Source organism: Saccharopolyspora soli (genome assembly GCF_022678645.1).
In the GTDB taxonomy this organism is placed as follows: Bacteria; Actinomycetota; Actinomycetes; order Mycobacteriales; family Pseudonocardiaceae; genus Saccharopolyspora; species Saccharopolyspora soli.
The window spans coordinates 1-57,671 of record NZ_JALBWV010000042.1 but is presented as its reverse complement, the minus strand read 5'-3'; the positions used below and the strand labels follow the sequence as shown (position 1 = coordinate 57,671).

Genomic DNA, 57,671 nt, shown 5'->3' with positions numbered 1-57,671 from the left:
CCGTGCATGACGGCACGGTTCGCGAAGACCGGATCGACCCGCAGGAGTTCGGCATCGCGTACAGCAGCCCGGAAGATCTGCAGGGCGGCGATGCGGCGGTCAACGCGAAGGTCGTCCACGACCTCCTGGCGGGCGCCAAGGGCCCCGTGCGAGACGCTGTGCTGATCAACGCGGCCGGTGCGACCGCTGCCTACGACGGGCCCGGAACCGATCTCAGCGGCCAGCTCAGCGCCGGTCTGCAGCGGGCCGCGAACGCGATCGACTCCGGTGCCGCGGCCGACCTCCTCGACCGCTGGGCGACGCGCTCGACAGCCCTGCGCACCCAACTGGGCGCCTGAACCAGCGCGCCCTGCTACGCGTCTTCGAGGCCGATGGAGAAGGCTGCCTCGGTGTCCCTGCGGGAGTAGGAGCGGAACGCGATGTGCGTGTCCGTGCCGAGAACGCCTTCGACCTTGTTGATCCGGCCCGGCACGATGTCGGCCAGGTCTTCGTGGCGGGACACCCGCAGCAGCGCGATCAGGTCTACGTCGCCAGCGCAGGAGTAGACCTCGTCGACGCCGTCGAGGTCGGCGATCTCCTGGGCCGCCTCGGCGAGGCGGTCGGCGGCGGTCTGGATCAGCACGATCGCGGTGATCACGACAAGAACCTCCTGCTGCGGCACGGCACTGGAAAAGATCCTATGCGGTTGTCTTTAAAGCGGCGCAGCCGCTTGGCCCACCTACGCAGCTCGCACCGCCGCGGGTTCTCAGAGGGTGTCTCGCGAGGACAGCCCCGACGTGGTGTATCGGACATACATGATGTCGGGGATCCCACAGCGAGACGGCCTCTGAGGTTCCGCGCCACCCGCACCGCCATGCAAAACGAGTGCACGACAAGGCATTAAACCGCAGCAGGCCCCCGAGCCCGGGTGGCTCGGGGGCCTGCCAGCGATGTCGATCGTCAGTGGTTCTGACCGGTGTGGTACTCGAACACCAGGCCAGCGACCATGATCAGCACGATGCCGACGGCGATCACGATCATCCACACGTGGAAGAACGCCAGCGCGACACCGGTGAAGGCGGCGGCCGCGGCCAGGCCCACCGGCCAGTAGCTGCCGGGGCTGAAGAAGCCCATCTCACCGGCTCCGTCGCTGATCTCGGCGTCCGGGTTGTCCTCCGGCCGTTCCTCGATGCGGCGGGCCACGAACGAGAAGTAGCTGCCGATGATCAGGGACAGCCCGCCGACCAGGATCAGCGCCACGGTGCCCACCGGCTCCCTGGACCAGACCCCGTACACGATCGCGGACAGGAAGAAGAAGATGGTGATGAAGTTGAAGATCTTGGATTCGACCTTCATGGAGTCCTCGCTCTCACGCCTTGCGCCCTGTCGAGGGCACCCCTACCTGGTCGCCCCGGTCGCACCGGAGGGAAGTCCGCTGGTGCGGTCGGTGTTGAACGGAACGCCGGTCACCGCGTGCGGCGTGCACAGCTCGCCGCAGTTCATGGCGCTCAGCGCCTCCGAGGCGGTGTAGGGCTGGCCGGTCTGCGGGTTGACCTGCGTCCGCAGTTGCATGTACCGGTCGAACTTGTCCGGCGACAGGGCCCGGACCTCGAAGTTCATCATCGAGTGGTACGTGCCGCACAGCTCGGCGCACCGGCCCACGAAGGAACCTTCGCGGTCGATGGTGTTCTGGAAGACGTTGTCCTGGTCGTTCTTCTGCGGGTACGGGAAGGTGTCCCGCTTGAAGTGGAACTCCGGCACGAAGAACGAGTGGATGACGTCGGTGGAACTGATGTGGTACTCGACCCGCTCCCCGGTGGGCAGGACCAGCAGCGGGATCTCGCTGCTGCTGCCCACGGTGCGGACCGGCTGCCCGTCCGGCGTCCGGTAACCGGGGTAGTTGAACTCCCAGTTCCACTGGAAGGAGATCACGTTCACGGTCTGGTCCGGCTTGGCGGGCTTGGCCAGCACGTAGTTCTGGGTGACCGCGGTGAAGTAGAACAGCACGACCACGAGCACGAACGGGATCGCGGTGTAGATCAGCTCAAGCGGCAGGTTGTACTGGAACTGCCGGGGCAACTCCTCGGTCTTCTTGCGGTGGAAGGCGACCGACCAGAAGATCAGCCCCCACACCAGCACACCCACCGCGAGTGCCGCGATCACCGACCAGGTCCACAGGTTGCGCATCGCGTCGGCCTGCGGGGTGACACCCTGCGGCCAGCCGAACCGCAGGACCTCGTCGGTCGTGCAGCCCGTTGCCGCGACACCAATCAGGCCGATCAAACCAGCGACCTTGACCAGCCGTGGCACTCGGGTCCCCTCCTTCAGGCCCACTGCGCGACGCCTCCTCGTGCAAAACTCACCGCTGCGGCCTGGTTGACCCGCCGTCCGCCCACGAGGACGAGACCGGGGATCTGCCGCCGGAATCCTGCGCAGAGCCTAGCCCAGGTGTAGCCGCGATACTGCTGCGGGGGCGTCGATCGCGATTGCGGCCCCGCGCGTGCCGCAGGCGGGCGAGCGGCATACTGGGGCGCAGCCTTGGGGGGCTGAAGACGACACCGCCGACTCGAAGAGGTGCACCAGACGCGTGTGCGGCCTGCTTGGACTTATCTGTCCCACCGAAGAGACCGCCGGTTATGCCGTTAACGCCGTGGCCAACGCGCTGCCGTGTCAACGACACCGAGGACCGGACGAGAGCGACACCTGGCACGGCGGTGAGGTCGTCTTCGGCTTCAACCGGCTGTCGATCATCGACCTGGAGCATTCGCACCAGCCGCTGGTGTGGGGTCCACCGGAAACACCGGGGCGCTACACCATCATCTTCAACGGTGAGATCTACAACTACCTGGAGCTGCGCGCCGAGCTGATCGAGCGGTTCGGGGCCCGGTTCAGCACCGACGGCGACACCGAGGTGATCGTCGCCGCCTACCACTACCTGGGCACTTCGATGGTCGGTCGGCTGCGCGGCATGTTCGCGTTCCTGATCTGGGACCGCGAGCGCCGCGTGGTGTTCGGCGCGCGGGACCCGTTCGGCATCAAGCCGCTGTTCTACGCCGCCGGACCGGGCGGGGTGGCCTTCGCCAGCGAGAAGAAGAGCCTGCTTAGCCTGGCCAACACGCTGCGGATCGCCGAGGAGCTGGACCACAAGGCGTTGCAGCACTACCTGGTGCTGCAGTACGTGCCGGAGCCGGAGTCGCTGCACCGGCAGGTCCGCCGCATCGAGTCGGGCACGTCGTTCACCGTCGCCCCCGGCGGCCAGCTGGTCACCGAGCGGTACTTCCAGCCGAACTTCCACTCGCGGCCGGTCAACACCGACTCCGACGCGCGACGGCTGCACAACGAGATCGTCGATGTGATGCGCGACTCGGTGGCCAAGCACATGCGCGCGGACGTCACCGTCGGATCGTTCCTCTCCGGTGGCATCGACTCCACGGCGATCGCGGCGCTGGCCAAGGAGCACAACCCGAACCTGATCACCTTCACCACCGGTTTCGAGCGGCAGGGCTACTCGGAGGTGGACGTGGCTGCCGAGTCGGCGGCGGCGATCGGCGTCAAGCACGTGGTCCGCACCGTCTCCGCCGAGGAGATGATGCAAACCCTGCCGCTGATCGTCTGGTACCTGGACGACCCGGTGGCCGACCCGGCGCTGGTGCCGCTGTGGTTCATTGCCAGGGAGGCCCGCCAGCACGTCAAGGTGGTGCTTTCCGGGGAAGGCGCCGACGAGTTGTTCGGCGGCTACACGATCTACCGCGAGCCGCTGTCGCTGGCGCCGTTCGAGAAGGTGCCGGGAACGCTGCGCAAGGCGATGGGCCGGGTGTCGACCGCGATCCCGGAGGGGGTGCGCGGCAAGGACCTGCTGCGGCGCGGCGCGCTGAGCTTGGAGGAGCGCTACTACGGCAACGCGCGCATCTTCCGGGACGATCAGCTGCGCAGCGTGATGCGCAGCTTCGATCCGGGGGTGTCGCACAAGGACGTCACGGCTGGTCCGTACCGCACCTCGACGAGCTGGGACCCGGTGACCCGGATGCAGCACGTGGACCTGTTCACCTGGCTGCGCGGCGACATCCTGGTCAAGGCCGACAAGATGACCATGGCCAACTCCCTGGAGCTGCGGGTGCCGTTCCTGGACCCGGAGGTGTTCCGGATCGCCAGCACCGTCCCGCTGGAGCAGAAGATCACTCGGGAGACCACCAAGTACGCGCTGCGCCAGGCGTTGACCCAGGTGGTGCCCGCGCACGTGCTCAACCGGCGCAAGCTCGGGTTCCCGGTGCCGATCAAGCACTGGCTGCGCGACGAGATGCACGACTGGGCGCGCAACATCGTTCAGCAGTCGCAGACGGATCACCTGCTCAACCGCACGGCGGTGCTGCAGTTGCTGGAGGAGCACCGCTCCGGGGTGTTGGACCACAGCCGCCGCCTGTGGGCGCTGCTGGTGTTCATGCTGTGGCACGCGATCTTCATCGAGGGCCGCCTGTCCCCCGAGGTCCCCGAGCCGCACTACCCGGTTCGACTCTGACCGAGTCCGCGAGACGGCCCGTTCGCCCGATGGCGAGCGGGCCGTTCTGCGTCGCTGTCACATCAGCGGTGGGCGTTTCGTCCTGTCTGCGACGGACAGGAGGACATGATGCGGATTCTCGTCACCGGGGCTACCGGGATGTTGGGGCAACAGGTCGTTCCGGTACTGCGCGAGGCCGGGCACGAAGTGGTGCGGATGAGTCGTCGCCCGGCTCCGGAGGGGGTCACGGCCTGGCGGCGGGCGGATCTGGCCACCGGCGAGGGCCTGGAACACGCGGTCGGTGACGTCGACGCGATCGCGCACCTGGCATCCAGCCCGTACCGGGGCAAGTACACGCAGCAGACCGATGTGGACGGCACCCGGCGGCTCGGCGAGGCGGCGCGGCGAGCCGGGGTCGAGCACCTGCTGTACGTGTCGATCGTGGGCATCGACGCCATTCCGTGGAAGTACTTCAAGCAGAAGCTGGCCGCCGAGGAACACGTGCGCGGCGGTGTGCCGTGGTCGATCGTCCGAGCCACGCAGTTCTACCCGGCGATCGACATGGTGCTGGGGATAGCCGCCCGGCTCCCCGTGATGCCGGTGCCGTCGAAGGTCCCCGGCCAGCCGGTCGACACCGCGGTGGTGGCCAGCCGGGTGGCCGAACACTTCGCCAACGGCCCGACCAAGGAGATCGCGAACGTCTGCGGCCCCGAGGTGCTGACCGTCCAGGAACTGGCCAACACCTGGCTGGCGGCGCGAGGCCGACGCCGAGCCACGTTCCCGTTGCACGTCCCGGGAGCCCTCGGAAAGGCATTCCGCGCGGGCGCATTGACCCTCCCGGACCAGCCAGCCCCAGGCCCAACCTGGCGGGAATGGCTGGAGATGTGATCATGCACTCGGTGCACGAAAGGCACACCGTGGACGAGCTCCTTGGTGCGCAACCGGGTTGGAGCGCGGTTTCGCACTCACGAGCCCAACCACGCAGTTGTCGCTCCGGGCAGCACCCCGTCCCAGTCCGAGGCGGCGTCGCTGCGGCAGAGCAAGCGGCCTGGCAGGTCGAGTTCGACCGGCGACGCACCGAAGTTCGTGGCGCACGCGAAGCCCGGCTCCCGGCGGAAGGCCAGCACCCCTTCGGGCGCGTCCAACCACTGCAACGCACCATCACCGAGCGCGGGGTTTTCCCGCCGCAGAGCCAAAGCGTCGCGGTAGGTGCGCAACACCGAGTCGTCGCGGGCACTTTGCGCGGCGACGGTCAGCTGCGCCCACTCCCCTGGCACCGGTAGCCAACTCGCCGCTGAGCTGAAGCCGAACGGCGGGTGCGCGCCGGACCACGGCATCGGCACCCGGCAGCCGTCGCGGCCCAGCTCGGTGCGGCCGGAGCGCTCCCAGATCGGGTCCTGCCGGGCGTCGTCGGGCAGGTTCAAGACTTCGGGCAGCCCGAGTTCCTCTCCCTGGTAGACGTAAACCGAGCCGGGCAGCGCGAAGCTGAACAACGCCGCCGCGCGGGCTCGCCGCGCACCCAGCTCGCCGTCGCCGTAGCGGGTCACCGGCCGCTGCACGTCGTGGTTGCCGAGCACCCACGTCGTGGTCGCGCCCACCTGGGCGGTGGTGGCCAGCGATTCGTCCACCACGGTCCGGAAATCCGCCGCCGACCACGGCGCCTCCAGCAGCGCGAAGTTGAACGCTTGGTGCAGTTCGTCAGCTCGGACGTAGCGCGCCAGCCGCTCGCTGGTCGACGCCCACGCCTCCGCCACCCCGATGCGCGCGCCCTGGTAGGAGTCGAACAGCTGGCGCCAGTCGCGGTAGATCTCGTGCACCTCGTCCTGGTCGAAGTACGGCAGTTCACCTCGCCCGAGCAGGGAGATCTGCTTGTGCCGCCCGGTGTCCGGCAGGTCCGGGTGCTTGATCATGCCGTGCGCGACGTCGATCCGGAACCCGTCGACACCGCGGTCCAGCCAGAACTTGAGCACCTTCCGGAAGTCCGCGCGCACCTGCTGGTTTCGCCAGTTGAGGTCGGGCTGTTGCGGGGCGAACAGGTGCAGGTACCACTGGCCGTCGTCGAGCCTGGTCCACGCCGGACCGCCGAAGACGGATTCCCAGTCGTTGGGCGGCAGTTCGCCGTCCGCGCCACGACCGTCCCGGATCACGTACCGGTCCCGCGCGACGTCACCGGAGGCGGCCGCCAGCGCTTCCGCGAACCACGGGTGCTGGTCGGAGGTGTGGTTGGGCACCACATCCACCAACACCCGCAGTCCGAGCGAATGGGCGTGCGCCAACAGGGCGTCGAAGTCGGCCAGGGTGCCGAACGTCGGGTCCACGTCGCAGTAGTCGGCCACGTCGTAGCCGCCGTCGGCCATCGGCGAGGGGTAGAACGGGGTCAGCCAGACCGCGTCGACGCCCAGCCGCACCAGGTGCGGCAACCGGGCGCGCACCCCGGCCAGGTCGCCCAGGCCGTCACCGTCGTCATCGGCGAAGCTTCGGACGTAGATCTGGTAAACGACTGCATCACGCCACCAGGTCGGCGACATCGCCGCTCCTTCCGCATCGCAGGGCAAAACGAGTTCGGAGACAGGTACTCATATCGATCGGGTGGACTCCCGGACCACCAGGCTGGGCCGGAACATGCGGCTGAAGCTGGTCGAACCGCGCCCCGGTTGGTCCGCGTCGAGCTGCCGGGCGAGTTCGTCGACCGCCGCGGCGGCCATGTCGTGGATGGGCTGCGCCAGCGTGGTGAGCGCGGGTTGGCAGTACGCGGCCAGCGGGATGTCGTCGAAGCCGACCACCGAGATGTCGTCGGGCGTGGCAAGCCCGCGGCGCTTGGCCTCCCGCATCGCGCCAAGCGCCATGACGTCCGAGGAGCACAGCACCGCGCTCGGGCGCGGGCCGTCCAGCAGTCGGCCCATCGCCTCGGCCCCTCCCCTGGCTCCGAACGGTGCGTGCGCCACTAGGTCCGATTCCGGTTCGACACCGGCTTCTTCGAGCGCGGCCGTCCAACCGGCCCGCTTCAGCCGGGAAGGCAGTGCGCGAGCCGGGCCGCTGACGAACCCGATCCGGCGATGGCCAAGCTCAAGCAGGTGCCGCGCGGCCGTGTACCCGGCGAGGTGCTCGTCCACGGTGATGTCCGGGACGTCCAGGCTCGGCGCGCCGCCGTTGACGAAAACCATCCGCACGCCTTCGGCGCTGAGCTTCTCGTAGTAGCTGCGGCTCCTGCGTTCGTCGTTGTCCGGATTGGCGATCTCCGGGGAGACGAAGATCATGCCTTCGACACCGCGGGCCACCAGCATCCGCACGTATTCCTTCTCGGTCATCGCGGCGTGCGTGTTGCACAGCAGCGATGCGTATCCGGCCAGCGAAGCGCGGGTTTCCAGCGCTTCGGCGAAGGCCGGGAAGACCGGGTTGGACAGTTCCGGCACCAGCAGGCCGACGACGCCGGTGCGACGCAGCGCGCCGACCCCGCGCGCGGTGTGCGGCATCTGGTTGAGCACTTCGAGCACGCGCTGCCGGGTCTCCTCCTTGATGCCCGCCTTCCGGTTGAGCACCCGGCTCACCGTGGACACGCTCACCCCTGCCGCCTGGGCGATATCGGCCAGACCCGCCACCGCTCACTCCTCCGCACTGGGACCATCCGCTGCCGCAATCCTGCACACGGCCGAAAGAATTTGCAATCGAGTTCGAATCAGGATGTCAATCCGGGGACTCATTTGTACCGGAACACCTTGACTTGCGTCACATTTCAGGTATGCAATCTAACGCCGTAGGTTCGCAAGTTTTTGCATACTGGAGGTCCGAACATGAGACCAATGGCCACGGTCACCGCCGCCCTGGGCCTGGTCGGGGCGCTCGCCGCCGCTGGCTGCGGCGGCGGTGCGGGCAATCCGAACGAGGTCGTCTTCTGGGACACCAGCGGTTCCTCGGAAAGCGCCGTGTTCAGCGAGATCGCCACCGAGTGCGGCCGCACCGGCGGCTACCAGGTGCGCGTGGAGACGGTCGCGTTCGACCAGGCCCTGAACAATTACAAGACCGCCGCGCAGGGCGGGCAAGGGCCGGACGTGTTGCGCGCCGACGTCGGCTGGGTCGCCCAACTGGCGCAGGCCGGGCTGATCCACGACTTGTCGAACACTCCACTGGCCACCGACACCGGAGATTTCCTCGCCGCACCACTGGAATCCACCAAGTACCAGGGCAAGACCTACGGCGTCCCGCAGGTCACCGACACGCTCGCGCTGTTCTACAACAAGCGGCAACTGGCGCAGGCGGCGGTGGACCCGCCGAAGAGCTGGGACGAGCTGAAGGCCATCGCGCCCAAGCTGGGCGGCGACCGGGCGCTGTTCATCAACAACGACGAGTACTACGCGCTGCCGTTCCTATACACCTTCGGCGGCGACCTGGTCGACACCGAGTCGCGGCTGATCACGGTGAACTCGCCGGAGGCGGTGCGCGGCGTGCAGGTCGCCAAGGACCTGCTCGACGCCGGGGCCGCCCGCACCGCGCTGGACCAGCCGAACTCCTACACCAGCATGAAAGCGGCGTTTACCGCGGGCGAGGTCGCGATGGTCATCGACGGCCCCTGGGCGGTCTCGGAGTTCGTCCAGTCCGAGCAGTTCGCCGACCCGGCCAACCTCGGCATCGCCCCGGTGCCCGGCTCCGCGACGCCGTCGCCGGTCGGCGGCCACGACTACGTGATCCGGCAGGGCAGTGATGCCACCGAGGCGTCGATGAAGTTCATCCAGTGCATGAGCAGTGCGGAACACCAGGCCGAGATCGCCGGGAAGCTGGGACTGCTGCCGACCCGCAGGTCCGCCTACGACGTTCCCGAGGTGGCGCAGCACCCGGTGGTGTCGGCGTTCCGGCCGCTGGCGGCCAATGCCCACAACCGGCCGTGGATCCCGGAGAACAGCGAATTGCTGGAACCGCTGCAAACCGCGTTCGCCGACATCCTGGCCGGACGCAAGGACGCGCAGGCCGCGCTGGACGAAACCGCGCGGACCTACCAGACCTCGGTCCTGACCGACTACGCGCAGCGGTGAAGCCGGTCTCCGAACTCGTTTTGCGTGGCGGGACAAGCTGCACCCACTGGTCGAGCGGCAGCGCCGCTTCGGCGACAACGAACACGACCGAATCCACCAACAGGTTCTGAGGCGGCTTCGATGCGCTTGCGGATCTTCTTGGCGCGGCACTGGTTCTGCTACGCGATGGTCCTGCCGGTCGTCGCGGTGCTCGCGCTGCTCGTGGTTTTCCCCCTGTTGCAGGGGCTGTTCTTCGGGTTCACCGACATCAACGACACGAACATCGCCAACCCGGTGCTGGACCGCGAGGCGTCCTACGGGTTCGTCGGGCTGACCAACTACCTGAACGTGCTCTCCGGTGACCCGGCGTTCGGGTCGTTCTGGTCGACGCTGGTGCGCACGCTGATCTGGACCTTCGCGTGCGTGTTCTGCCACTACACCATCGGCCTGGCGCTGGCGATGCTGCTCAACCGCCCGTTGCGGTGGCGCGGTCTGTACCGGGTGCTGCTGATCGTGCCGTGGGCGGTGCCGGTGTTCATCAGCGCGTTCGCCTGGCGGTACCTGTTCAACTCGGAGTACGGGCTGATCAACTGGGCGCTGGAGTCGGTCGGGCTGCCCGCGCAGGTCTGGCTGGGGCAGTCCGATCTGGCGCTGGTGTCGGTGATCATCGTCAACGTCTGGCTTGGCGTGCCGTTCATGATGGTCGCGCTGCTTGGCGGCCTGCAGGCCATCCCGGCGGAGGTGTACGAGGCCGCGGAGATGGACGGGGCGACGCCGTGGCAACGGTTCGTGCACGTGACGTTGCCGGGACTGCGGCCGGTGTCCGGCACGGTGGTGCTGCTCGGGGTGATCTGGACGTTCAACATGTTCCCGGTCATCTACCTGATCACCGGCAACAACCCGCACACCAGGATCCTGGTCAGCTACGCGTTCGAACGGTTCTTCTCCGGAGCGACCAGGGATTACGCGATCGCCTCGACGTACGGGGTGCTGATCCTGTCGATCCTGCTGGTGTTCGCCACGATCTACCGCCGCGCGATGCGCAGGCAGGGGGAGGTGTTCTGAATTGACCATCGACTCAGCCTCGCTGCAAGCGACATCCACGGCGGCCGAGCCGACCCGGCGGCGCAAACGGTCCGCTGCGGCCAGCGTCGGCCTGCATGCCGCGTTGATCGTCGCATCGCTGATCGCGGTGTTCCCGGTGTTCTGGGTGCTGGTGGTCTCGTTCAAACCGGACGCCAAGGCGATCGAGCCGATCCCGACGCTGTTCAACGAGTCCAGCTTGGACAACTACTGGAACGTGCTCTCCGGCGCGAAGGGCGCTTTCCTGAGCTGGTTCGGCAATTCGGTGCTCATCGCGGCGCTGACCACGGTGCTCGGCGTGCTGCTGGCGGCCACCACCGCCTATGCGGCCAGCCGGTACCGCTTCCCCGGACGGCACTGGCTGCTGCTGTCCTTCCTGGTGGTGCAGATGTTCCCGTTCGCGGTGCTGATCGTGCCGCTGTACAACATCCTGCTGAGCCTGGGTCTGCAAGGCAGTGCGTTCGGATTGGTGCTGGTGTACTGCAGCACGGCGATCCCGTTCTGCACTTACATGTTGAAGGGCTACTTCGACGGGATTCCCAGCGACATCGACGAAGCGGGCCGGGTGGACGGGCTTTCGCCGTTCGGGGTGTTCTGGCGGTTGGTGCTGCCGCTGGCGAAGCCGGGGCTGGCGGTGACGGCGTTCTACTCCTTCATCGTGGCCTGGAGCGAAGTGGCGTTCGCCTCGGCCTTCCTGTCCGCCGAGGACCGGTCGAAGACGCTGGCGGTGGGCCTGCAGGTGTTCGTGCAGCAGAACCGCGCGGAGTGGGGTCACCTGGCAGCCGCGTCGGTGCTGGTGGCGGTGCCCGCGATGATCGTGTTCTACCTCGTGCAGCGGTTCCTGGTGAGCGGTCTGGCAGCAGGCGGCGTGAAGGGCTGAGTTGCTGCGCGTGGTGACGGTTGGAGTCAGGACTCCAACACTAGGCTGGTCGGTATGGACGCGTTCAGCCTCAGCGGCGCACCGACGATCCTGGACGGCGGCCTGGCCACCGAACTGGAGGCGCATGGTCACGACCTGTCCGACGCGTTGTGGTCGGCGCGCCTGCTGGTGGACGCTCCGGAGGAGATCGTCGCAGCGCATGCCGCGTTCTTCCGGGCTGGTGCGTCGGTCGCGACGACGGTGAGCTACCAGGCGAGCTTCGAGGGGTTCGCGCAGCGCGGCGTCGAGCGCGCCGAGGCGGCGAGGCTGATGCGGCGCAGCGTGGAACTGGCCCGACTGGCGGGCGAGGTCGAGCCGGGTCGGCACCGCTGGGTGGCGGCGTCGATCGGCCCGTACGGCGCGATGCTCGCGGACGGCTCGGAGTACCGGGGCCGGTACGGGCTGACCAAGCGCGAACTGCGTGCGTTCCACCGGCCGCGGCTGGAGGCGTTGGCGGAAGCGCGCCCGGACGTCTACGCGCTGGAGACGGTTCCGGACGTGGATGAGGCGGAAGCGCTGGTCGATGAGGTCACAGCGCTGGATCTCCCGGCCTGGCTGTCGTTCACGATCAGCGGCGTGCGGACCCGGGCGGGACAGCCCTTGGCCGAGGCGTTCTCGCTGGCCGACACCGACGCGATCATGGCGGTGGGCGTCAACTGCTCGGCACCGGAGGACGTGCTGACCGCGATCGAGATCGCCCGCGAGGTGGTGGAAAAACCGATCGTGGTCTACCCGAACAGCGGCGAGGACTGGGACGCGCAGCGCCACGCCTGGACCGGCCGGTCCCGCCTGTCGGCCGAGCAGGCCAGGAGCTGGCGCGCGGCGGGCGCGCAGTTGATCGGCGGTTGCTGCCGCGTCGGCCCCGCGGACATCGCGGCCGTGGCGGACGCGCTGACTGCGCCGAGCGACTGAGCCGGGGTGCGCCGAATCGCCGAGGCGGGCAAACATTTACCGGACAATTCATCGGCAAGTTCTTTTCCGACAAGGCGGTTTGCGGTGAAATGTCGTATCCGTTCGTCGGCGAAGGGACACGGCATGCGCCGGATGGCGAAGCTCGCAGCAGCAGGAGCGGTACTGCTTTGCCTGGGCGCGGCCCAGGCGTTCGCGACCGACGAGCCGCTGGAGATCACCGGGACGACGGTGTTCACCAAGGGCGAGGGCGGCTACAACTGCTTCCGCATCCCGGCGTTGGTGCGCACCCAGGACCGATCCGCGCTGCTGGCGTTCGCGGAAGGCCGCCGCGGCGACTGCGACGACACCGGCGACATCGATGTGGTGCTCAAGCGCTCGACGGACGACGGACGAACGTGGCAAGCGCTGGAACTGGTCGCCGACGGCGCTGGTGACACGCGGGGCAACCCGGTACCGGTCGTGGACCGCGGCACGGGTCGAATCACCTTGCTGACAACGCACAATCCGGGTTCGGACTGCGCGGGCGGTGGTAGCTGCACCAGAACGCCCTTCCTGCAGCACAGCGTGGATCCGCTAGGTACGCAGTGGACCGAACCGGTGGCGCAGCCCCAGTTGATGAAGCCGGAGTGGAACACCTGGTACGCCACCGGACCGGGCCACGGCCTGCAGATGACGCGGGGCGAACACGTCAACCGGATGGTCGCGGGCATCAACTTCGAAGGCGATGGCGGTGTCAAGGGAGCGGGCATCGTCCACAGCGATGACGGCGGAACCACCTGGCAGATCGGTGCGACCGACGACCGGACGGGCCAGCCGATCAAGCCGCAGGAGCTGAGCCTGCTGGAAACGGTCGACGCGGAGCTCTACGCGGCGGCGCGCAACCAGGACAACTCCGGTACGACGATCGCCGAAGGCAACCAGGCCCACGCGGTCAGCGCCGACGGCGGGGCGACGTTCCGGGAACCCTTCGAGCTCGTGCCGGAGCTCAACGGCCCGGTGGTGCAGGGTTCGGTGGTGCGCCTGCGCGCCACGACGGCCGGAGATCCGTACAACCTGATCCTGTTCTCCGGGCCGTACAACACGGACCCGAACATGGACCACCGCCGCCACACGATGCGCATCCGCACGTCGTCGGACGAGGGCGCGACGTGGCAGGAGGTCGGCACGGTCATCGACGCGACCTGGGCGGCCTACTCCGACCTGATCAACCTCGGCGGCGGCTGGGCCGGTCTGCTGTACGAGGCGGGCGCCCCGGAGTCGGAGGACGCGAACCAGACGATCCGCTACGCGAGGTTCAGCGAGACCGATCTGGCCCGCTGAGCGCGAAAACCAGTTGGCAGAACCAGGGATTGGCCCCCAAGCTGGTACGCATCCAACCGATGCCCGGGGGAAACCGATGGCGGAGCCGGAGTTCGACACCGAGGGCCTGTTCGACGACGACTACCTGTACTTCTACAGCGAACTCACGGATGCGCGCAATGCCGAGGACACCGAGCTGATCTGGAACCTGCTGCGGTTGGAACCGGGCACCGAACTGCTCGACCTGGCATGCGGCCACGGGCGGCTGGCGAATCCACTCGCGGCACGCGGCTGCCGGGTGACGGGTCTGGACTACACCCAGGTGTTCCTTGACAAGGCCCGCGCGGACGCCGAAACCCTCGGCGTCCAGGTGGAGTACGTCCGGGGCGACATGCGCGAACTGCCGTGGACCGGGCGGTTCGACGCGGTGATCAACTGGTTCACCGCCTTCGGCTACTTCTCCGACGAGGGGAACCGCCGCGTGCTGGAGCAGGTCCACAACGCGCTACGGCCGGGCGGGAAGTTCGCGCTGGAGCTGAACAACGTCGTCAACCTGCTGCGCCGCTACCAGGACAGCGTGGTCCGCCAAGTGGGCGAGGACATGGCGATCGACCAGCACCGCCTGGACCCGATCACCTTCCGCTCCATCGTGGAGCGCACGATCATCCGCGATGGTCGGATCCGCCGCGTGCCGTACTCGGTGCGCTTCTTCGCCTTCCCGGAACTCCGCGACTGGCTGCACCAAGCGGGCTTCCGAGAAGTCGAAGGCTACGGCGCGGACGGTGCCCCGCTGACCGCGGAACACCGCCGCATGATCGTCATCGCCGAACGCTAACCCCGGTTCGAGTGAAGAGTGAAGGGCACCTTTGACCGAGTAAGCCGGTCGAAGGTGCCCTTCACCTGGACACGATCGTGTGCCGCCGCTACTTCAGTACATCCGTTGGGACGGCGTAGCCGCGGACTCGTTGCGGGTGGTCTCCGACGGGGACGCGGGCGAGTTCGCGCCGGCCAGCGAAGTCCACTATGGACACATCGTCACTGTCGCTGTTGGACAGCATGCAGTACTGGCGGTTGGGGGTGGTAGCGGCCCAGTAGGGCTTCTTGCCGGTCGGTACCAGGGCGTCGGTCGTCAGGCCGGGCAGCGAGATGATGGCCGCGTAGTCCGAGACCGTTCCGGCGTCGCAGAGCTTGGTGTTGTCGCCGTTGATGGCCAACCCGTGGTGCGCCGAGTCCAGCGGGTACTCGTCGCGCCGCAGCTTCTTCGCCTCCTCGGACAACGGCAAGTGCACGGTGCGCGTGATCCGCTTCTCCGCCAGGTCGTATTCGATGAACCCGTGGTGGAAGGAGAGTTGCGCGTACATCGTCCGCCCGTCGGGCAGCACCAGGAACGGCCGGATCCCCACGCCGAAGTCGATCACATCGGTCACCGCCATGCTGGCGGTGTCCACGATGGTCAGCCACCGGTTCCCCTTGAGCCCGTCCAGGGCTGGCTCGTCGGGCATGATCACCCGGCCGATGGTGGCGTTGTACAGCGTCCGGCCGTCCGCGGAATACCGGTTCTCGTGCGGGAAATCCCCGGTCGGGAAGCTGGCCACGACGCTCCCGGTGGCCGGATCGAGCACGTCGACCACGTTCGCCGTGGTCGCCGAAACGGCGAGCCGGGAACCGTCCGGCGACAGCGCCATGTGATCGGAGCGGTAGCCGCTGACCTCGGTGCGCCAAACCTGGCGACCGGTACCGATCTCGAAGGCCGACACGTCCCCGAGGCTCGGCCGCGAGACGTACACGGTGCGGCCATCGGGCGCCACCGCGATGTCGTCGACGAGTTGGTCGTGCCCCTCCCCCGCGGTGTTGCGGATGACCAGCATCGCGGCGTGCTCATCCGGGGTCATCTCGGCGAGCCGCTGCGCCAGGTCCGGCACGACGTCGATCCGCTGGTACTTGCCGAAGTGCTCGGCGTCGAGCAGATCGACGGTGCCGTCCCAGTTGTTGCCGACGAACATCACATCCCGGCGCACCTCGGCAACCGCCGAACCAGCCGGGACGACACCCAGCGCGACCAGCACCGCAGCACCGATCGCGCCGAGTCTGGAAAGCCTTCTGCCGCGCGGAGTCCGCATCCGAACCGCCCTTCTGCCGCAAGCGGGATCAATCAGGTCTACCCAGCAAAACGAACGTGAGGCAGATTCAGATATGGGTGTCCCGGAAAAGCAGCCGAACAGACCCACGAGTCCCGACGATCAGCCGAGCTTCGCGCCCGCGTGCAGCGCCACACCGGAGTTGGCCGCAACAGTCGCGGTGAACGTGCCGTCCGCGCCGACGTCCACGGTCTGACCGGTGCACGTGCCGTCCGAGATCTCGCCGGTCATCACGTTGCAGTAGGTCCCGGCGGGCAACGACGTCTGGAAGGTCCGGGACAGCTCGCCGCCTTCCCGGTTGATCACGACGAACCCGGCGGTACCACGGCCGAACGCGATCTGACCGTTGCCGTTGTCCCACCAGTTGTTGAGCTCGGCGCCCTGCACCGCACCGTGGAATCCGGCCATCCCGGCGATGATGGTGCGCCGCTGTTCGCACACCCACGCCGAGTTGTCGCAGCTGGCCGCCTGGGTCGTCCCGTCGGCGTCGGCGGGCGGACCGGCATCGGAGTTGTCGAAGGCGAAGCTGGAGATCAGCTGCGGAGTTCCGTACGGGTAGGCGAGCTCGAACGCGACAGCCAGGTCGTAGGTGACGCCGTCCTTGTAGGTCAGGATCGGCGAGCTGCGCTGCGTGTCGTGGTTGTCGATGAACACCACGGCCTGCTCGCTCGGCAACGACATCTGGCCGGGCAGATTCGCCAGCCCGGCAAGGGAACCGTTCTTGAACGCGTTGGCGACCGTGCCGTAGTAGCCGAACTCGGTGACGTCACCGTTGCCGGTGTACTCGCCCGCGGTCGTCGTCCCGTCTGCGATCACCTCCTGGAAGACGTAGGGCCGCTGCCCGGTTCCGGGCACGTTCTGCAACGCCCCGAAGATCGCGCCGACGTCCTCCGGCGGCATGTGCTTGACGCCGTCCACCCGGAAGCCGGACACCCCGAGGCCCACCAGGTCGTTGAGGTAGGCGATCTCGGTGTTGCGCACGTATTCGGATTCGGTCGCGAGGTCCGCCAGCCCGACGAGCTCGCAGTTGCGCACTTCCCACTTGTCGTTGTAGTTGCTGATGTCCCGGCGGCAACCGTGGAAGTCGGCGTCCGAGTAGACGCCCGGGTAGTTGTACTTCTCATAGGTCGAACCGCCGCTACCCGGCCCGTTGCCAGCCGAGCCGGTGCCGCTCATGTGGTTGACCACCGCGTCGGCGTAGATCTGCACCCCGGCGGCGTTGCAGGTCCGCACCATCGCGGCGAACTGCTCTCGGTTGCCCCGTCGGCTCTGCAGCTGGTAGCTCACCGGTTGGTAGTCCTGGTACCAGGGGTAGCCCGCACCAGCGAGCACCACGTGCTCCTGCGGCGGCGACACCTGGATCGCGCCAAAACCCTTGGGACCGAGGAAGTTCGTGCATTCCTGCGCGATGGAATCCCAGGGCCACTGGAACATCTGGATGATCGGTCCGCGCACCGGGGCGGTGGCGGGCGCCGCCTGCGTGCCCATCGCGGTGGGCACCAGGGCCGAGCCGACGAGCGCTGCGGCGAGCGCCAGAAACGGTAATCGCATGACAACCTCCTCTGCGCTGAGCGGGTCGCCTACGATCACATTTTCTTGCAGTTGTTAAGTCAATACGCCATCTGAACCAGGTATGAGCTGCCCAAATTTCTGCAAATTATTGCAACAAAACCCGTCTCGTCCACATCGGACGAACAGGCTAGTCCTCGGCCGGGAGCACGTTGTGCCAGCGGTGGAAGACGTTGCGCGGGTCGTACTCCGCCTTGAGCCGGGCCAGTCGGCGGTAGTTCTGTTCGCCGAACCCGGCGACAACGCGGCTCTGCCCCTCATCACCGATGAAGTTCAGGTAGACCGCGCCGGTGGTGTAGGGCCGGAGGTCGTCGCGCAGCGCGTGCGCCCAGTCGCGGGCCCGCACGTCGTCGGCCGGGTCGTCCCACAGCCCGAAGGGGTGCACCACCCACGGCGTGGACCGATTGGCCATCGGCCACCGGCCGTCCGAGCGCGCAACCGCACCGCCCCACGGGAACAGCACGTGCTGCGACGGCGAGGGCACCGGCATGTCGGCCGCGCGGTCGCAGAACAAGTCGACCGCTGGATCGGGCAGTTCCCGCAGGTACTCGGCCGACCAGTAGTTCCGGTAGCCCGGCGGGTCGTCGAGCATGCACTGCAGCTCGGCGTACGGCAGCTCCGCGATCAGGCTGCCCGCCGGTCGCAACGCCAGCAACGGCTCGATGAAGCCGCGCAGTTCGGTCTCCGGGCCGGTGCAGGTCACCAGGATCGCGCAGGACAGCGACCCGACCAGCGACTCCGGCACGAAGTCCTCGGGTGGCGCGGTCACGAAGAGCGCGCCACCGCCGAAGTCGCCCGGCGCGTCGGTCATGACATCCCGGTAAGCCCGCACCACCGGCGGTCCGTCCTCGGCTGGCCAGAACATCAAGGCCGCGGAGAACACCGGCAGTTCGTGCAGCCGGAAGGTGAACGAGGTGGCGATCCCGAAGTTGCCTCCGCCGCCGTGCAGCCCCCAGAACAACTCGGGATTCACCACATCACTGGCGACCACTCGACGGCCGTCCGCGGTGACCAGCTCGACCGCCAGCAGGTTGTCGCAGGCCAGTCCGAACTTCCGCTCCAACCAACCGGAGCCCCCGCCGAGCGTGAACCCGGCGACCCCGGTCGTGGACACCCGGCCCCCGGTGGTGGCGAGTCCGTGGGTTTGCGTCGCCCGATCCACGTCGCGCCAGAGCGCTCCACCCCCGACCGTCGCGGTCCGCGCTCCGGGCTCCACCGACACCGAGTTCATCGCCCGCATGTCGATCACCAGGCCCCCGTCGACCGTGCTCGCGCCGGACACGCTGTGGCCACCGCTGCGCACCGCGACCTCGACGGAGTTCTGCTGCACGAAGGTCAACGCGGCCGCCACGTCGGCAGCATCCACGCACTGCGCGATCATCCGGGGTCGCGCCCGAATGGCCCCGTTGAACAGGCCACGCGCCTGCTCGTAGCCCGCATCGTCGGGCCGGAGAACCGAACCCGTCATCCGCAGCCCATCGACCGTACCCGTCATCGCACTCGCCTCCGCGCCGACGCTAAGTCGCGGACGCCGGGACCGGACAGAGAACTTCGGCCCACCCGGGTGCGGTTCGTCATCGAGCCGGACGGACGGCGGACAATGTCGCCATGCGCGAAGTGGAGATCCGGGACGACATGATCCGCCTAGGCCAACTGCTGAAGCTGGCGGGCCTGGTCGAACACGGAGCAGACGCGAAGGCGCTGCTGGAAGAAGGCCGGGTCGAGGTAAACGGAGCGGTGGAAACCCGGCGAGGCAAACAACTAACCCCAGGAGACGAGATAACCCTGGGCAACGAAACAGTCCGAGTGGTGGGACTCCCCCACGACCGCGCCTGAGCAGCAACAAGGCCGGTGCCCGTAGAGCACCGGCCGGATGCCAGATCGGCGTTGCGCCGTCAGTGGAACGAGTCGCCGCAGGCGCAGGAGCCGCCCGCGTTCGGGTTGTCGATGGTGAAGCCCTGCTTCTCGATGGAGTCGACGAAGTCGATCACCGCGCCCTGCAGGTAGGGAGCGCTCATCCGGTCGACGACCACGCCGAGGCCCTCGAAGTCCCGTCGGGCGTCGCCGTCGAGGGTGCGCTCGTCGAAGAAGAGCTGGTAGCGCAGGCCCGCACAACCACCGGGCTGGACGGCGATGCGCAGGTGCATGTCGTCACGGCCCTCCTGGTCCAGCAGGGCCTTGGCCTTGTGGGCCGCCGCGTCGGTCAACGTGACACCGTGGACGGGCGCCTCGCTCTCGGTCGTGGTGTTCGGGGCGGTCATGGACTCTCCCTAGGGGTCTCGCTCTTCCGATTCCGGCGTGAGGTGCAACCACCGCCGGAGCCGGGCTATTCCCCCCGAGCGCCGCCCAGGGGGACGTCTGTCCTGTCTCCTGCAGTCCATGGTGGCACAGTTGCGCGCCGAGCTGGTGTGATGTGCCCTCCGGTGTCGGATCCAGCATTGCTGTCCGGTCTGGTGCAGGCCTTACCAGGGCGTCGAATACCCTGGAGGAGTGAGGTTCCTTCGCCGTAGCAGCGCTGAGCAGACCGCCACCACCGAGTCCGACACCGAGACTGGTCCGTCTGCGGCGGAGCATGCCACCAGTCGCACGCCCAAGAAGGGCAAGCCGACCCCGAAGCGGCGGGAGGCCGAGGGCAAGCGGCGCGGTCCCGTGCCGCCACCGCCGAAGACGCAGCGGGAGGCGATCAAACGGGCCCGCGGCAACAAGGATGAGCGCCGACAGGCGGCGAAGGAACGTCGCGAGCGGATGATGCAGGGCGACGACCGCTACCTGATGCCCCGCGACAAGGGCCCGGTGCGCGCCTACGTGCGCGACCTGGTTGACACCCGACGGCACCTGATGGGCCTGTTCATGCCGCTGGTGCTGATCGTGTTCGCCACCACGCTGGCGCAGAACCTGGTGGTCCAGCAGTACGCGACGCTGGCGTGCATGGTGCTGCTGGTGATGATGGTCGTGGAGGGCAGCCTGCTCGGCCGGTACGTGAACAAGCGGGTACGCGCGAAGTTCCCGGACGCCAAGGACCGCCCGTTCTCGCTGGGCTGGTACGCCTTCACCCGAGCCATGCAGATCCGCAAACTGCGAGTCCCCCGCCCCCGCTACACCCCCAAGGACATCGCCAAACTCGGCTGAGCAGTGACTTTTCGTCACTTTCCCGCAGATTGGTGATCGGCGGTTCATACCGCCGGTCACCAATCCGAACTACAGCCCGATTTCTGCTGCTAAAAGGGATTGGCCGGGCAAGCCAATGGCTTGCCCGGCCAATCCCTTTTAGTGCTGGCAGATCAGGCCTGAGCGCCTGGCATCAAGGAATAGATACCAACCCACGCGGGCGCGAGAGCGACAACTGCAACAGCGACAAGTCGGGCGGCGGCGGGACGCAAAAGGATGACACTCCTCATAGTGAATGAACCGCATCTTGATCGGTTCTTGTTGCCGACACCCTAGACCATAGCTGATCTTGCCATACGTTCGGGGTCCCCTATCGTGTTCAAGCACAAGAATGCTTGCACACAGTAGCCAACTAAGAGTTATCCCGACTTCGCGAAAAGTATTCGCGTCGAGGTCAGCCGTCAGGCCACCTGCGCGTCGAGGTCGTTTCGGATATCGCGAGCCCGTGCACGTCCCTCCTGCGCGGCCTCCGTTCTGCCCATCCCCTCAAGGCTCAACGCAACCAGGTCCCACGCGGCCGCTTCTTCTAGGGCATTGGAAAGGCGCTGATGGCAAGCCACCGTCTGCCGTCCGTATCGCACGGCTTCCGCGTACCGGTTCGAGTTGAGCGCGATCTCCGCGATCAATCCGGTAGCCACAGCGGAAGCTTGGACGTCGTGGGCAGCCTCAGTGACAGCCAACGCCCGATGGGCATAGGAACGAGCAGATTCAGGATCTCCATTGGCGTGATAGATCAACGCCAATTCCGCAAGAGCGTCCCCATAGCCCGACGAGTCGTTGACGGCGCTCTCATAAAGCCATATGGCATCCCTGCAGTTTGCGAGAGCTTTGCGATACCGCCCTTGCAAGCGAAGCACTTCTGCTATACGGCGCAACGTACCAGCCTTGCGGTAAGGTTCGTCATCTTTCGCAACGCTACGCAAGGCCGAGCTATAAATTTCGAGGGCCGCTTCGAGGTTTCCTTCCTTCATCTCACAGGAAGCCAGGTTGTGTTGACTACTATGCAAACCGAACAATTCGCCAATAGATGCAAAATGGCCCGCCGCTGCCCCCAAATAATGACGAGCACCACTCGTATTACCAACCAGCAACTTACATAGTCCGAGGTTATTCAACGATCCCGCAACTCCAAGGAGATCACCTTCTTCCCGTGCCGCCTCCAGCGCAATGTTAAGCATTTCCTCCGCCTCGGCGAAGAAGCCTTGCAGGCGCATGATTTCCCAGGCACCGTTTCCCATTCTCCAACAGTGTCCGTTCAACCGTTGAATATGAGCGTCCGCAGCTGCTGCGACCAACTCGTGACGCCGACGACCGCACCATTCCATGGCATCTTCGTAATCAGCGAACGAATGAGGGCGCACGTCGATATTAAAGCCCTCCATCGGAAGGGACTGGCGACTGGGAAAGATCACTCTCGCAGCGGCGTGGATGGTCCAAAGGAACCAGTCTGCCAACCGCCGTGTCGCTGCGATTGCCGTGGCGTCGTCCTCGTTCGTGAGCTCCGCCGCGTAGTCGTGTATCAAATCGTGCAGGCGGTATCGCGAGCCATCTATTCGATCAACCAGGTGCAGGGCTACCAGGACATCGAGGGCGTCGCGGACCACATCCGGCGACCAGTCGGTCAGAGCCGCCGCCGCGCCCAGTTCCAGCACGCTGCCGGGATAGCGGCCGATCAGCCGGAGCAGCAGCTGCTTGTCGGGTTCGAGTGCCCGGTACGAACAATTGAGCACCGCCTCAACCGTCGCACCTTCATCATCCGCACCACCGAGCTTCAGCAGGACGCGCCGGTCTTGGAGCTCTTCGACCAGACTGATCAGCGACTGCAGCGGACGAGTCGCGGCGTGTTGAGAAACGATGCGGACCAGCAGCGGGATCCCTTCGCACAGCGCCACCAGCTTCTCGGCCGCGCGCGGTTCAACCAGGAACCGCGAGTTGAGCGCGGAATGAAACCAGCCGAACACCTCGGACCAACCCAGTGCAGGGACCTCGATGTGGTGTGCGCCGTTACGAACCACCAGGCCGTCGAGGTGCTTGCGGCTCGTGACCACGACGAGGCATCCCGACAGCACCTCCAAGAGCGGGCGGACCTGGACCGAGTCGCGAGCGTTGTCCAGGACGACCAGCGTTCGTTGCCGTTCGATCCGCTGGCGCAGCCGGATGGTGCGCAGCGTCGAACTGGGGATCCGGTCGGCAGCGACTCCCAGCTGCGTAAGCAGTGCCGCCACGGCTTCGCCGACCCCCAGCGGTGCGTTGCGCGAGTAGCCCTGCAAATCGACGAAGAGCACTTTATCCACGACCGTTTCGACGGCTTGGTGCGCCCATTCCACGACCAACGTGGTCTTCCCGATCCCTGCCGGTCCATCGATCGCGACCACGCCGGTCGACCGCTCCTGGGCGAGCCCAGTGAGTTCGTTGAGCAGGTCCGCCCGGCCGCGGAAATCCCACACCGGAGGCGGCAGCAGCCCCGTGGCGAGCTGTTCTGGCTCCTCTCCTTGCTCGTCTTCGTCCAGATCGAGCAGCGCGGGTCGACGCGACGACCGCGTTTGGGTGAGCTCTTCGTGCACCTCGCGCACCGAGTCCGGTGCCTGGCTTCCTGTCTGATCGCGGAAGTCCTTCCAGTACGACAGGAAGTACGGCGTGATGTCGCCATGTCTGCCGAGGCCGTGGAGCGCTCGCATCCGCAGTGTCGCCAACCGCGGATCCCATGCATGACGCTCCGCCAGCGGGCCCTCCAGCTCTGACAGGACGTCCTCGTACTGCTCCAGTGCCAGTTGACATTCCATCCGCGAGCAGCGCGCGGCCAGCACTTCTTGCACGAGTTGCAGACGCCAGCGGTCGGCTCGTTGGCTGTCCAGATCTACCAGCGGAACCCCTCGCCACAGATCGATGGCATCGTCGAGCAGGGTCAGCGCATCCTGGTAGGCACCCTCATCGATGGCTGCGGCTGCGGTCTTCCGAGAGCTCCGGAGGTAGTGGTAGTCGACGAGGTCGCGATCCACGTCGACCCAGTACATGGCCTGCTTTCCATGCACGAGATCGGGAAATCCCCGATCGTTGAGGCTCGTTCTCACCTTGCTGACCAGCGACCGCAAATTCGGCAACCGACCCGCGACGGTGTCCGCGTCCCACAACCATGTGGCGAGTTCGTCGGCCGAAAGCCTGGTGCCCGTGTTCACGAGCAGCACACCCAGCAGGCCGCGTTCCTGCCGCTTCCCCCAGCGGTCGTCGAACTCTTCGTTGATCCGTACGCTGGTGGGCCCCAGAACCTTGAAGAGGACGTTCACCAGCACCCCCTCGGCTGGCACTCCCGAAACCGTCGAGTCTTCAATTATTCCGTGGATGAATCGCTGGTCATACGGCCAACGAGCTGAATCGCACCAGGTCCGGTCGTCTCCCTGGCAAGCGAACGGCAACAAAACGGCAACGGACTGCCAATACGAGGTCCAACACCGCCGCCGCCGCGAGCCCCGAACAGCGATGCCGAAACATCAAGATCGAACAGGGCGGGAAATGCCAGCGCGGAAATCAGCGGGCCGCGTTTCCGTCAACCGAACGACAACGTCGGCGCCGCAGTCTTGCTCCGCATCCAGCCGCCGAACACGAGGTTCGCGCCGGAGCGCCCCGGCGGTTGGTCAGAGGAGATGTCATGGACCGGACAGATGTCGTGGTCGTGGGCCTCGGCTTCGTCGGCCTACCGCTGGCGGCTGCCGCGGCCCGCGCCGGTTTTCGCGTGTGCGGAGTAGACGCCGCGTCCGACCGGTTGGCGCGGATCGAGCAGTCCGGCGCTGGCCTCGTCACGAAGGCGGAGTTGCAGGCTCTGGTCGGGGCCGGCCGACTTGAGTTCCGCGGACGCCGCGAACTCCCCGGCGCTGACGTGTACTGCCTGAGCGTGCCGACGCCCGCGAAGCCGAACGGGCGGATCGACATGTCGTACTTGCAAGGGGCAGCGGAATCGGTTGGGAAGTCCCTCGGGCGCGGTGCGTTGGTGCTCGTGCACAGCACATGCGCACCGGAGTCCCTTGAACGGCAGCTCATTCCGACGCTCGCGAGAAAATCGCGGCTGTTGCCGGGACTCGACTTCCACGTCGCGCACGCCCCGGAACGGATCGATCCGGCAAAGCGAACCCCGGCTGGTGGGCTCCCGCGGATCGTCGCGGGCCTCACCCCGCAGTGCACCAAGTCCGCCATGGCCTTCTTGCGCACCATGTTCGACCAGGTGATCGCGGTGAGCAGCATTCGCACCGCGGAATTCGTGAAGACCTTCGAGAACACGTTCCGCCTGGTCAACATCTCCTTGGCGAACGAACTCGCCGACGTTTGCCGCAACCACGACGTCGACCCGGTCGAAGTCATCGAGGCTGCAGCTACCAAACCGTACGGGTTTCTGCCGCACCGCCCGGGGATCGGCGCGGGTGGGGGGTGCATTCCGGTCGTGACCGAGTTCTTCCGCGCCACCGCTCGGCAACGCGGGATCGTCCCGCCGGTCGTCGAAGCGGCCCTTGCCATCAACGCCGCGATGCCCGGTCGAACCGTGGAACTAATCCGCGATCAACTGGCCAAGTCGTGGAAGATCTCCTTGCGCCGCTGCCGAGTGCTCGTCATCGGTGTCACTTACAAGGCCGACGTGGCCGACGTGCGGAACTCCTGTGCCGTGCAGGTCGTCGAGCAACTCGCTGCAGAAGCGGCTGAGGTGGCCTACTACGATCCCTGCGTCGCTCAGCTACGCCTGGGACGCGGAAGTGTCTTGCGATCGACGCCCCGCCTCAGCACCGATGGGTTCGATTTGGCGGTCATCCTCACAAAGCATTCCACTGTGGACCACGAACTGCTGCGCGCGAGCGGTTTGCCGGTGCTCGACTGCTCACCAGGGGTACCGGTGCCCTGGGGAGACGGCGGCTCAGCAAAGAAGACAGCAACATGACTGAATCGGCCTTCGCTGGCACCGGGAAGTCTGCGGTCAGCTGTCCAGCGCCCGGTGTGGAACGGCGCAGCCTCGTCACTCGCTCGGGCGGGGCTGCGGTGGACGAGTTCCTCCTCGTCTGGTTCGAACACGCGCCGGGGCCCTGGTGCGAGCTCGCCGATGTGTTGGTACTCGCCGAGCAGACCGAGGAGTCGGCCATCCACCAAGCCGCCGCCGTGCTGCGCCGCTTCCCGGGGTGCTTGGCAGTCCTGACCCCAGTTGAGGATCGATACCTCGCGCACACGCGTGAGTTCGGAACACTCGCATTTCCGACCTCGATGTCTGTTGGGCGATGTGCGGAACTCGCTCATCACGGGATGCTGTCCGGCGACACCTCGGACAACTCGTCCGGAAGCTCGACCAAGCGCTGACGTAGCGACTCGGCATGCGGCCCCCCGATCCGCTCGTAGAGTTCGCATGCCTGCCACAGGCAATTCCGTGCAGCGGTCAGCTCTCCCGCGCGTTCATGAGCAGTGCCCAAGGCCACGAGCAACTCGGCGACGTAGAACTCGGAACCGATCTCCCGCATGACCGCCAATGCGTCGCGAAGCGAGGTCACGGCGGCCGCTGGCTTTCCCGCCGCAGCGTATGTCTCTCCGAGGAAGGTAGACACACGGGCCGCGCCACCGGGATCAGGCAACGAGATCATCAGCTCCACCGAGCGGGAGAGCTCGCTGATCGCCGCCTCGTGCTGCCCCATGGCCGCGAAAGTTTCGCCGATGCGGCGCAGCCGCAGCGCCGCCCCGCGCAGGTCGTCGAGCTGTTGATCGAGTTCGAGCGCTTGCCGGAACCGCTCAAGCGCCTCGCTGAAGCGGCCACGTTGTTTGGCGAGGATCCCCAACCTGGACGTCGCGGTGGCCTGGCTGGGCAGGTCACCTGCTTGCTCGGCCAGCCGCATGGCGCCGGTCAGCTGCACCTCTCCCTCATCGAAGCGGTGCAGGTTCAGCAACGCTTGACCGAGCTGCCCGCGAAGCCGGGACTCGGCGCGGATGTGCTGTTCCGTTTCTGCTGCCTGCACGGCGAGTTCCGTCGTCAGCAGCCAGTCCCGGTAGTGCTTTCGGTAGAGGAACAGGCTCCAGATGGCCTCGCCGAACTGCCACACCAGATCCGACCATTCTCGCTGCGCTGCTTCTTGCTGTGCGAGCACGAGGTTGGCACGCTCCAACTCCAACCAGTCCAGTGCCCCACCAGCAGTGGAAAACGGCAGATCCGGCAACGTCTTTCGATTCGAGAGATACCAGCGGCCCGGAGTGATCAGCCGGTCCGCTCCGAACGAACAATCCAGGTACCAGGACACCATTCGTCGTACTGCCGCTGTTCGTTCCACGTCCGTCATGTCCGACTCCGCCCGCTCGCGGGCGTGCAGACGCAGCAAATCGTGGAATCGGAACCTGTTTTCGTCCACTTCGTTCAGCAAATTCGCTTCGACGAGTGCTTCGAGCAGGTCCGATGTCTCAGCTGACGTCCGACCGACCGCAGCGGCAGCAACCTCCGGGCCGAACGTCGTGCCGGGATGCTCAGCGAGTACCCGGTACAACTCGGCCTGCTCACGGGTGAGCTTTCGGTAGGACAGATCGAAGACGGCATGCACAGACACATCACCACGCAAGGCCAGGGACGGCAGTCGCCGCCGTTCATCCTCCAAGTCCGCGGCGATCCGCTGCAGAGACCACTTGCGGTGCACCGACAACCGCGCGGCCGCCACGACCAGCGCCACCGGCAACCCCGCGCATAAGTCGGCCATCCGCTCCGCAGCCGCCCGCTCACGCTCGACCCGCTCCGGCCCTAGGACGTTTCGCAGCAGTTCAAGGGACTCCGCCTGCTGCAACGGGGGAACGTCCAGGAAATGCGCGCCCTGCAAACCCAGTCCGGACAGTCGGTAGCGGCTGGTCACCACCACTAGTGAGGAACCGCTCACCGGCAGCAAAGACCGTACCTGAGCAGCGGAGACAGCATCGTCGAGAAACACCGCGAGCCGCTTCCCGGAAGTCACCTCGCGGTACAGCGAGTGCAGGCGATCCAGGTCAGTCGGGATGACCTCCGGCGCGACTCCGAATGCCCGGAGGAAGGTCTCCAAGACCTGGGACACCGAAACCGGCTCTCGCAATGAGAACGCACCGAGATCGGCATAAAGTGCGCCATCCGGATAGTCTTGTTGGCAAGTCTGCAACCATTGCGCGACCAATGCGCTCTTTCCCACGCCACCAACTCCACCCAACACGACGAGAGCGGACCCGACGGAACTGTTGGCGACAATTTCTTGAAATTTTCGCGTTTCCGGAACACGTTCGGAGAAGAAGCGCGGTGGCTGAGGCAACATGCAGGGAACCAAACCCGAATCGATTCTGTGCGCTGCTGGGAAATGCAGGTGCATCCCGCCGTGCACGATGCCCGCTTGGACGGAGTTCCCCACCACCGTCCCCGCCACCTCATTCGTGATGGGCGGATCGGAATTCGCCTTGAGCCTCTGGTAACTCATGCCCCACCCACGAGCTCCATGCCATGATCCGAAATCATCCAAGTGTGCCACAAGATCGCGTTGGACAGCGCGAGCTCCAACCGGTTGGCGCAAAGCAAAACTCACGGCCGCGACATTTAAGACCCGGACCGACTAAGCCCCGCACCTACGTCTGGAGTAATGAAAACCCGCGCAAGCACCAGTGGCGCGCATTGACCACGTGCTGCGGCGATTCTGATCACATCAGGGGTGTTGATTCCTTTCGTCCCGGCTGGTCGTGGGTAGCGTCGCTGCGGCGTTGGTCGGTTGGTGGCGGAGGTTTTTGGTGCGCACTCTTGTGCTCGGTGGGGCTCGGTCCGGGAAATCCGCTCATGCCGAACGATTGGTTCCTGAGTCCGACCCCGTCACCTATCTCGCTACCGGTCGGCGTGATCCTGGCGACCGCGAGTGGGCCGAGCGGATCGCCGCTCACGTCTCTCGGCGGCCGGATAGCTGGCGCACCGTGGAAGCCGGGGACGCCGACTCGCTGCGGCGGGTGCTAGGCGATGCCGGTTCCGACGCGACGGTGCTGGTGGACGACCTGGCGACCTGGTTGACCGGGGTACTCGACGACGCCGGGGCTTGGGATCGCGATCCGGTCGCCCTCGACGAGGTCGCCGGGCATTGCGCCGGGCTGGTCGACGCCGTGGTCGGGTGCGCGGCGCGGTTGGTGATCGTCTCCGCTGAGGTCGGCCTCGGGGTCGTGCCGAGCACCCCGTCTGGAAGGCTGTTCCGGGACGAACTCGGCTCGCTGAACGCCCGGCTCGCCGACGTGTGCGACGAGGTCGTCCTGCTCGTCGCCGGACAGCCACTCCGGCTGCGCTGAACCGACACGGAGGTTTCGCTTGTCCACCGACCAGAACGAGTCCGGTCCCATCGAGTTCCCGGCGGTACCGGCGCCCGACGAGCAGGCCCGGCGGCAGGCGGTCGCCCGGCAGGAGCAGCTGACCAAGCCAGCCGGTTCGCTGGGGCGGCTGGAGGAACTCGGGGTCTGGGTCGCGGCCCGGCAGAGCAACTGCCCGCCGCGGCCGTTCGCCCGCCCGCGGGTGATCGTCTTCGCCGGGGATCACGGCATCGCGGCGCACGGTGTGTCGGCCTATCCCAGCGAAGTGACCGGCCAGATGGTCGGCAACTTCCTCAGCGGCGGCGCGGCGGTGAACGTGCTGGCCGCGAGCGCGGGCGCCACGGTGCGCGTGGTGGACATGGCCGTCAACACCGATACGCCGCCGGTGGTCAGCGCGCACAAGGTGCGGCGCGGGTCGGGCGTGATCGACCGGGAGGACGCCCTCACCGCCGCCGAGGCGGACGCCGCGATCCGCGCCGGGCGCACCATCGCCGACGAAGAGGTGGACTCCGGCGCCGACCTGCTTATCGCCGGTGACATGGGCATCGGCAACACCACCCCGGCCGCGGTGCTGATCGCCGCGCTCACCGGGACCGAGCCGGTGGCGGTCGTCGGCCGCGGCACCGGCATCGACGACAACGCCTGGATGCGCAAGACCGCCGCGATCCGGGATGCGCTGCGCCGCGCGCGCAAGGTGCTCAACGATCCAGTGGCCCTGCTGCGGACCTCGGCTGGGGCCGACATCGCCGCGCTGACCGGATTCCTCGCGCAAGCGGCGGTGCGCCGCACCCCCGTCCTGCTGGACGGGGTCGTGGTGGGTGCGGCGGCGCTGGTCGCCGAGGAACTCGCACCCGGCGCGCGGCAGTGGTGGCTGGCCGGGCACCGCTCCGCCGAGCCGGGTGGACCGCTGGTGCTCGACCACCTCGACCTGGTCCCAGTCCTCGACCTGCAAATGCGACTCGGCGAGGGTTCCGGGGCGTTGACCGCGCTGCCGGTGGTCAACGCCGCGGTGCGGGTGCTCGGCGAGATGGCCACCTTCGCCGAAGCCGGTGTCGTCAGCCGCACCGAAACCGAGGCGACCGGCCCGACGCCGTGACGTTGGACGGGCTGCGCCTGGCTGTGTCGTGGCTGAGCGTGCTACCGGTGTCCGCGCAACGCGTCGATGACCGCACCTGCCGCCAGGCGATCTCGTTCGCTCCCCTGGTCGGCGCGTTGGTCGGCGTGGTCGGTGCTGCTGCGCTGTGGTTGCTGACCGCGCTCGGAGCTCCCGCGCTGCTGGGCGGGCTGCTCACGGTCGCGGTGTTGGTGCTGGTCACGCGGGGCATGCACGTCGACGGTCTGGCGGACACAGTGGACGGTTTGGGCTGCTACGGACCGCCGGAGCGCGCTTTGCGCGTGATGCGCGACGGCGCGGCCGGGCCGTTCGCGGTGGTCGCGCTGATCCTCGTGCTCGGCGCGCAAGCGGCGAGCCTCGCCGCACTCGTGAACGCGCCGCTCACGGTCGTGCTCGCGTGCGCGGTGGGGCGCGCGGGTTTCGTGCTGTGCTGCCGCACCGGAATCCCCGCCGCACGGCCGGAAGGCATGGGGGCGCTGGTCGCGGGCAGCCAACCCAGCTGGCTGGTCGCCGCTTGGTGGCTGGTGCTGTTCGCGGTGTCCGCACTCGGTTTCGGCTGGCACGCGGCGCTCGCGGTCGCCCTCGCGGCTGTCCTGCTCGCCGCGCTCACCTGGCACGTCCAACGCCGGTTCGGCGGCATCACCGGCGACGTCCTCGGCGCGGCTTCCGAACTCGCCACCACCATCGTGCTGGCGGGCGCCGCCATGGCCTGACCACCCGTTCAGGGAGACGGTGAGGGGCACCCGTGACCAAGTAACTGGGTCACGGGTGCCCCTCACCCCGCGAAAACCATCAGCTCAGCGTGGTCATCCAGTGGTGGGTGTCGGTGCCCGTGCCGTGCTGGATGCCGGTGAGGCGCTCGCGCAGCTTCATCGTCACCTCGCCCGGCTGCCCGTCGGCGATGGCGAACTCGCCGTCGCGGTGCTTCACGTGACCGACCGGGGTGATCACCGCAGCGGTACCGCAGGCGAAGACCTCGGTGAGCTCACCGGTGGTGGCCTTCTTCTCCCACTCCTCGACGGTGATCCGCCGCTCCTCCACCTGCATGCCGAGCTCCCTGCCCAGCTCCAGCAGCGACGAGCGGGTCACGCCGGGCAGCAGGCTGCCGCTGAGCGCGGGGGTCACCAGGCGGGCGTCCGAACCGGAGCCGAACACGAAGAACAGGTTCATGCCGCCCATTTCCTCGACCACGTGCCGCTCGCAGGCGTCCAGCCAAACGACCTGGTCACAGCCCTGCTCCACGGCCTCGGCCTGCGCGGCGAACGACGCGGCGTAGTTGCCCGCGAACTTCGCCGCGCCGGTGCCGCCCGGTGCGGCGCGGACGTATTCGTGGCTCAACCACACCGTGACCGGCTTGACGCCGCTGGCGAAGTACGAACCGCACGGCGAGGCGATCAGCGCGTACAGGTAGGCGTTGGACGGGTGGTTGACCCCGAGGCCGATCTGGGTGGCGATCATGAACGGTCGCAGGTACAGCGCGCTTTCCTCAGCGGTCGGCACCCATGCCCCATCGACGGCGATCAGCTCCCGCAAGGACGCGAGGAACAGTTCCTCGGGAAGCTGGGCCATCGCGATCCGCTGCGCCGAACGCTGGAACCGCCGCGCGTTCTCGTCCGGCCGGAACGCCGCGATCGAACCGTCGGGCTGGTGGTACGCCTTGAGACCTTCGAAGATCGCCTGCGCGTAGTGCAGGACCGAGGTCGCCGGGTCGAGCTCCAACGAGTGGTAGGGCTCGACGGCGGCATCGTGCCAACCGCGTTCCTCGGTCCACTTGATGGTCACCATGTGGTCGGTGAAGTACCGTCCGAATCCCGGATCCGCCAATACTTCCGCGCGGCGCTCATCGCTGGCCGGTTGCGGGTTCGGGATCCGGGTGAAAGACAGCGCTCCAGTCATGGCCGTACCGTATCGCGCGCTTTGGAGCAGTGGAAACCGGATCACCATAAGTTGGGCGTCCAAGTATCCGGCATCCGCTTACTGCCCGCTGAAGGACCGCAACCGATCGTGATGCAGGCGCTGGAACCGGGCGATTCGGCCCTATGATGTGACCATGACGCATGCCCAGAACACGCCAGTCCCGGTCGGGCCCACCACGACGTCGCAGGACGCACTGGCCGCCACCCTGGCGGCGTTGCTGCCGTTGGGCGGCGGCCTGCTGATCATGCTCGGCTACCTGTGGATCGGTGTCTTCGGCGCGATCCTCGGCGCGGCCGGTGCGGTGGGATGGGCGTTCTGGTGGCGCAACAAGCACAAGGCGTTCTTCCCCGCGGATCTGCGCGGGGGCTCGGTTGGTGGCATCGGCGCCCTCGTCGCCGTCATCGCAGTGCTGCTGTTCATCTCCATCTGAGGGCCGCCTTCAAAGCGGTTGCACCGCTACGGCGCGGTCAGCAGTCCCTCCGGGAGGGACGGCAGCGCCCACTTGGGATCCGGTCGGGCGTCGCAGTAGGTGCCGTCGAACGGGAACAGCCCCGCCTCGGCCAGCTCGATCATGCGTTCACCCTCGGCCTGCAACCGGCTCAGGTGACGATCGCCGAACCGGCCAGCGGCCAGCGCATCGGCCACTTCGTGCTCGTCCTTCCAGGACCAGCACCCGTCCGGGAACACCTCGACGTCGAGCACCCCGTCCACGCGGCGGACGCCGGTCGCGTCGCGCCCCAACGGCACTTCCAGGTTCACGTACCAATTCCGGAAGGTGCCGTCGGGTTCGAAGAACCACCACACCGACGCCCAACGGTGCTCGAACACCAGGCGCAGCGTCGAGGTGCCGCGCCAGGTCGACCTGGCGGGCACCCGCGGTCCGTTGAAGCGTTCGGAAAGCGGCATCTGGCGCGGCGATCGGCCATCCGGTGACGTGGTGATCCGGATCGGTGTGCCGTCCAGGACCCAGCACAGCAGTTGGTCACCGTCGTCCTCGACGACCCGTGCCGGATGGACGGTGCCGAGCGAGCCGTCCAACCGCCAGAAGCTGTAGAGCACTTCCTCGCCGGGCACCCAGTTCAGCGATTCGCCAGTGGATTTCAGGGATATGTTGCCGACACTCGGTTTGAGCATGACCCCGCCTTAACTCCAGTGACGGGACAGCCCTCCCGTCACCAAAGGACCGATAACAACGACTGCAAGCGTCGCAAGCATCGCAGAAATCGGCATGCTCATCGCCAGAACAACCGACACCCCCATGCCCAGGCATGCCGCGCGCATCGGCCAGGTGCGGTCGTCGGCCAACAGCAGACGCGCCGCGGCGTTCGCGAAGGCGGAGTGCACGAGCAGGCAACATGCCGCGAAAGCCATCGCCGCAACGGGCTCGACCAGCAGTGCGACCGCCACCGCGGCGACACCGGCGGTCACATCCAACAGGTAAGGCGTCCCGGCGCCGCTGGTGCGCCCGAGAGCGCGCGGCAGGTCACGATCGCGCACCAGCGCCAACGCCGTCGACCGGAACGACTCCAAGGCGCCGAGCAGCACCGGCAACAGCGCCACTGCCGCGCCAACACCGACCAACGGCGCGAGATCGGACGCCGCGGCGGCGGTCAGGACGTCCCGGATGGGGGTCGGCGACAACGCCAGCCGCGACCAACCGAGTTGGTGTACCAACGCCGCCGTCACCGCCGCGAGCACCGCGGTGACCGCGATGAGCGAGGTCACCGTGCCGCGCCGCATCGCCGACCAGGTGAACCGGTCCTGCTCGGCGCCGGGCGCGGTCAACCGCTCGAAGCCGAGGTAGGCGAAGAACAGCACACCTGCCGCGCCGGTGATGCCCACCGCGCTGTCGGCCAGCGGCCGTCCGGCTGGCATTGGCGGTACCGGGTCGATCGCGAAGCACGTGACCACCACGAGTGCCAGCACCGCGACGGTCAACGCGAGCCAGATCCACGCGGCGCCTCCCCTGATCCGCAGCCCGATCGTCGCCGAGAGCACGACCAGCAGGATCGCCGCCGCCGCGACCTGCGGCGCGGCCGCAGGCAGCAAGAACTCGCCCAGTACTCGGGCGATCGCGGCCATCGCCGCGATCTGTCCGGCCAGATACGCACTGGCGCCGACGCGCGAGGGCAACAGGCCCATCCGGGCCCGGACGCACGCGTAGGTCGGGCCTGGACCGCGGTAGGCCACGGACTGGTGCGCGCTCGCCGACGCGGCGCACGCGGCGGCCAGCAGCGCCAACAGCAGTCCGAACGGCAGCCACGGACCTGCCGCCGCTGCTGCGGGGGCCGGGCCGACGAACACGCCCACGCCGAGCATCCCGCCGAGCGCGAGCGGAATCGCGCCGGTTCCGGATGCGAGCTGGCCGCTCGATTCCACCTGTTGGGCCACGCGACCACCCTTACAGACGAATGTCGACACGTGCAGCCGCCTGTCGGCTGACACCTGGCGACCGGCGTCCACCCCAGTCAGGTTAACGACGCGTGGTGTGCGCACCGCCACGCCTTACCGACGTCCTGGTCGGTTTGCCGACGCCGGGCGTTCTAGAGTGCGAAGAGCTTTGCTGACACCGCAGCCTTCATGCCGTGACCCGGAGGATGACCACGTGACGACCCCGAAACTCGCCCTGACCAACACCACGGTGGCCAAGCTGACCGTGGACGCGCTGGTGGTCGGAACCGTTCAAGGCAGCGACGGCCTGCAACTCGCGCCCGGCGCTGATCAGGTCGCGGCCGCGTTCGACGGTGACTTGGCGAAGGTGCTCACCTCGCTGGGTGCGACCGGCAAAGCGGATGAGGTCGTCAAGCTGCCCGCCAACGGCAAGCTGCGCGCCGACGTCCTGGTGGCCGTCGGGCTGGGCAAGCCCGCGTCAGATGGCGGTGTGTCCGGCGAGGCGGTGCGCCGGGCGTCCGGGGCGGCTGCCCGCGCGTTGAACGGCGTCACGCACGCCGCGACCACGCTGTCGACCGTGGAACTGTCGGCGGCCGTGCAGGGCACCGTGATGGGGGCTTACGCGTTCACCGCGTACAAGTCGCAGTCCGACAACGCACCGGTGTCCGAAGTGGACTTCCTGGTCGCGGACGGCAAGGCCGACGCGAACTCGCACGCGTTGAAGGGCGCCGCGGCGATCGGCGAGGCGGTCAACACCGCCCGCGACCTGATCAACACCCCACCGAACGACCTGTACCCGGCCTCCTTCGCCGAGCGCGCCGCCGAACTCGCGCGCGCCGCGGGCCTGGAGGTCGAAGTGCTCGACGAGAACGCGCTGCGCAAGCAGGGCTTCGGCGGCATCCTCGGCGTCGGCGCCGGCTCGTCGCGGCCGCCGCGGCTGGTCCGGTTGCGGCACAAGGGCCCGAAGGCGGCCAAGAAGGTCGCGCTGATCGGCAAGGGCATCACCTTCGACACCGGCGGCATCTCGCTCAAGCCCGGCGCGAACATGGAGGAGATGACCTCGGACATGTCCGGGGCCGCCGGGGTGATCGCCACCATGGTGCTGGCCGCCCGGCTCAACTACCCGCTGGAGATCACCGCGACCGTTCCGATGGCCGAGAACATGCCGTCGGGCACCGCCTACCGCCCCGGCGACGTGCTGACCATGTACGGCGGCAAGACCGTCGAGGTGCTCAACACCGACGCCGAGGGGCGGCTGATCCTGGTCGACGCCATCACGCGCGCCTGCGAGGACGAGCCGGACTACCTGATCGAGACCTCCACGCTCACCGGGGCGCAGGTGGTGGCGCTGGGCAAGCGCACCCCCGGCGTGATGGGCAGCGACGAGTTCCGCGACCGCGTGGCGCGGCTGTCGCAGGCCGTCGGCGAGGGCGGCTGGCCGATGCCGCTGCCCGAGGAACTGCGCGGCGACCTGGACTCCAAGCTCGCCGACCTGGCCAACATCACCGGCCACCGCTGGGGCGGGATGCTGGCGGCGGGCATCTTCATCCAGGAATTCGTGGCCGACAGCGTGCAGTGGGCGCACCTGGACATCGCCGGTCCGGCGTACAACTCGAACTCGCCGTGGGGCTACACGCCCAAGGGCGGCACCGGCGTCCCGGTGCGCACCATGGCGGCGGTGCTGGCCGACATCGCCGACCAGGGCTGATCGCTGCGCATTCGTACTCCGCCGCGGTGACGTAGTTGTGATCTGAAACTCAAATGGATCGCCACGGCCCCGCGGCGGAGTGCCACGATGGGTCGATGACCGAAACGACACCGGACGCGTCCACCGCGGTCCGGCACGGCTATCGGGTCGACGTGGTGTGGACCGGCAACACCGGGCAGGGCACCACCTCGTACCGCAGCTACGAACGCACCCACGAGGTGCGCGCGGCTGGCAAGGACGCCATCGACGCTTCCGCGGACCCGGTCTTCCTGGGCGACGCCGACCGCTACAACCCGGAAGAGCTGCTGGTCGCATCGCTGTCGCAGTGCCACATGCTCTGGTTCCTGCACCTGGCCGCGGACTGCGGCGTGGTGGTCACCGGCTACCACGACCAGGCGCGCGGGATCCTCGCGGAGAACCCGGACGGCTCCGGGCAGTTCGAAGCGGTTGAACTGGCGCCCGAAGTCACGGTGGCGGACCGGGCCAGCGTCGACGTGGCCGAAGCGCTGCACGAGCGGGCCCACGAACTGTGCTACATCGCCAAGTCGGTGACCTTCCCGGTGAACTGCACACCGACGACGCGCATCGCCAACTGAGACCACCCGAACTTCGCGCGGAATCGCCAGCTAGTTGTCGGCCGCTCGGCGGGACCGGTCGCGGAGGATGCGCTGCCGGGCCTGGTAGTCCCGCATCCGCTGCGGATAGCCGACCTTGGACACCTCGTACAGCGGAATGCCGATCTTGCGGGTCAGCCGGTGCGCCGCCGCGGGCCCGTCCACCCGTCGCCGGGTCCACTCGCCGTCGTGCGCGATGAGCATCAGCGTCGTCTCGGTCACCGTGGTGCGCGGCTCCAGGTAGCCCTCCACGCCCTGGCGCCGCGCGGACCAGTTGATCAGGTGCTCGGCATCAGCTGAACTCGCACCGCGCAACACACCGGAACGCCGTCCCCGGAACCTATCGAACAGGCCCACCGCACTCGCCTCCCGTCGTGGGGGATGGAAACAGCAGCCGTGCGTTCGATGATGCCACCGCCGATATGGGGTGGGCGTGAAAAACGATCTCCGGCCGCTGTGACGCACGACAGGTGCAGCACAGATCACCCAGCCCACGTCGCATCGGCGCGTCGTGTGGTGACAAGATGGCTCTCAGGTGCCCCGTGACCTCTAAGTCCGATGACACCGTCAGCGAGTCAACGTTGCCTGTCGAGGAGTGCGAAGTGACCGACACGTCCGCCGATCTGGTCATTCTCGGCGGCGGTTCGGGCGGCTACGCCTGCGCCTTCCGCGCGGCCGAGCTCGGCCTGTCCGTCGTCCTTATCGAAAAGGACAAGCTCGGTGGGACCTGCCTGCACCGAGGCTGCATTCCGACCAAGGCGCTGTTGCACGCCGCGGAGGTCGCGGACTCCGCCCGCGATGCCGACCAGTTCGGCGTGCGCGCGGCACTGGAAGGCATCGACATCGACGGGGTCAACAAGTACAAGGACGACATCGTCGCCGGTCTCCACAAGGGGCTGCAGGGTCTGGCCAAGGCCCACAAGATCACCCTGGTCGAAGGCGCCGGGACGCTGGTGGACGGCAAGACCGTCGAGGTGGGCGGCACCCGTTACACCGGCAAGAACGTGGTGCTGGCCACCGGCTCCTACTCCAAGACGCTGCCCGGTCTGGAACTGGGCGGCAAGATCATCGCCAGCGAGCAGGCGTTGAACCTCGACTTCGTACCGGAGAAGGTCGTGGTGCTCGGCGGCGGCGTGATCGGCGTCGAGTTCGCCAGCGTGTGGCGGTCCTTCGGCGCTGACGTGACCATCGTCGAAGCCCTCCCGCACCTGGTGCCCAACGAGGACGAGTTCGCCTCCAAACGCCTGGAGCGCGCCTTCCGCAAGCGCGGCATCAAGTTCAAGACCGGCGTGAAGTTCACCGGCGCGCAACAGACCGAAACCGGTGTGTCGGTGAGCTTGGAGAACGGCGAGAGCTACGACGCCGATGTGCTGCTCGTCGCGGTCGGGCGCGGCCCGAACACCGCGGGGCACGGTTTCGAGGCCGCTGGCGTGCAGTTGGACCGCGGCTTCGTGCGCACCGACGAGCGGCTGCGCACCAACCTGCCGGGCGTCTACGCCCTCGGCGACATCGTGCCCGGCCTGCAACTGGCGCACCGCGGTTTCCAGCAGGGCATCTTCATCGCCGAGGACGTCGCCGGGCTGAACCCGCAGCCGATCGACGAGGCGGGCATCCCGCGGGTGACCTACTGCCACCCCGAGGTCGCCTCGGTTGGCCTGACGGAGGCGGCGGCCAAGGAACAATACGGCTCGGTGGAGACGTTCACCTACGACCTCGCTGGCAACGGCAAGAGCCAGATCCTCAAGACCCAAGGCGCGGTCAAGCTGGTCCGCGCCACCGACGGTCCGGTGGTCGGCCTGCACCTGGTCGGCGATCGCGTCGGTGAGCTCATCGGCGAGGCGCAGCTGATCTACAACTGGGAAGCGCTGCCGGAGGACGTGGCTCCGCTGGTGCACGCCCACCCCACCCAGACCGAAGCGCTGGGCGAGGCCCACCTCGCCTTGGCCGGCAAGCCGCTGCACGTGCACGGCTGACGTCGGCAACACAGTCAGCCAGCACCCCGCCACACCACGAGGAGTCAGCAACAGATGGCCTTCTCCGTTCAGATGCCGGCACTCGGCGAGAGCGTGACCGAGGGAACGATCACCCGGTGGCTCAAGCAGGAGGGCGAGACCGTCGAGGTCGACGAACCCCTGCTTGAGGTCTCCACCGACAAGGTCGACACCGAGATCCCGTCACCGGCCGCCGGTGTGCTCCAGCGCATCGTCGCCAAGGAGGACGACACCGTCGAGATCGGTGCCGAGCTCGCCGTGATCGCCGACAGCAGCGAAGCGGCGGCCCCCGCGCCAGCCCCGGCCGCCCCGGCCGAACAGCCTGTCGCCGAGCAGCCCGCGCCCCCGCAGCCGGAAGCCCCGGCTCCTGCCGCCCCGGCGGCCCCGGCTGCGCCAGCCGGTGGCGCAGCTGGCACGGATGTCAACATGCCCGCCCTCGGCGAGAGCGTCACCGAGGGCACTGTGACCCGCTGGCTCAAGCAGGTCGGTGAAACCGTCGAGGTCGACGAGCCGCTGTTGGAGGTCTCGACCGACAAGGTGGACACCGAGATCCCCTCGCCGGTTGCTGGCACCCTGCTGGAGATCACCGCTGGCGAGGACGAAACCGTCGAGGTCGGCGCCAAGCTCGCCGTGATCGGCGCTGCGGGCGCGGCTGCCGCCGCTCCGGCTGCGCCGCCCGCACCCGAGCCTCCGGCTGCCCCGGCTCCGCCTACGCCTCCGGCTCCGGCAGCCGCCCCGGCTCCGCCCGCGCCGCCTGCCGCTGCTCCGCCCGCGCCTCCGGCGCCGCCCGCACCGACTGCTCCGGCTCCCGCCGCGCAGCCACCGGCCGCTGGCACGCCGTACGTGACGCCGCTGGTGCGCAAGCTGGCCAACGAGCACGGCATCGATCTGTCTTCGATCAAGGGCAGCGGTGTCGGGGGCCGGATCCGCAAGCAGGACGTGCAGGCCGCGATCGACGCCAAGCAGACCGCCCCGGCACCCGCTGCCGCGGCAGCCGCCCCGGCCGCAGCCGCCGCGCCGAGCGCTCCGGCGCCGGTGGTGGAGCTTTCGGAAGAGGCCAAGGCGCTGCGCGGCACAACTCAGAAGATGTCCCGGTTGCGCCAGTTGCTGGCCCGCCGGATGGTCGAGTCGCTGCAGACCGCGGCGCAGCTGACCACGGTGATCGAGGTCGATGTGACCAGGATCGCCCGGCTGCGCGAGCGCGCCAAGGCGGGCTTCGAGGCGTCCGAGGGCGTCAAGCTCTCGTTCCTGCCGTTCTTCGCCAAGGCCACGGCCGAGGCGCTGAAGCTGCACCCGAAGCTGAACGCCTCGATCGACGAGGAGAACAAGCAGGTCACCTACCACGGTGCCGAGCACCTGTCGATCGCGGTGGACACCGAGCGCGGCCTGGTTTCGCCAGTGATCCACGACGCCGGGGACCTCAACCTGGGTGGGTTGGCCCGCAAGATCGCCGACCTGGCCGCGCGGACCCGGAACAACAAGATCAAGCCCGACGAGCTCTCCGGCGGCACCTTCACCATCACCAACACCGGTAGCCGTGGCGCGCTGTTCGACACGCCGATCTTGAACCCGCCGCAGGTGGGCATGCTCGGTACCGGCGCGGTGGTGAAGCGCCCGGTGGTGGTCGCGGACGAGAACGGCGGTGACACGATCGCGATCCGCTCGATGGTTTACCTGGCGCTGTCCTACGACCACCGGCTGGTCGACGGCGCGGACGCCGCCCGCTTCCTGACCACGGTCAAGCAGCGGCTGGAGGAAGGCGCTTTCGAGGCCGACCTCGGCCTGTGACGTCGTGAGTGCGCAACCGGGCTCTGGCCCGGTTACGCCCTCACGACCGCTAGCACCGCATTGACCGGTGCGGGACGATTCTTGGCATGCGGGTGGTTGTCGCCGGTTCGTCCGGTTTGATCGGCACATCTCTGGTGGCGGCGTTGCGGCAGGCCGAGCACGACGTGCTCCGGCTGGTCCGCAGGCTCCCCGCGGCCCCCGATGAGCGGGGTTGGGATCCGGAGACCGGGAAGATCGACGCGGACGCGCTGGAGGGCGCCGACGCGGTCGTGAACCTGTGCGGCGCGGGTGTTGGCGACAAGCGCTGGACGCCGGAGCGCAAACGGCTGCTGGTGCACTCCCGGGTGCGCCCGACCGAGGTGCTCGCCGAGGCCGTCGCCGAACAAGACGTGCCGGTGCTGGCCAACGCGTCCGCGGTTGGTTTCTACGGCAACAGCGGGTCGAAGCCGGTGACCGAGTCTTCCGAACCGGGCACGGATTTCCTCGCCGACCTGTGCCAGCGCTGGGAGGCCGCGACCGAGGCAGCGGCCCGCGCCGGTGTTCGCGTGGTGTTGTTGCGCAGCGGCCCGGTCCTCTCGCCAGCTGGCGGGCTGCTCGGTCAGCTCCGACCGCTGTTCGCGATGCTGCTCGGCGGGCGGCTCGGCGACGGCACCCAGTACCTGCCGTGGATTTCGCTGGACGACGAGGTCGCCGCGATCCGCTTCGTGCTGGAACAGCCGGAGATCTCCGGTCCGGTCAACCTCACCGGCCCGGCGCCGGTCACCAACGCGGAGTTCACCCGAGCGCTGGGCGAGGCACTGGGACGGCCCACGCCTTGGATCGTGCCGGGTTTCGCACTGCGGGCCGTGCTCGGCGAACTCGCCGAGCAGGTCTTGGGCGGGCAGCGCGTGTTGCCAACGGTGCTGGAAGCGCAGGGGTTCACCTTCCAGCACCCGTCGGTCGGGTCGGCGCTGGCCGCGGCTGTCGCGTCGTGATCCGCACTGTTCGCGGGTTTGCGGGCTCGTCGAATTCCGGCGGTCGACGCGGGGCGTAGCCTGGCCGCGTGAGTATTTCGTGCCGCGCATCAACGGCCGCCGTGGAAGTGCGCGACCTGGGAACCATCGACTACCTCTCCGCCTGGGACCTGCAGCGCGAGCTGGCCACCGGCCGCGCCGAGGAGCGGAATCCGGACACCCTGCTGTTGCTGGAGCACCCGTCGGTCTACACCGCGGGCAAGCGCACCACGTCGGAGGACCGGCCAACGGACGGAACGCCGGTGATCGACGTGGACCGAGGTGGGAAGATCACCTGGCACGGACCCGGTCAGATCGTCGGCTACCCGATCATGAAACTGGCCGATCCGATCGACGTGGTCGATTACGTGCGCCGGTTGGAGCAGGCGCTGATCTGGGTGTGCGACCAGTTCGGGCTCGAAGCGGGCCGGGTCGACGGCCGCAGCGGGGTCTGGCTGCCCGCCGACGACGCGCGCCCGGAGCGCAAGATCGCCGCGATCGGCATCCGGGTGCAGCGCGGCGTCACGATGCACGGGCTGGAGTTGAACTGCAACGCCGACCTCAGCGAGTTCGACCGGATCGTGCCGTGCGGCATCAGCGACGCGGGCACCACTTCGCTGACCCTCGAAGCTGGTCGCACGATCACCGTCGCCGAGGCGTTGCCGCTGGTCCGGCAGGGTGTGCTGGATGCGTTGGACGGCGTGCTGCCGGTCGCCGAGCGCAACATCCCGCGTAGCCAACCGACCGTCGCCGGTGCGACCCTCGCACTGGACCCGAGCCTGCGCTGATCGGTTTCGACTGACAACCCAACTCCACTCCTCTAGTATTCCGGAATTACGGATTACCAGAGGAGTGGATGTCATGCCGTTGTCCCGTCGCAGCCTGCTCGCCACTGCCGCAGCCGCTGCGCCGCTGTTTCTGATCGCGCCCAACGCTATCGCGCAGTCGCCCCCGAGCCGCCCGGACCTGTCGACCCCGGAAGGCTGGCTGGACTGGATCAGCACGCACCGCGAGCAGCTCGGACTCGTCGTCCACGACGGGCGCGGACACCGGCTGGTGCACCGCCCGGACAACGCCGAGCCGCTCGCCTCAGCCGTCAAGGTGGTACCGCTGGCCGCCTATTCGATCGCTGTCACCGAGGGCCGCTTGGATCCCGACGAGCAGATCCGCGTCGGCGACTGGGAGCGCTTCTACGTGCCGACCGATGGCTTCGCGCACGCGAACACGCTCAAATACCTCGGCATCCCCACCGATCCCACGGGCCTGTTCGCGGCGGATCCGGAACACCGCGTGGCGCTCGATGACATGGCCTCGGCCATGATCATGTTCAGCGACAGCGCCGCCCCCGACTACCTGCGCAACCGGCTCGGCGAGGCCGCGCTGCGCCAAGCCGCCGCAGCGGGCGGCTGGTCCCGGCCGGACATCCGGTCCATGTGCGCGGAGTACCTGTTCCTGGCGCTGCCGGAGCTCGCGCCGCCCGCGCAGCTGCCGCCCGCTATCCGGCGGGCCTTCGGCTACGCCTTGGAACGCCGCTTCAGCAACGATGTCGACCTGCGCAAACGCATGCTGGATCAGCTGATGCAGGGTGGCCTGCCGCCGTACGAGCAGCAGTGCGAATGGGGCTCGGAGACGATGTCGGCGACCGCGTCGCAACTGGCCGGGCTGCACCACGCCATCGCCACCGACGCCTTCCCAGCCGCAGTCGCCCGTTCCCACCTGGAGCGCCCGCTCAGCGGCCACCTGCCGCCCGGAGTGCTGGGGGTCGGCCTCAAGGGCGGCAGTCTGCCAGGGATCCTGACCTGCGGGATGTCGGTTCGGAGACAGGACGGCACCGTCGCGTCGGGGGCCCTGCTCGCGCACGGCGACATCACGTTGGAGCAGGTCGGCAAGGGCGATCCGGGACTGCCGCTGCTGCTGGCCTTGGAACAGCCGGAGTGGCGGGACCGGCTCGCGCAGGCGCTCACCGGCTGAGGCAAGCTCGACGCGTGACCTCGGAGGACTTGCACCAGCGGATCGCGGCACTCGAAGAACGCGTTGCGGCACTGGAAGGTACCCAACGCACCGACTCGGTCGAACCCAGCGGTGGTGTCGTGCAGTACGAGGGCAACCTCGTCGACCCGGTCAAACTCCAGTGGCGGATCGACGTCGACCCCGCCTGGGTGCTGGCCATGGACGACGGCCCGCGCACCGACGTGCTGGCCGCGCTCGGGCACCCGGCGCGCGCGGCCATCGTGCGCCTGCTCGCCCAGGAAGGCGCCCAGCCCGCCGCGGCCCTGCAGGCTGCGGCGGGCCTGGGGTCCACCGGCCAGCTCTACCACCACCTGAAGAGCCTGACGGCCTGCGGCCTGGTGGAGCAGGACAAACGGGGCTCCTACCGGCTCCGCGCGCAAGCCACGATCCCGGCCCTGATCCTGCTCACCGCGGCCTCCGACATCGCCGGTCAACTCCGCCCCCGACTCCGTACTGGTGATGAGTGAAAAATCAGAGCTGCGGAGCGATCTCGGAGGCGACCAGGTCCAGGTGGTCGAGATCGGTTAGGTCGAGCACCTGCAGGTAGAGGCGGGTGATGCCGGTGCGCTCCCGCCAGGTTCCGATCTTGTCCACCGCCTCGGCAGGCGTGCCAGCCAACCCGTTGGTGCGCAGTTCCGCGACCTCGCGGCCGATGGCCTCGGCTCGGCGGGCGAGCTCCGACTCGTCCTTGCCCACGCACAACACCAGAGCCGCCGAACGCGCCACTTCTGCCTCGTCCCGGCCGATCGCGGCGCAGGCCGCAGCCACCCGCTCGAACTGCGCGGCGGCCGTGTCGACGTCGGCGAAGGGCAGGTTGAACTCGTCGGCGAACCGCGCGGCCAACTGAGGCGTGCGCTTCTTGCCGTGCCCGCCGATCAACACCGGTGGCCGCGGGCGCTGCACCGGCTTGGGCAGCGCTGGCGAGTCGGCCAGTCGGTAGTACTCGCCGTCGAATCCGTAGGTCTCATCAGCCGGGGTGCTCCACAGACCGGTGATGATCTCCAACTGCTCGGCGTACCGGTCGAACCGCTCGGCCAGCGACGGGAACGGGATGCCGTAGGCGGTGTGTTCCGCTTCGTACCAACCGCTGCCGAAGCCGAACTCGACGCGCCCACCGGACATCTGGTCGACCTGGGCGACCGAGATCGCCAGCGGTCCGGGCAGCCGGAAGGTGCCCGCGGTCATCAGCGTGCCCAACCGGAGCCTGCTGGTCTCGCGGGCCAGCCCGCCCAGCGTCACCCACGCGTCCGTCGGACCGGGCTCGCCGGTGACGGACCCCATCTTGAGGTAGTGGTCGGAGCGGAAGAACGCGTCGTAGCCGGTCGTTTCCGCGTGCTTGGCGACCCGCAGCAGGTCGTCGTAGGTCGCGCCCTGCTGGGGCTCGGTGAAGATCCGCAACTTGAAGTTCTCACTCACGGCTTCTGAGGCTAGTAGCAAGATCTAACCCACGCCGCAGCGGAACTCTCAGAGCCGGTCTTCGAACTCGTTTTGCGTGGCGGTGCGCAGCCCGGCGAGCACTCGCTCCACGCACTCGCCGATGTCGGCGCGGGCCTGCTTCGGCGATCTGGATCCGGCGATCGCGGTGGCGCCCGCCGACAAGGCACCGAACATGACCCGGGACAGCGCATCGATCGGCAGCGGGTCGATCTCCCCCGACTCGACCAGCGCCGTGACCACACCTCGCAGCACCCCGTAGGTGTAGGACTCCTCGGCGGCCCGCCAGCGCTCCCAGCCCATCACCGCTGGTCCGTCCTGCACCACGATGCGCTGGTAGGACGGTTCGAGGCAGACTTCCAGGAAGGCCCACAGCCCGGATCTCGTGGCCTCCCACGGACTTCCGGTGCCCGAGACGACCTCGGCCAGCCGGGCCACCACGTTCGTCTCCACGGCGTCGAAGGCAGCCTCGAACAACGCCTGCTTCCCGCCGAAGTGGTGGTAGAGGGCACCTTTGGTGACTCGGGCGCGCTTGGCGATCTCGTCCAGCGACGTACCCGCGTAGCCGTGTTCGGTGAACAGCTCCACCGCAGAGTCCACCAGTGCCTGCCTGGTGCTTTCCGAGTACTCCACACGTCGTGGTCGAGCTGTCGCCATGTTCACAACCCTAGGACATACCGACGGTACGCAGCCGTGGTACCTTCGGTGCACCAACATACTCTCGGTATGCCGCACACCTGGGGTATCACCTCGGGTCCGACCCCGGAGAGCGAACATGAGTTGGCACGACTTCCACCAGCGGCAACACGCGATCCAAACGGTGCTCGACCACGCTCGTCGAAACCCGTCCGAGGCCCTCATCCAGGTGCCCGCGCCCTTCACCGATGCCGCCGAACTGCTGCGCGCCCTGCACTACAAGTGGAACCAGCAGTTGACCGGCCGCATCGATGTCGCGCTCGTGGAAACCGGAGACGCTCCGCACGGCGACCGCGTCGAGGCGGTAACAGCGGCGTGGCGTCAGACCGCAGCGGACAACTCGGTGCTCCGCGCCGTGCTCGACCAGCACAGCGCGCACCCTGCGCTGGAAACATGCGCAGCGCGTGAGCAGCGGATGCTGGCGCTGGCCGCCGGACTCGCCGAGCACACCGAGCCCGCCAAGGACGTCGCCCGCGTCGGCATGGCCTTCCTGAAACTCCTGCGCGCCACCCCGAGCACCGCGCGGCGCGGCGGGTTGCGAAAGCTCATGCCGAGTTCCTGAGCCCCACCCACCGCCGCGTTTCCGGGTCAGCCGGAGCCTGGACCAGCACCGTCGTCGAGTCGTCCGGCTGCAACAGCGAACACGCGAACCGCAGGCGACGGCCGCCGGTCAACACCGTCACCGGCCAACCGCCGAACTCCCGCACCGCCCGGCAGTTCCACCAGTGCCCCAGGTCCGGACGCAGCTCCCGCAGCCGCTCCAGGACACCTGGATCGTCCGGGAACCGATCGGCGCGCGCCCGGAAGCGGAGGAACAGCTCGTAGAGGAACCGCTCCTCGGGCACCAGCATCTCCTGCAACCGCTGACTGCTCGCCAGCGCCAGCAGCAGGTTCGGCCGACCGGACAGCACGGGTTCCGGCCACACCGCCGCGTACGCGGCATTGCCCGCTAGCACGTCGAACCGGCGGTTCAACACCAGCGCAGGCGTCAACGGCCAACTGTCCAACATCGGCCGCAGCAACTCGACCGCTGCGTCGTCGTCCACGACGTCATCGCCCAAGTAGCCCCCGAGCGCCAGCAGATGCCGCCGCTCATCGCGGCCCATCCGCAACGTGCGGGCCAGCGCCTCCAGAACCTCGCGCGAGGTTTGCACCCGCCCCTGCTCCAGCCACGTGTACCAGGCCACCCCGACCCCGGACGCCGCCGCGACCTCCTCGCGGCGCAGGCCCGGAGTCCGGCGCCGCCCGGTGGTCGCGATCCCGAAATCGGCCGGATCGACGTGCTCCCTGACCGCGCGCAAGAATGCACCAAGCTCCCGACGCCGCAAGTTCGCTGCGGTTTTCACCGCGCCAGCCTATGACCTGCGGTCACCGCACAGATCCGCTGCTGGTTGCGATCAGCACCTGCGACCACGCTGGGCGCAGCCCCGAAGGACCGGAAGGAACGACCTGTGTCCCAACAGCTCTGGCGCCGCAACCCGGACTCCTCGAACCTGCCCCAACCCCGGACGTTCGTGCGCGTGTTCGTCGCCCAGGAGGAACACGAATCCACCACTGCCTGGTACGAGCGGTTGCTCGGCGTCGAGCGCGACATGGTCCTGCCCTACCCGGAGAAGGACCTCGCACTCACCGCGGTCGGCGGCTTCCTGATCATCGCTGGCACCGACGAGTCGCTGGCCCCGTTCCGCCAGACCGTCGGGACCCTGCTGGTCGCCGACATCGGCCCGTACGAGCAGCGCTTTCAGCAGGAAGGGCTGGAATTCGTCCAGCAGCGGTTCCAGGCCCCGGTCGGCGAAGGATTCACCGTCCGCCACCCGGACGGCACGGTGATCGAGTACGTCCACCACCGACCCGCCGCCCACGAACTCGGCTGACAACTCTTGGTGTCGGCGCTGGTGGTGACCGTTCTCACCATTTCGGACCCGGGTGATCGGGGGCGTAGCCTGGGCGTCGTGACTGTTGCGCCGGAAGGTCGGAAGCTGCTGCGGTTGGAGGCCCGCAACAGCCAGACCCCGATCGAGAAGAAGCCGTCGTGGATCAAGACCCGCGCTCGGATGGGCCCCGAATACCAGGAGCTCAAGGGGCTCGTTCGCCGCGAGGGCCTGCACACCGTCTGCGAGGAAGCGGGGTGCCCCAACATCTTCGAGTGTTGGGAGGACCGCGAAGCGACCTTCCTGATCGGCGGTGATCAGTGCACCCGCCGCTGCGACTTCTGCCAGATCGACACCGGCAAACCGGCCGAACTGGACGTCGAGGAGCCGCGCCGGGTCGCGGAGTCGGTGCAGGCGATGGGCCTGCGCTACTCGACGGTGACCGGGGTGGCCCGCGACGACCTGCCGGACGGCGGCGCCTGGCTGTACGCGGAGACGGTCCGCCAGATCCACGCGCTGAATCCGGGCACCGGTGTCGAGCTGCTCATCCCGGACTTCAACGCCGAACCCGACCAGCTGGCCGAGGTGTTCGGCTCGCGGCCGGAGGTGCTCGCGCACAACGTCGAGACGGTACCGCGGATCTTCCGCCGGATCCGACCGGGCTTCCGCTACGAGCGGTCGCTGCAGGTGCTCACGATGGCCCGCGAGGCTGGCCTGGTGACCAAGTCGAACCTGATCCTGGGCATGGGCGAGACGCCGGACGAGGTGCGCCCGGCGCTGCAGGACCTGCACGACGCGGGCTGCGACATCATCACCATCACCCAGTACCTGCGGCCCAGCCCGCGGCACCACCCGGTGGACCGGTGGGTCAAGCCGGAGGAGTTCGTGGAGCACACCAAGACCGCCGAGGAGATCGGGTTCCCCGGTGTGATGGCCGGTCCGCTGGTGCGTTCCAGCTACCGGGCTGGCCGCCTGTACGCCAAGGCGACCGTGCACCGCGGCATGCCGCTCCCGGACAACCTCGCCCACTTGGCCCAAGCGGGCACCGCCGCCCAGGAGGCCAGCAGCCTCCTCGCCCGCTGATCTTCCGAGGTGAAGGGCACCTTTTACCAAGTAAGTCGGTAAGCGGTGCCCTTCACCCATCACTTGGCAGTGTTCGGCCCGAGCTCACGGGTCGGTCACGCATCCGGACCACGACTGCACCTGGTTGAACCCGCGCCGTATCCTGAAAACCATGGCCAAGCAGGACCAGGACAAGGCCGCCAAGAAAGCGGCGGCCAAACAACGGCGCCAGGCGACTCGGGGCCGCATCAAGCAGATCTTCGAGGCGTTCAAGATGCAGCGCCGGGAGGACAAGCTGCTCGTCCCATTGATGCTCGGGGCGTTCGTCGGTGTGACGGCCGTGGTGTTCCTGCTGGGCATGATCTGGGCCTTGCACTGGGTGTTCCTCCCAGCCGGTTTGGCCTTCGGGTTGCTGGCCGCCGTGATCATCTTCGGACGCCGGGTGCAGGCCAACGTCTACCGCAAGGCCGACGGGCAGCCCGGTGCGGCCGGGTGGGCGCTGGACAACCTGCGCGGCCGGTGGGTGTTGACCCAGGCGGTGGCGGGCACGGCCCAGCTGGACGCGGTGCACCGGCTGATCGGTCGGCCAGGTGTCGTGCTGGTCGGCGAAGGTTCCCCGCACCGCGTCAAGTCGCTGATGGCGCAGGAGAAGAAGCGGGTCGCCAGGCTGGTCGGCGACACCCCGATCTACGAGATCATGGTCGGCACCGAAGAGGGCCAGGTCCGGCTGAGCAAGTTGCAGCAGCGGATCATGAAGCTGCCCCGCAACATCGGTCCCGGTCAGATCGACTCGATCGAGAACCGGCTGGCGGCCCTGGCCAGCCGCGGCACCGCGATGCCCAAGGGTCCGATGCCGCAGGGCGCCAAGATGCGCAACGTGCAACGCGCCGTCCGCCGCGCGAAGTAGTTCGCACCTTGAGTTGATTGAACGCATGACCGAAGAAGCGGGTCCGGGAAAGCAACCCGGGCCCGCTTTTCGTCGGTCGGCTCAGCGGCGGAGAACGATGGTGCCGCTGAGGCGGTCGTGCCAGGAGCGGCCGTCGAAGTTCCACACCACCGCCGGGATGATCAGCAGCGTCAGACCGCAGCGCAACACCGCGCGCAGCGGCCCGACCATGGCGGTGCTGTCGGTCCGCGCGACCCAGATCCGCAGCATCGCCATCCCCGGCGTGACGCCGAAGAAGGACACCGGGATGACCGTGATCAGGAACCAGGTCAACAGACTCCAGTCACCGGGGTAGTTCGGCACCGTGAACGCGGCGGTGATCAGCGCCGCCAGCACGATGTCGATCAGGAACGCCAGCGCGCGCTTGCCCAGCGGCGCCGCGGCCCCAGGACCGTCCTCGGGCAGTCCGAGCTGCTCGCCGCGCCACTTGGGCCGCGCCTCGTCGCCCTGCTCTCGCGCGTGGTTCAATGCACCCTTCGGGCCGTCCAGCCACGAGCCGATGACTCTTCGCACGTCATTCAGGGTACGGTGCCGCGCCAGTGCAGCCGTCGGAGCACCGCGGTCGGCCGATGGCCGCAACCGCGGCCACCCGAACAGGTGGCAGTTAACGCCCATGAAACATCGAAGTGACGGCAGGGCAACACCGATGACATACGGTGGGCGCCGAGCCGGCGACGGGGTTTTTGCATGGCGTCGGTGAGCTGTACGAGTGCGTGAAGGAGCCACCGAGGTTGTTCAAGAATCCTGACGAGGTCCTGCGCTTCATCGCTGATGAAGACGTGAAGTTCGTAGATGTCCGGTTCTGCGATCTACCGGGCGTGATGCAGCACTTCACGGTGCCCGCCGCGTCGTTCGACCAGGATGCGTTCACCGAGGGTTTGGCCTTCGACGGCTCGTCGGTGCGCGGCTTCCAGTCGATCCACGAATCGGACATGCTGCTGCTGCCGGACCCCTACACCGCCCGGGTGGACCCGTTCCGTGCCGAGAAGACGCTGATCCTGAACTTCTTCGTGCACGACCCGTTCACGCTGGAGCCCTACAGCCGCGACCCGCGCAACATCGCGCGCAAGGCCGAGCAGTACCTGGCCGAGTCCGGCGTGGCAGACACCGCGTTCTTCGGCGCCGAGGCCGAGTTCTACATCTTCGACTCGGTGAAGTTCGGTGAGGACGCCAACAAGACCTTCGCCGAGGTCGACTCGGTCGAGGGCTGGTGGAACACCGGGCGCGACGAGGACGGCGGCAACCGGGGCTACAAGACCCGCTACAAAGGCGGCTACTTCCCAGTCTCCCCCTACGACCACTTCTCGGACCTCCGGGACCAGATGGTCAAGCAGTTGATCGGTTCGGGCTTCACCATCGAACGCGCGCACCACGAGGTCGGCACCGGTGGCCAGGCCGAGATCAACTACAAGTTCAACACGCTGCTGCACGCTGCGGACGACTTGCAGCTGTTCAAGTACGTCATCAAGAACACGGCCTGGCAGCACGGCAAGACCGCGACGTTCATGCCCAAGCCGCTGTTCGGCGACAACGGTTCCGGCATGCACACCCACCAGTCGCTGTGGAAGGACGGCAACCCGCTGTTCTACGACGAGTCGGGTTACGCCGGTCTGTCGGACACCGCGCGCTACTACATCGGCGGCATCCTGCACCACGCGCCGAGCCTGCTGGCCTTCACCAACCCGACGGTGAACTCCTACCACCGCTTGGTGCCGGGCTTCGAGGCGCCGGTGAACCTGGTGTACTCGCAGCGCAACCGCTCCGCCTGCATGCGCATCCCGATCACCGGTGCGAACCCGAAGGCCAAGCGGGTCGAGTTCCGGTGCCCGGACCCGTCCGGCAACCCGTACCTGGCGTTCGCCGCGATGATGATGGCCGGTCTGGACGGCATCAAGAACAAGATCGAGCCAGCGGAGCCGATCGACAAGGACCTCTACGAGCTGCCGCCGGAAGAGGCCAAAAACGTGCCGACCGTGCCGGACAGCCTCGCCAAGGTCATCGACAACCTGGAAGCCGACCACGACTTCCTGCTGGAGGGTGGCGTGTTCACCTCCGACCTGATCGAGACTTGGATCAGCCTGAAGCGGGAGGGCGAGATCGACCCGATCCGCTTGCGGCCGCACCCGCACGAGTTCGCGCTGTACTTCGACGTGTGATCGGCTGAACGGCCCGGTGAGCGGGGTGGGGACCTCGGTTCCCACCCCGCCTGCTTTTCCAGGCGGTAGCACCTGGTGTTATTAGTCCGAGAACGCAGCGGTTGGCGATGCCCGGTCAGATCCCCTGCCAGGGCGCCATCGGCACACCAACCGTGCCGGGCCGGAAACGCAACAGCGCACCGGCGTACGGGTCCGCGAGCAACGCGTCCTCGTCGTAGCCGAAGCAGGCCGAGGTCACGTACATCTCCTCCAGCCGCGAACCGCCGAAGGTCACGCTGGTGATCCGCCTGGTCGGCGCCCACAGCACGGTTTCGAGGTCCCCGCTGGGCGCATACCGGTGGATCCGACCGGTCCAGTGCATGGCGACCCACACACAACCTTCGGCGTCCACCGCGATGCCTTCCGGACTGCCTTCGGATTCCGCGCACACCACCCACTGCCGCCCGGAAACCGCGCGCGCCCGTTCCACGTCGTAGTCGTAGACCCAGATGGTGCGCATGTCGACCAGGTACATCCGGCTGCCGTCGGGACTCCAGGCCAGGCCACCGGCACCGGTCACGCCGTCGACCAGCAGGCGAGCACGGGCGCCTTCGAGCACGTACAACGCACTGGCACGCAGCTCGCGGGCATGCGTCAGGGTGCTGGCCACGAACCGCCCAGCCGGGTCGCAGGCGCCGACGTTCATCCGATCGCCGTTGCGCACCTGCACAACCGGTTCCAACGCGGCACGCCCCAAATGCACCCGCGCGAAGCCGTGCCCGGCAGCGGCGATCAACTGCCCGTGCCGGGTCGCGCCCAACGCCGTCACCACACCTGGCAGCACCCGCACTTCGTCGACACCGGAATCCCGGTGATAGGTGTGCAATTCGCGACGCAGGAGATCCACCCAATGCACGCAATTCAGCGCCGACATCCACAACGGGCTCGCCCCGCACAGCGCCTGCCGATCGACGAGCAGCTCGAAGTCCCCGGACATCGACTCCTCCCCCGATCGCCGACCACTCCTGCCCTTGATCGCCGAGGCTACTGCCGAATTCGAGAATTCGGGACCGCCGACCGGGTTCGCCAAAAGCGGTCCAATGAGGACCGCGCGGCAGCTGCGTTGCACCGCGATGCATCATCCGGACCAATCGGACTACCGCAGTCGCAGGCAATGGAACAATTGTCAACTACTTTGTCCGGATAGTCCGCGTTGGACGCTCCAGTGCAGGTCAGCGGGCGGGAAGCGGGGAAATATCCCGAACGAAGCAAACCCGGTCGTGGCCGCGGCCATCGTAATTCTGGTGCACCGGTACCCCATCGATTTCGGCGTCACCCGAAACCAACTGGAAACCCATGCGCCGGTGAAAACCGATGGATCCGCTGTTGGCCGGGGACGTGATGCAGTGCACGCGGCTGCGCCCAGCGCGGGAAGCGGTGTCGAAGAATGCGGTGTAGAGCTGGCGCGCGAGTCCTCTCCCGCGCAGCGCCGGATCGACACCGACAAAATGGATGTAGGCATCCTGCGGGCGGTCGAAGGACAGGAATCCGACCAGAAAGCCCGCCATTCGACCGTCCTGCTCGGCCACGAAGCTGGTGCCGGAGAAATGCTGCAGAAACAACCGCGGCACCAGCAGCGACAATTCGCGCGCAGCCGCCGGACTGCGGGAATCCGTCCACCACGACTCGATCGCCGCCACTATCCGCGAATGGTCGCGTTCTTCAGCCTGGCGCAGCTCGGTGGTCATGGTTCCACCCTAGGCGCTGCGATCACGAGTCGTAGAAGACCCGCTCGACCACCGCGCGGGCGTGCCGTGTCACTCGCAGGTAGTCGTCGACGACCTCGCCGGTGTCCACTCCAGCTGGATAGCCCAGCGCGGCTGCCACCGCGCTCAGTTCCCGCGTCTGCTTGGGAAGTTGGTCGCCGGGCTTGCCGCGGACCAGCATCACCGCGTTGCGCACGCGCATCGCCAGCGTCCAAGCCTCGATGAGCTCGTCGGCGTCACCGGCATCCAGCAGGCCGACACCAGCCGCGGCCCGTAGCCCGTCGACCGTGGATGTGGTGCGCAACTCGACGAACTCGTGCGCATGCCGCAGCTGCAGCAGTTGCAGCGTCCACTCCACGTCGGTCAGGCCGCCGCGCCCGAGCTTGGTGTGCGTAGCCGGGTCAGCCCCCCTCGGCAGCCGCTCGGAATCCACCCGCGCCTTGATGCGGCGGATCTCCCGGATCTTCGGCTCGTCCAGCCCACCGCTGGGATACCGGATCGGATCGATGGCCCGGCAGAACCGCTCCCCCAGGTCCGCATCGCCCGCCACCGCACGCGCCCGCAGCAGGGCCTGCGCCTCCCACACCTCACCCCAGCGCCGGTAGTACGCCAGGTACGAGTCCAGGGTCCGCACCAGAGCCCCCTGCCGCCCCTCCGGCCGCAGGTCGATGTCGACTTCCAAGGCCGGATCCTGGCTCGGCGCACCGAGCAGCCGCCGCACCTGTTCGACGACCGAGCTGGCGAACCGGACGGCCGTCATCTCGTCAGCCCCGCCGATCGGCTCGCACACGAACATCACGTCGGCGTCGGAACCGTAACCGAGTTCGGCACCGCCCAAGCGCCCCATGCCGATCACCGCGATCCGCGCTGGAACCTCACCCGCGGACCGGCTGGCGACGTCCCGCATGGACACGTCCAGCGCCGACTCCAGCACTGCCACCCAGATGCTGGACAGCGCCCGGAACACCTCCGCTGGTTCCGCCAGATCAAGCAGGTCACTACATGCGATGCGCAGCAGTTCGTGCCTCCGCAGCGACCGTGCCGCGGACACCGCCCGCTGCGGATCCGAGTAACGCGCCACCGCACTGCGCAACGACGCCGCGGCCTCCATCGGATCGCGTTCGGCCAGCGCAGGCGTGTCCGACAACAGGCGCAGCACTTCCGGAGCACGCACCAGCAGTTCCGGCACCAATTTCGAGGTGCCCAGCAGCTGCGCCAATCGTTCGGCGACAACGCCTTCGTCGCGCAACAGCCGCAGGTACCACGGGGTTTCGGCAAGTGCCTCGGACACCTTGCGGTAAGCGAGCAAGCCGCCGTCGGGATCCGGGGTGCGCGCCAGCAGATCCAGCAGCATCGGCAACAGCGTGCCCTGGATGCTCGCCCGCCGCGACACTCCGGACGTCAGTGCGCCGATGTGCCGCAGCGCGCCTTCCGGTGACGTGTAGCCGAGCGCTGCCAGCCGCTCGACAGCCGCCGAAGTGGTCAACCGGAGCGCCGCAGTCGGCACCTTCGCGACCGCTTCCAGCAGCGGCCGGTAGAAGAGCTTCTCGTGCAGGCGGCGAACCCTGTTGCTGTGCCTGCGAAACTCTGCGACCAAAGCCTGCGCGGCAGTGTTGCGGCCGGACGAACGCAGACCGACCGCGCGTGCGAGAGCGCTCAGCGCGTCGCTGTCGTCGAACGGCGGAAACAGGTGAGTACGGCGCAATTGCCGGAGCTGCAACCGGTGTTCCACAGTGCGCAGGAACCGGTAGGAGTCGACCAAGTCCGCGGCGTCGGTGCGACCCACGTAGCCACCCTCGCCCAGCGCCCGCAAGGCATCCAATGTGGACGTCGAGCGCAACGAGTCGTCGCTGCGTCCGTGGACCATTTGCAGCAGCTGCACGGCGAACTCCACGTCCCGCAGCCCACCGCGGCCGAGCTTCAGCTCGCGCTCGACCAGCTCCGACGGAACGTGGTCCTCGACCCGTCGCCGCATCGACCGAACGTCGACCACGAAGCCTTCGCGCTCCGCTGCGGTCCACACCAGCGGCTGCACCGCTTCGAGGTAGCGCGCGCCGAGCTCTTCATCCCCGGCTACCGGACGCGCCTTCAGCAACGCCTGGAACTCCCAGGTGCGAGCCCACCTGCGGTAGTAGCTGAGATGCCCGTCCAGGGTGCGAACCAATGCCCCGGCCTTACCCTCCGGGCGCAGTGCGGCGTCGACTTCGAAGAAAGCCGGGCTCGCGATCCGCATCATGAGGCTGGCCAGCCGAGTCGCCGCCGGGATCTCCAACTCGCTGTCGGCAACGAACACCACGTCGACATCGCTGACGTAGTTCAGCTCCCGCCCGCCGCACTTGCCCATCGCGATAACGGCGAGCCGGGGCACCTCACCCACGCCGGACCGTTTCAGCTCCGCCACGGCCACCGACAACGCAGCCCGAAGAGCGGCCACTGCAACGTCCGACAGCGTCGCGGCAACGTTCTCGTACGGCATCGTCGGCAACGACGGCTCCGCGACATTAGCCATGTCGTGGCCAGCGACATCCAGCAACAACCCGCGGTAAGTGCTGCGCAGAACGCTTACCGCATCAGCGCCGTACACCTTCGCGACCGGACCGCCCGCTGTCCCCGGCACACCGTCACCGTCGGCCTCCACCGCCGCCAGCAACAACGACGTACGCTCCTCGAGCGTACTGGGCTGGACGGCCTCCGAGCGCAATCGGCGCCAATCAGCCGGATGCGCCACGAGGTGGTCCGCGAATGCCGTCGAATCACCGAGCACCCCGAACAAACGCCCGCGCAGCCCCACATCGCTGACCAGTTCGCCAGCCAGCTCAGCCCAGGTCGGACCGGCGGCATCCCGGAACCGGTCGAGCGAGTGCAGCGCCAGGTCAGGGTCCGGGGTGCGCGACAGCGCGGCCACGATCGGCTCGGCCTCCTCCGGGCCGACGTCGGACCACCAACCGGCTCGTCTCAATTGGGCCTCGGCACGTGGCGCATCGCTGAACCCGTAGCGTGCGGGAGAAGGCACCGAACCCGATCGCGTCGAGTTGCTGTTGGCCATGTCCGAACGGTAGTCCGCACCCGCTGCCGCTGAAGAGCCAACCTGGCGACAATCACGCCAGCGGTAGGAATCTGCTGGTGCTGCGCTCCTCGGGCGGCGTCGAGACCAGCCGCACGAAACGTTCCGCGACCGGCTGCCACGTCTCGGCCAGCTCCTCGTGGAACTCCGCCAGATGTTCCGGCTCCAGCTGCCCAGGACGGACTGTCTCCGCCACGTCCGGGGAAAGCCTGGCCCACTCCAGCACGATGTCCGGCGTGGTCTCGATGTGGAACTGCAATCCGTATGCGCAGTCCCCCACCCGGAACGCCTGGTTGTCGCATTTCGGGGAGGAGGCGAGCAACTGCGCCGATGGTGGCAGTGCGGTTATCTCGTCGGTATGGAATTGCAACACATCGGGCGTCAACGGCATCGGACCGAGCAGTGGGTCCTCGGCTGCGGCATCCCGCTTCGCGACCAGCAAAGTGCCAGCCTCGGGTCCCTTGCGCGCGGCACGCACCTGCCCACCAGTTGCGGCGGCGAGCAGTTGGGCGCCGAGACAGATAGCCAGGACCGGCACTCGTTTGCTGACCGCTCTGCTGAGCAGCGCGCGAACGTCGGCCAACCAAGGATGATCTGGATCGTCATAAACACCCATCTCACCGCCGAGCACGACCACACCCTGATGCCTGTCGAAGTCCGCGGGTAGCTGGTCCTCGGCCGGGAGCACAACATCGAGCTCCGCACCAGCAGCCAGCAACCATTCCCCCAACTGACCAGGCGGATCCAGCTTCGAAGGCTGGACGACGAGAATCCGCGCACCACTCATGCCGTGAGCGTACGTGTCGCCGACACGACCGCCTACGAGGTCCCGACCAGATCACGAGGTTTCCAGCGTGTGATGGCCAACGATGAACGTCGAAGCATCCACGCATAATGCCCACCTACAACGCTGCACACCAGAAACTCGCGCATCCAGCCGCAACAAGGCCGCCGTCGACCGAGCCGTGCGAGTCGAACGAGCCAGCGCGAAGCGGGCGAAGCCGCTAGCTGGGAACGTGCGGCACGACCAAGGCATGTTGGCCAAGAAATCGCGGGGTCGGTGTCGATTCCAACGGCAGGCGGGGTCGAATCCCGCAACGTCACCGCCATCCGCTGCGACAAAAAACTCCGACGCATCCACACCTAACCACCCTTTTCATTGCGGGTTGGTTTGGTGAATACATAGGAAAAACCCCCTCCGGCCGTCCCGATTCGGGATGGTCGGAGGGGGTTTCATGTTGTGTGTCGGTGGTGTCTTACTCTCCCACACCCTGGCGGGTGCAGTACCATCAGCGCTGGGGAG

The 57,671-nt window shown here is 67.8% G+C and carries 53 protein-coding genes (1 of these 53 running past the window's edge); 30 read left to right on the top strand and 23 right to left on the bottom strand.

Features of this window, described 5'->3' with window-relative positions:
* Positions 1-338 carry the end of an anthranilate phosphoribosyltransferase gene (gene trpD, locus MOQ72_RS27895; protein ID WP_242188657.1) on the top strand. Its footprint begins 721 nt before the window's first position, so 338 of the gene's 1,059 nt are visible here — the last part of the coding sequence; its start codon lies off the left edge, out of view; it ends in the stop codon at positions 336-338.
* 14 nt (positions 339-352) lie between these two features.
* Here trpD and MOQ72_RS27890 read toward each other — a convergent pair whose 3' ends face one another.
* From MOQ72_RS27890 to ctaC, 3 genes are all read right to left on the bottom strand, one after another.
* Complete coding sequence (locus MOQ72_RS27890) at positions 353-637, bottom strand: Lrp/AsnC family transcriptional regulator (RefSeq protein WP_242188656.1); 285 nt, start codon at positions 635-637, stop codon at positions 353-355.
* Positions 638-939: 302 nt separating this feature from the next.
* On the bottom strand, positions 940-1,335 hold the full coding sequence (locus tag MOQ72_RS27885; protein ID WP_242188655.1) for a cytochrome c oxidase subunit 4: 396 nt from the start codon (positions 1,333-1,335) through the stop codon (positions 940-942).
* A gap of 42 nt (positions 1,336-1,377) precedes the next feature.
* Positions 1,378-2,313, bottom strand: coding sequence for an aa3-type cytochrome oxidase subunit II (gene ctaC, locus MOQ72_RS27880; RefSeq protein WP_242188654.1), 936 nt, complete (start codon positions 2,311-2,313; stop codon positions 1,378-1,380).
* A gap of 253 nt (positions 2,314-2,566) precedes the next feature.
* On the opposite strand from ctaC, the gene asnB reads away from it, so the two are divergent.
* Both asnB and MOQ72_RS27870 read left to right on the top strand, forming a co-directional pair.
* Positions 2,567-4,495, top strand: coding sequence for an asparagine synthase (glutamine-hydrolyzing) (asnB, locus tag MOQ72_RS27875; protein ID WP_242188653.1), 1,929 nt, complete (start codon positions 2,567-2,569; stop codon positions 4,493-4,495).
* Between the two features lie 108 nt (positions 4,496-4,603).
* Positions 4,604-5,362 carry an SDR family oxidoreductase gene (locus MOQ72_RS27870; protein ID WP_242188652.1) on the top strand — a complete coding sequence of 253 codons (759 nt, stop codon included), beginning with the start codon at positions 4,604-4,606 and terminating at the stop codon, positions 5,360-5,362.
* 77 nt (positions 5,363-5,439) lie between these two features.
* On the opposite strand, the gene MOQ72_RS27865 is transcribed toward MOQ72_RS27870, so the two are convergent.
* Positions 5,440-7,002: a glycoside hydrolase family 13 protein gene (locus MOQ72_RS27865; protein ID WP_242188651.1), complete on the bottom strand. Its 1,563-nt coding sequence runs from the start codon at positions 7,000-7,002 to the stop codon at positions 5,440-5,442.
* 48 nt (positions 7,003-7,050) lie between these two features.
* Positions 7,051-8,073: a LacI family DNA-binding transcriptional regulator gene (locus MOQ72_RS27860; RefSeq protein ID WP_242188649.1), complete on the bottom strand. Its 1,023-nt coding sequence runs from the start codon at positions 8,071-8,073 to the stop codon at positions 7,051-7,053.
* Between the two features lie 201 nt (positions 8,074-8,274).
* Here MOQ72_RS27860 and MOQ72_RS27855 point away from each other — a divergent pair, with 201 nt between their 5' ends.
* The 6 genes from MOQ72_RS27855 (at position 8,275) to MOQ72_RS27830 (ending at position 14,528) form a co-directional block, all read left to right on the top strand.
* Complete coding sequence (locus tag MOQ72_RS27855) at positions 8,275-9,501, top strand: extracellular solute-binding protein (RefSeq protein ID WP_242188648.1); 1,227 nt, start codon at positions 8,275-8,277, stop codon at positions 9,499-9,501.
* A gap of 120 nt (positions 9,502-9,621) precedes the next feature.
* Positions 9,622-10,545 (top strand): carbohydrate ABC transporter permease, encoded by a 924-nt coding sequence (locus MOQ72_RS27850; RefSeq protein WP_242188647.1) that lies wholly within the window; start codon positions 9,622-9,624, stop codon positions 10,543-10,545.
* Between the two features lies 1 nt (position 10,546).
* Entirely contained in the window at positions 10,547-11,443 is an 897-nt protein-coding gene (locus MOQ72_RS27845) for a sugar ABC transporter permease (RefSeq protein WP_242188645.1), read from the top strand.
* Positions 11,444-11,497: 54 nt separating this feature from the next.
* Entirely contained in the window at positions 11,498-12,394 is an 897-nt protein-coding gene (gene mmuM / locus MOQ72_RS27840) for a homocysteine S-methyltransferase (protein ID WP_242188644.1), read from the top strand.
* Positions 12,395-12,478: 84 nt separating this feature from the next.
* A complete protein-coding gene (locus tag MOQ72_RS27835; RefSeq protein ID WP_242188642.1) occupies positions 12,479-13,714 on the top strand; it encodes a sialidase family protein in 1,236 nt (411 codons plus the stop codon).
* Between the two features lie 76 nt (positions 13,715-13,790).
* Positions 13,791-14,528, top strand: coding sequence for an SAM-dependent methyltransferase (locus tag MOQ72_RS27830; protein WP_242188640.1), 738 nt, complete (start codon positions 13,791-13,793; stop codon positions 14,526-14,528).
* A gap of 88 nt (positions 14,529-14,616) precedes the next feature.
* Here MOQ72_RS27830 and MOQ72_RS27825 read toward each other — a convergent pair whose 3' ends face one another.
* The 3 genes from MOQ72_RS27825 to MOQ72_RS27815 form a co-directional block, all read right to left on the bottom strand.
* On the bottom strand, positions 14,617-15,813 hold the full coding sequence (locus tag MOQ72_RS27825; RefSeq protein ID WP_242188639.1) for a YncE family protein: 1,197 nt from the start codon (positions 15,811-15,813) through the stop codon (positions 14,617-14,619).
* Between the two features lie 120 nt (positions 15,814-15,933).
* A complete protein-coding gene (locus MOQ72_RS27820) occupies positions 15,934-17,382 on the bottom strand; it encodes an alpha-amylase (protein WP_242188637.1) in 1,449 nt (482 codons plus the stop codon).
* Positions 17,383-17,530: 148 nt separating this feature from the next.
* Complete coding sequence (locus MOQ72_RS27815) at positions 17,531-18,895, bottom strand: FAD-binding oxidoreductase (RefSeq protein ID WP_242188635.1); 1,365 nt, start codon at positions 18,893-18,895, stop codon at positions 17,531-17,533.
* A gap of 113 nt (positions 18,896-19,008) precedes the next feature.
* Between MOQ72_RS27815 and MOQ72_RS27810 the strand changes: the two genes are divergently transcribed.
* On the top strand, positions 19,009-19,236 hold the full coding sequence (locus MOQ72_RS27810; RefSeq protein WP_242188634.1) for an RNA-binding S4 domain-containing protein: 228 nt from the start codon (positions 19,009-19,011) through the stop codon (positions 19,234-19,236).
* 59 nt (positions 19,237-19,295) lie between these two features.
* On the opposite strand, the gene MOQ72_RS27805 is transcribed toward MOQ72_RS27810, so the two are convergent.
* Positions 19,296-19,661, bottom strand: coding sequence for a HesB/IscA family protein (locus MOQ72_RS27805; RefSeq protein ID WP_242188633.1), 366 nt, complete (start codon positions 19,659-19,661; stop codon positions 19,296-19,298).
* A gap of 229 nt (positions 19,662-19,890) precedes the next feature.
* Between MOQ72_RS27805 and MOQ72_RS27800 the strand changes: the two genes are divergently transcribed.
* On the top strand, positions 19,891-20,529 hold the full coding sequence (locus MOQ72_RS27800) for a DUF3043 domain-containing protein (RefSeq protein ID WP_242188632.1): 639 nt from the start codon (positions 19,891-19,893) through the stop codon (positions 20,527-20,529).
* Positions 20,530-20,969: 440 nt separating this feature from the next.
* Here the strand turns inward: MOQ72_RS27800 and MOQ72_RS27795 are convergent, their stop codons facing one another.
* Positions 20,970-23,852 (bottom strand): AfsR/SARP family transcriptional regulator, encoded by a 2,883-nt coding sequence (locus MOQ72_RS27795; RefSeq protein ID WP_242188631.1) that lies wholly within the window; start codon positions 23,850-23,852, stop codon positions 20,970-20,972.
* 362 nt (positions 23,853-24,214) lie between these two features.
* Here MOQ72_RS27795 and MOQ72_RS27790 point away from each other — a divergent pair, with 362 nt between their 5' ends.
* Together MOQ72_RS27790 and MOQ72_RS27785 are read left to right on the top strand one after the other, a co-directional pair.
* Positions 24,215-25,489 (top strand): nucleotide sugar dehydrogenase, encoded by a 1,275-nt coding sequence (locus MOQ72_RS27790; RefSeq protein WP_242188630.1) that lies wholly within the window; start codon positions 24,215-24,217, stop codon positions 25,487-25,489.
* Positions 25,486-25,899 carry a hypothetical protein gene (locus MOQ72_RS27785; protein ID WP_242188629.1) on the top strand — a complete coding sequence of 138 codons (414 nt, stop codon included), beginning with the start codon at positions 25,486-25,488 and terminating at the stop codon, positions 25,897-25,899. The genes MOQ72_RS27790 and MOQ72_RS27785 overlap by 4 nt, the downstream gene beginning before the upstream one ends.
* Here the strand turns inward: MOQ72_RS27785 and MOQ72_RS27780 are convergent.
* A complete protein-coding gene (locus MOQ72_RS27780; RefSeq protein WP_504981083.1) occupies positions 25,839-27,617 on the bottom strand; it encodes a tetratricopeptide repeat protein in 1,779 nt (592 codons plus the stop codon). The two genes, MOQ72_RS27785 and MOQ72_RS27780, sit on opposite strands and share 61 nt — an antisense overlap.
* Before the next feature lie 691 nt (positions 27,618-28,308).
* On the opposite strand from MOQ72_RS27780, the gene cobU reads away from it, so the two are divergent.
* The 3 genes from cobU to MOQ72_RS27765 are packed head-to-tail and all read left to right on the top strand — an operon-like array spanning position 28,309 to position 30,696.
* Positions 28,309-28,851, top strand: a complete 543-nt coding sequence (cobU, locus tag MOQ72_RS27775; RefSeq protein ID WP_242188694.1) for a bifunctional adenosylcobinamide kinase/adenosylcobinamide-phosphate guanylyltransferase — start codon at positions 28,309-28,311, stop codon at positions 28,849-28,851.
* A gap of 19 nt (positions 28,852-28,870) precedes the next feature.
* Positions 28,871-29,965 (top strand): nicotinate-nucleotide--dimethylbenzimidazole phosphoribosyltransferase, encoded by a 1,095-nt coding sequence (gene cobT, locus MOQ72_RS27770; protein WP_242188627.1) that lies wholly within the window; start codon positions 28,871-28,873, stop codon positions 29,963-29,965.
* A gap of 2 nt (positions 29,966-29,967) precedes the next feature.
* Entirely contained in the window at positions 29,968-30,696 is a 729-nt protein-coding gene (locus MOQ72_RS27765) for an adenosylcobinamide-GDP ribazoletransferase (RefSeq protein WP_242188692.1), read from the top strand.
* 79 nt (positions 30,697-30,775) lie between these two features.
* Here the strand turns inward: MOQ72_RS27765 and MOQ72_RS27760 are convergent, their stop codons facing one another.
* A complete protein-coding gene (locus MOQ72_RS27760) occupies positions 30,776-31,879 on the bottom strand; it encodes a branched-chain amino acid aminotransferase (RefSeq protein ID WP_242188626.1) in 1,104 nt (367 codons plus the stop codon).
* Between the two features lie 154 nt (positions 31,880-32,033).
* On the opposite strand from MOQ72_RS27760, the gene MOQ72_RS27755 reads away from it, so the two are divergent.
* Positions 32,034-32,330 carry a hypothetical protein gene (locus tag MOQ72_RS27755; protein ID WP_242188625.1) on the top strand — a complete coding sequence of 99 codons (297 nt, stop codon included), beginning with the start codon at positions 32,034-32,036 and terminating at the stop codon, positions 32,328-32,330.
* A gap of 26 nt (positions 32,331-32,356) precedes the next feature.
* On the opposite strand, the gene MOQ72_RS27750 is transcribed toward MOQ72_RS27755, so the two are convergent.
* Together MOQ72_RS27750 and MOQ72_RS27745 are read right to left on the bottom strand one after the other, a co-directional pair.
* Complete coding sequence (locus MOQ72_RS27750; protein ID WP_242188624.1) at positions 32,357-33,034, bottom strand: ribonuclease FAU-1 family protein; 678 nt, start codon at positions 33,032-33,034, stop codon at positions 32,357-32,359.
* Positions 33,035-33,043: 9 nt separating this feature from the next.
* Positions 33,044-34,291: an APC family permease gene (locus MOQ72_RS27745; protein WP_242188623.1), complete on the bottom strand. Its 1,248-nt coding sequence runs from the start codon at positions 34,289-34,291 to the stop codon at positions 33,044-33,046.
* A gap of 214 nt (positions 34,292-34,505) precedes the next feature.
* Here MOQ72_RS27745 and MOQ72_RS27740 point away from each other — a divergent pair, with 214 nt between their 5' ends.
* Complete coding sequence (locus tag MOQ72_RS27740) at positions 34,506-35,999, top strand: leucyl aminopeptidase (protein WP_242188622.1); 1,494 nt, start codon at positions 34,506-34,508, stop codon at positions 35,997-35,999.
* A gap of 95 nt (positions 36,000-36,094) precedes the next feature.
* Positions 36,095-36,595, top strand: coding sequence for an OsmC family protein (locus MOQ72_RS27735; protein WP_242188621.1), 501 nt, complete (start codon positions 36,095-36,097; stop codon positions 36,593-36,595).
* Between the two features lie 30 nt (positions 36,596-36,625).
* Here MOQ72_RS27735 and MOQ72_RS27730 read toward each other — a convergent pair whose 3' ends face one another.
* Positions 36,626-36,970: an oxidoreductase gene (locus MOQ72_RS27730; RefSeq protein WP_242188620.1), complete on the bottom strand. Its 345-nt coding sequence runs from the start codon at positions 36,968-36,970 to the stop codon at positions 36,626-36,628.
* Positions 36,971-37,215: 245 nt separating this feature from the next.
* Here MOQ72_RS27730 and lpdA point away from each other — a divergent pair, with 245 nt between their 5' ends.
* From lpdA to MOQ72_RS27700, 6 genes are all read left to right on the top strand, one after another.
* On the top strand, positions 37,216-38,586 hold the full coding sequence (gene lpdA, locus MOQ72_RS27725; protein WP_242188619.1) for a dihydrolipoyl dehydrogenase: 1,371 nt from the start codon (positions 37,216-37,218) through the stop codon (positions 38,584-38,586).
* A 54-nt stretch (positions 38,587-38,640) separates the two neighbouring features.
* Complete coding sequence (sucB, locus tag MOQ72_RS27720) at positions 38,641-40,392, top strand: 2-oxoglutarate dehydrogenase, E2 component, dihydrolipoamide succinyltransferase (RefSeq protein WP_242188618.1); 1,752 nt, start codon at positions 38,641-38,643, stop codon at positions 40,390-40,392.
* An 86-nt stretch (positions 40,393-40,478) separates the two neighbouring features.
* Positions 40,479-41,366, top strand: a complete 888-nt coding sequence (locus MOQ72_RS27715) for a TIGR01777 family oxidoreductase (protein ID WP_242188617.1) — start codon at positions 40,479-40,481, stop codon at positions 41,364-41,366.
* A gap of 74 nt (positions 41,367-41,440) precedes the next feature.
* Positions 41,441-42,172 carry a lipoyl(octanoyl) transferase LipB gene (lipB, locus tag MOQ72_RS27710; RefSeq protein ID WP_372495564.1) on the top strand — a complete coding sequence of 244 codons (732 nt, stop codon included), beginning with the start codon at positions 41,441-41,443 and terminating at the stop codon, positions 42,170-42,172.
* A gap of 73 nt (positions 42,173-42,245) precedes the next feature.
* Positions 42,246-43,355, top strand: a complete 1,110-nt coding sequence (locus tag MOQ72_RS27705) for a serine hydrolase (RefSeq protein ID WP_242188615.1) — start codon at positions 42,246-42,248, stop codon at positions 43,353-43,355.
* A gap of 14 nt (positions 43,356-43,369) precedes the next feature.
* Positions 43,370-43,861: an ArsR/SmtB family transcription factor gene (locus MOQ72_RS27700; RefSeq protein ID WP_242188614.1), complete on the top strand. Its 492-nt coding sequence runs from the start codon at positions 43,370-43,372 to the stop codon at positions 43,859-43,861.
* A gap of 4 nt (positions 43,862-43,865) precedes the next feature.
* On the opposite strand, the gene MOQ72_RS27695 is transcribed toward MOQ72_RS27700, so the two are convergent.
* Positions 43,866-44,810, bottom strand: a complete 945-nt coding sequence (locus MOQ72_RS27695) for an LLM class F420-dependent oxidoreductase (protein ID WP_242188613.1) — start codon at positions 44,808-44,810, stop codon at positions 43,866-43,868.
* 48 nt (positions 44,811-44,858) lie between these two features.
* Complete coding sequence (locus MOQ72_RS27690) at positions 44,859-45,485, bottom strand: TetR/AcrR family transcriptional regulator (protein ID WP_242188612.1); 627 nt, start codon at positions 45,483-45,485, stop codon at positions 44,859-44,861.
* 118 nt (positions 45,486-45,603) lie between these two features.
* Between MOQ72_RS27690 and MOQ72_RS27685 the strand changes: the two genes are divergently transcribed.
* Positions 45,604-46,086, top strand: coding sequence for a hypothetical protein (locus tag MOQ72_RS27685; RefSeq protein ID WP_242188611.1), 483 nt, complete (start codon positions 45,604-45,606; stop codon positions 46,084-46,086).
* On the opposite strand, the gene MOQ72_RS27680 is transcribed toward MOQ72_RS27685, so the two are convergent.
* Complete coding sequence (locus tag MOQ72_RS27680) at positions 46,070-46,870, bottom strand: helix-turn-helix transcriptional regulator (RefSeq protein ID WP_308197970.1); 801 nt, start codon at positions 46,868-46,870, stop codon at positions 46,070-46,072. The genes MOQ72_RS27685 and MOQ72_RS27680 overlap by 17 nt on opposite strands.
* A gap of 105 nt (positions 46,871-46,975) precedes the next feature.
* Between MOQ72_RS27680 and MOQ72_RS27675 the strand changes: the two genes are divergently transcribed.
* The 3 genes from MOQ72_RS27675 (at position 46,976) to MOQ72_RS27665 (ending at position 49,364) form a co-directional block, all read left to right on the top strand.
* Positions 46,976-47,398, top strand: a complete 423-nt coding sequence (locus tag MOQ72_RS27675; protein WP_242188609.1) for a VOC family protein — start codon at positions 46,976-46,978, stop codon at positions 47,396-47,398.
* Positions 47,399-47,476: 78 nt separating this feature from the next.
* Positions 47,477-48,478, top strand: coding sequence for a lipoyl synthase (gene lipA, locus MOQ72_RS27670; protein WP_242188608.1), 1,002 nt, complete (start codon positions 47,477-47,479; stop codon positions 48,476-48,478).
* A gap of 151 nt (positions 48,479-48,629) precedes the next feature.
* Positions 48,630-49,364, top strand: a complete 735-nt coding sequence (locus MOQ72_RS27665) for a DUF4191 domain-containing protein (protein ID WP_242188607.1) — start codon at positions 48,630-48,632, stop codon at positions 49,362-49,364.
* Between the two features lie 81 nt (positions 49,365-49,445).
* On the opposite strand, the gene MOQ72_RS27660 is transcribed toward MOQ72_RS27665, so the two are convergent.
* Positions 49,446-49,916 carry an RDD family protein gene (locus tag MOQ72_RS27660; protein ID WP_242188606.1) on the bottom strand — a complete coding sequence of 157 codons (471 nt, stop codon included), beginning with the start codon at positions 49,914-49,916 and terminating at the stop codon, positions 49,446-49,448.
* Between the two features lie 218 nt (positions 49,917-50,134).
* Between MOQ72_RS27660 and glnA the strand changes: the two genes are divergently transcribed.
* The gene (gene glnA, locus MOQ72_RS27655) at positions 50,135-51,559 is read left to right on the top strand and encodes a type I glutamate--ammonia ligase (protein WP_242188605.1); all 1,425 of its coding nucleotides are present in this window, start codon (positions 50,135-50,137) and stop codon (positions 51,557-51,559) included.
* 115 nt (positions 51,560-51,674) lie between these two features.
* Here glnA and MOQ72_RS27650 read toward each other — a convergent pair whose 3' ends face one another.
* The 4 genes from MOQ72_RS27650 to MOQ72_RS27635 all read right to left on the bottom strand — a co-directional run bounded on the left by MOQ72_RS27650 (position 51,675) and on the right by MOQ72_RS27635 (position 57,155).
* A complete protein-coding gene (locus MOQ72_RS27650) occupies positions 51,675-52,535 on the bottom strand; it encodes an SMP-30/gluconolactonase/LRE family protein (protein ID WP_242188604.1) in 861 nt (286 codons plus the stop codon).
* Positions 52,536-52,770: 235 nt separating this feature from the next.
* Entirely contained in the window at positions 52,771-53,286 is a 516-nt protein-coding gene (locus MOQ72_RS27645) for a GNAT family N-acetyltransferase (RefSeq protein WP_242188603.1), read from the bottom strand.
* Between the two features lie 22 nt (positions 53,287-53,308).
* On the bottom strand, positions 53,309-56,350 hold the full coding sequence (locus MOQ72_RS27640) for a bifunctional [glutamine synthetase] adenylyltransferase/[glutamine synthetase]-adenylyl-L-tyrosine phosphorylase (RefSeq protein WP_242188602.1): 3,042 nt from the start codon (positions 56,348-56,350) through the stop codon (positions 53,309-53,311).
* Between the two features lie 52 nt (positions 56,351-56,402).
* Positions 56,403-57,155, bottom strand: coding sequence for a type 1 glutamine amidotransferase (locus MOQ72_RS27635; protein ID WP_242188601.1), 753 nt, complete (start codon positions 57,153-57,155; stop codon positions 56,403-56,405).
* Positions 57,156-57,671: the final 516 nt, after the last annotated feature.

Coding starts and splice junctions, on each gene's coding strand:
- MOQ72_RS27885 (WP_242188655.1), bottom strand. CDS start 1,335: ATGAAGGTCGAATCCAAGATCTTCAACTTCATCACCATCTTCTTCTTC.
- MOQ72_RS27870 (WP_242188652.1), top strand. CDS start 4,604: ATGCGGATTCTCGTCACCGGGGCTACCGGGATGTTGGGGCAACAGGTC.
- MOQ72_RS27865 (WP_242188651.1), bottom strand. CDS start 7,002: ATGTCGCCGACCTGGTGGCGTGATGCAGTCGTTTACCAGATCTACGTC.
- MOQ72_RS27855 (WP_242188648.1), top strand. CDS start 8,275: ATGGCCACGGTCACCGCCGCCCTGGGCCTGGTCGGGGCGCTCGCCGCC.
- MOQ72_RS27850 (WP_242188647.1), top strand. CDS start 9,622: ATGCGCTTGCGGATCTTCTTGGCGCGGCACTGGTTCTGCTACGCGATG.
- mmuM (WP_242188644.1), top strand. CDS start 11,498: ATGGACGCGTTCAGCCTCAGCGGCGCACCGACGATCCTGGACGGCGGC.
- MOQ72_RS27830 (WP_242188640.1), top strand. CDS start 13,791: ATGGCGGAGCCGGAGTTCGACACCGAGGGCCTGTTCGACGACGACTAC.
- MOQ72_RS27825 (WP_242188639.1), bottom strand. CDS start 15,813: ATGCGGACTCCGCGCGGCAGAAGGCTTTCCAGACTCGGCGCGATCGGT.
- MOQ72_RS27820 (WP_242188637.1), bottom strand. CDS start 17,382: ATGCGATTACCGTTTCTGGCGCTCGCCGCAGCGCTCGTCGGCTCGGCC.
- MOQ72_RS27815 (WP_242188635.1), bottom strand. CDS start 18,895: ATGACGGGTACGGTCGATGGGCTGCGGATGACGGGTTCGGTTCTCCGG.
- MOQ72_RS27810 (WP_242188634.1), top strand. CDS start 19,009: ATGCGCGAAGTGGAGATCCGGGACGACATGATCCGCCTAGGCCAACTG.
- MOQ72_RS27805 (WP_242188633.1), bottom strand. CDS start 19,661: ATGACCGCCCCGAACACCACGACCGAGAGCGAGGCGCCCGTCCACGGT.
- MOQ72_RS27790 (WP_242188630.1), top strand. CDS start 24,215: ATGGACCGGACAGATGTCGTGGTCGTGGGCCTCGGCTTCGTCGGCCTA.
- MOQ72_RS27785 (WP_242188629.1), top strand. CDS start 25,486: ATGACTGAATCGGCCTTCGCTGGCACCGGGAAGTCTGCGGTCAGCTGT.
- MOQ72_RS27760 (WP_242188626.1), bottom strand. CDS start 31,879: ATGACTGGAGCGCTGTCTTTCACCCGGATCCCGAACCCGCAACCGGCC.
- MOQ72_RS27755 (WP_242188625.1), top strand. CDS start 32,034: ATGACGCATGCCCAGAACACGCCAGTCCCGGTCGGGCCCACCACGACG.
- MOQ72_RS27750 (WP_242188624.1), bottom strand. CDS start 33,034: ATGCTCAAACCGAGTGTCGGCAACATATCCCTGAAATCCACTGGCGAA.
- MOQ72_RS27735 (WP_242188621.1), top strand. CDS start 36,095: ATGACCGAAACGACACCGGACGCGTCCACCGCGGTCCGGCACGGCTAT.
- sucB (WP_242188618.1), top strand. CDS start 38,641: ATGGCCTTCTCCGTTCAGATGCCGGCACTCGGCGAGAGCGTGACCGAG.
- MOQ72_RS27715 (WP_242188617.1), top strand. CDS start 40,479: ATGCGGGTGGTTGTCGCCGGTTCGTCCGGTTTGATCGGCACATCTCTG.
- MOQ72_RS27705 (WP_242188615.1), top strand. CDS start 42,246: ATGCCGTTGTCCCGTCGCAGCCTGCTCGCCACTGCCGCAGCCGCTGCG.
- MOQ72_RS27690 (WP_242188612.1), bottom strand. CDS start 45,485: ATGGCGACAGCTCGACCACGACGTGTGGAGTACTCGGAAAGCACCAGG.
- MOQ72_RS27685 (WP_242188611.1), top strand. CDS start 45,604: ATGAGTTGGCACGACTTCCACCAGCGGCAACACGCGATCCAAACGGTG.
- MOQ72_RS27665 (WP_242188607.1), top strand. CDS start 48,630: ATGGCCAAGCAGGACCAGGACAAGGCCGCCAAGAAAGCGGCGGCCAAA.
- MOQ72_RS27650 (WP_242188604.1), bottom strand. CDS start 52,535: ATGTCCGGGGACTTCGAGCTGCTCGTCGATCGGCAGGCGCTGTGCGGG.
- MOQ72_RS27645 (WP_242188603.1), bottom strand. CDS start 53,286: ATGACCACCGAGCTGCGCCAGGCTGAAGAACGCGACCATTCGCGGATA.
- MOQ72_RS27640 (WP_242188602.1), bottom strand. CDS start 56,350: ATGGCCAACAGCAACTCGACGCGATCGGGTTCGGTGCCTTCTCCCGCA.
- MOQ72_RS27635 (WP_242188601.1), bottom strand. CDS start 57,155: ATGAGTGGTGCGCGGATTCTCGTCGTCCAGCCTTCGAAGCTGGATCCG.